The organism is Myroides sp. C4067, from assembly GCF_038039665.1.
Taxonomy (GTDB): Bacteria; Bacteroidota; Bacteroidia; order Flavobacteriales; family Flavobacteriaceae; genus Flavobacterium; species Flavobacterium odoratimimum.
Genome location: NZ_JBBPHJ010000026.1, coordinates 1 through 47,334, shown reverse-complemented (window position 1 = coordinate 47,334; position 47,334 = coordinate 1). Strand labels below are relative to the sequence as shown.

Annotated in this window: 23 protein-coding genes and 4 pseudogenes; 8 read left to right on the top strand and 19 right to left on the bottom strand. The window is 33.9% G+C overall.

Annotated features, from left to right (window positions below; genetic code table 11):
• Positions 1-255 precede the first annotated feature (255 nt).
• The 3 genes and pseudogenes from cas13b to aqpZ all read right to left on the bottom strand — a co-directional run bounded on the left by cas13b (position 256) and on the right by aqpZ (position 5,867).
• On the bottom strand, positions 256-3,729 hold the full coding sequence (gene cas13b, locus AABL87_RS15000) for a type VI-B CRISPR-associated RNA-guided ribonuclease Cas13b (protein ID WP_006265509.1): 3,474 nt from the start codon (positions 3,727-3,729) through the stop codon (positions 256-258).
• A 13-nt stretch (positions 3,730-3,742) separates the two neighbouring features.
• Entirely contained in the window at positions 3,743-4,423 is a 681-nt protein-coding gene (gene csx27 / locus AABL87_RS14995) for a type VI-B CRISPR accessory protein Csx27 (RefSeq protein ID WP_006265510.1), read from the bottom strand.
• 738 nt (positions 4,424-5,161) lie between these two features.
• Positions 5,162-5,867: pseudogene (gene aqpZ, locus AABL87_RS14990) on the bottom strand (aquaporin Z).
• Positions 5,868-6,266: 399 nt separating this feature from the next.
• Here aqpZ and AABL87_RS14985 point away from each other — a divergent pair.
• The 5 genes from AABL87_RS14985 to AABL87_RS14965 all read left to right on the top strand — a co-directional run bounded on the left by AABL87_RS14985 (position 6,267) and on the right by AABL87_RS14965 (position 15,001).
• Positions 6,267-6,695, top strand: a complete 429-nt coding sequence (locus tag AABL87_RS14985) for a hypothetical protein (RefSeq protein WP_006259953.1) — start codon at positions 6,267-6,269, stop codon at positions 6,693-6,695.
• Positions 6,696-7,049: 354 nt separating this feature from the next.
• Positions 7,050-10,865, top strand: a complete 3,816-nt coding sequence (locus tag AABL87_RS14980) for an efflux RND transporter permease subunit (protein WP_006265512.1) — start codon at positions 7,050-7,052, stop codon at positions 10,863-10,865.
• Between the two features lie 228 nt (positions 10,866-11,093).
• The gene (locus AABL87_RS14975; protein WP_006265513.1) at positions 11,094-12,572 is read left to right on the top strand and encodes a TolC family protein; all 1,479 of its coding nucleotides are present in this window, start codon (positions 11,094-11,096) and stop codon (positions 12,570-12,572) included.
• Positions 12,573-12,575: 3 nt separating this feature from the next.
• On the top strand, positions 12,576-14,162 hold the full coding sequence (locus tag AABL87_RS14970) for an efflux RND transporter periplasmic adaptor subunit (protein WP_006265514.1): 1,587 nt from the start codon (positions 12,576-12,578) through the stop codon (positions 14,160-14,162).
• 251 nt (positions 14,163-14,413) lie between these two features.
• Positions 14,414-15,001, top strand: a complete 588-nt coding sequence (locus AABL87_RS14965; RefSeq protein ID WP_006265515.1) for a DUF3347 domain-containing protein — start codon at positions 14,414-14,416, stop codon at positions 14,999-15,001.
• A 63-nt stretch (positions 15,002-15,064) separates the two neighbouring features.
• Here AABL87_RS14965 and AABL87_RS14960 read toward each other — a convergent pair whose 3' ends face one another.
• The 4 genes from AABL87_RS14960 to AABL87_RS14945 form a co-directional block, all read right to left on the bottom strand.
• Positions 15,065-15,526, bottom strand: coding sequence for a hypothetical protein (locus AABL87_RS14960; RefSeq protein ID WP_006265516.1), 462 nt, complete (start codon positions 15,524-15,526; stop codon positions 15,065-15,067).
• A 157-nt stretch (positions 15,527-15,683) separates the two neighbouring features.
• Entirely contained in the window at positions 15,684-17,279 is a 1,596-nt protein-coding gene (locus AABL87_RS14955) for a DUF6850 family outer membrane beta-barrel protein (protein WP_006265517.1), read from the bottom strand.
• The gene (locus tag AABL87_RS14950; RefSeq protein WP_006265518.1) at positions 17,276-20,050 is read right to left on the bottom strand and encodes a TonB-dependent receptor domain-containing protein; all 2,775 of its coding nucleotides are present in this window, start codon (positions 20,048-20,050) and stop codon (positions 17,276-17,278) included. The genes AABL87_RS14955 and AABL87_RS14950 overlap by 4 nt, the downstream gene beginning before the upstream one ends.
• A 78-nt stretch (positions 20,051-20,128) precedes the next feature.
• On the bottom strand, positions 20,129-21,298 hold the full coding sequence (locus AABL87_RS14945; protein WP_006265519.1) for a DUF4876 domain-containing protein: 1,170 nt from the start codon (positions 21,296-21,298) through the stop codon (positions 20,129-20,131).
• A gap of 876 nt (positions 21,299-22,174) precedes the next feature.
• Here AABL87_RS14945 and AABL87_RS14940 point away from each other — a divergent pair.
• The 3 genes and pseudogenes from AABL87_RS14940 (at position 22,175) to AABL87_RS14930 (ending at position 23,630) form a co-directional block, all read left to right on the top strand.
• Positions 22,175-22,375 carry a helix-turn-helix transcriptional regulator gene (locus AABL87_RS14940; RefSeq protein ID WP_006259945.1) on the top strand — a complete coding sequence of 67 codons (201 nt, stop codon included), beginning with the start codon at positions 22,175-22,177 and terminating at the stop codon, positions 22,373-22,375.
• 2 nt (positions 22,376-22,377) lie between these two features.
• Positions 22,378-22,711: pseudogene (locus AABL87_RS14935) on the top strand (HipA N-terminal domain-containing protein).
• Positions 22,704-23,630, top strand: a complete 927-nt coding sequence (locus AABL87_RS14930; RefSeq protein ID WP_006265521.1) for a HipA domain-containing protein — start codon at positions 22,704-22,706, stop codon at positions 23,628-23,630. Before AABL87_RS14935 ends, AABL87_RS14930 begins: the two are co-directional and overlap by 8 nt.
• Before the next feature lie 459 nt (positions 23,631-24,089).
• Here the strand turns inward: AABL87_RS14930 and AABL87_RS14925 are convergent, their stop codons facing one another.
• The 12 genes and pseudogenes from AABL87_RS14925 to AABL87_RS14875 all read right to left on the bottom strand — a co-directional run.
• The gene (locus AABL87_RS14925; RefSeq protein WP_036497103.1) at positions 24,090-24,614 is read right to left on the bottom strand and encodes a DUF4920 domain-containing protein; all 525 of its coding nucleotides are present in this window, start codon (positions 24,612-24,614) and stop codon (positions 24,090-24,092) included.
• A 52-nt stretch (positions 24,615-24,666) separates the two neighbouring features.
• Positions 24,667-25,605: a PorV/PorQ family protein gene (locus AABL87_RS14920; RefSeq protein WP_006265523.1), complete on the bottom strand. Its 939-nt coding sequence runs from the start codon at positions 25,603-25,605 to the stop codon at positions 24,667-24,669.
• A gap of 11 nt (positions 25,606-25,616) precedes the next feature.
• Positions 25,617-27,809: pseudogene (locus AABL87_RS14915) on the bottom strand (S8 family serine peptidase); the annotation flags it as partial.
• Between the two features lie 117 nt (positions 27,810-27,926).
• Positions 27,927-28,322, bottom strand: a pseudogene (locus AABL87_RS17745) (subtilase family N-terminal domain-containing protein); the annotation flags it as partial.
• A gap of 154 nt (positions 28,323-28,476) precedes the next feature.
• Positions 28,477-30,150 (bottom strand): DUF6850 family outer membrane beta-barrel protein, encoded by a 1,674-nt coding sequence (locus AABL87_RS14910; RefSeq protein WP_157159098.1) that lies wholly within the window; start codon positions 30,148-30,150, stop codon positions 28,477-28,479.
• Positions 30,151-30,159: 9 nt separating this feature from the next.
• Positions 30,160-32,919, bottom strand: coding sequence for a carboxypeptidase-like regulatory domain-containing protein (locus AABL87_RS14905; protein ID WP_080592082.1), 2,760 nt, complete (start codon positions 32,917-32,919; stop codon positions 30,160-30,162).
• An 80-nt stretch (positions 32,920-32,999) separates the two neighbouring features.
• Positions 33,000-34,184, bottom strand: a complete 1,185-nt coding sequence (locus AABL87_RS14900) for a DUF4876 domain-containing protein (RefSeq protein ID WP_006265527.1) — start codon at positions 34,182-34,184, stop codon at positions 33,000-33,002.
• 680 nt (positions 34,185-34,864) lie between these two features.
• The gene (locus tag AABL87_RS14895; RefSeq protein ID WP_006265528.1) at positions 34,865-36,874 is read right to left on the bottom strand and encodes an OmpA family protein; all 2,010 of its coding nucleotides are present in this window, start codon (positions 36,872-36,874) and stop codon (positions 34,865-34,867) included.
• A 30-nt stretch (positions 36,875-36,904) separates the two neighbouring features.
• On the bottom strand, positions 36,905-37,834 hold the full coding sequence (locus AABL87_RS14890; protein ID WP_006259943.1) for a PorP/SprF family type IX secretion system membrane protein: 930 nt from the start codon (positions 37,832-37,834) through the stop codon (positions 36,905-36,907).
• 960 nt (positions 37,835-38,794) lie between these two features.
• Positions 38,795-41,362, bottom strand: a complete 2,568-nt coding sequence (locus tag AABL87_RS14885) for a hypothetical protein (protein WP_006263814.1) — start codon at positions 41,360-41,362, stop codon at positions 38,795-38,797.
• 53 nt (positions 41,363-41,415) lie between these two features.
• Entirely contained in the window at positions 41,416-43,902 is a 2,487-nt protein-coding gene (locus AABL87_RS14880) for a hypothetical protein (RefSeq protein ID WP_006263815.1), read from the bottom strand.
• A gap of 26 nt (positions 43,903-43,928) precedes the next feature.
• A partial coding sequence (locus AABL87_RS14875) for a hypothetical protein (RefSeq protein WP_341277552.1) occupies positions 43,929-47,334 on the bottom strand: 3,406 nt, incomplete at its 5' end.

Genomic DNA, 47,334 nt, shown 5'->3' with positions numbered 1-47,334 from the left:
CCAATTATTCATAATCACGAACTCCTATATTTAAAATAGAAACAACGTAAGTAAACTGTGTACAGTACCAACTAGAATTATGGTTACTTCATATTGGTAATGGTTGTGATTGCACACCAAAAACGTGTACAGTACCAACCTCTACCTTTGCAGAGGTCAGATGTACTATATTTACTAGGGTGCAATGCCTTTTATACTTCTAAAAAAAGGCTTATATCTTCTTATCTTACTTCCATAAACACCATTATTCTTATCCTAGCTTGCATATTTCTCTTTAATAGATCTGAATATCTCCATATAATACTCAGCATAGTATTCATTATCACTAATCGGTCTATAATTATTTTCACAGAAATCAAAGAACTCCTTAATCGGCAGTTGATTATGCGCAAACTTATTGCGGATATAGATTAGACTATACAAATCTTGTTCTACTTCCCTAACTTGTCCTAACTGCATAATCTCCTCTTTTTTAAACTTGACGTCAGTTGATAATATAAGCATCTCTCTTACATCCGTACCTCGAGGCAGTAACCCCTGAAGTACATATTGTTTAAAGTTCTCATTACCTGATTGTTTTAAAGACTCCTTATTTGCTACTTGATTATAGACGATGCACTCTATTTCTTGTACCTCTTTTAACAGCTCTTTACTTCTAATAGATTCATAATTATCAAGCTGACGCTCTATTACATAGAGCTTATTACTATCTACCTCATTCGATAAATAACCACTCCAGACTATGTCTGACTGATAAGTAAGAAACTCTTTTACACGACTATCATTCTCATATTTTCTAAAGTTGCCTATATCTTTTAGTTTCACCTTATCTATACGAACCAAACCTTCGCATAATTGAAGGTCAACGACCTTGTTCCAAATATAGTTTTTATTACGCTCCTGCGTATCCTTAGCTACTTGTTTATTCACTATACGCTCCTCTTTAGTTTGATAGAGCTCATTTAAGCTTAAACGATCGTTAGATGGTAATTTCAATACTTCTTCTAGCATATAATTCACCATCATCAGTGTGAATACATCATTCTTCTGCTGTTGCTTTATTTTCTTCGTTACTTTAGCTTGTTCTCTTTTATCCTCTGTTATTATCTCATAAACTTCTGTATCATAGAAGTTCTGATAGTTGCTATTCTCTTTATAATGTACGAACCAATCAGCAAAGTCTTCCTTATGCTGTTGATAGCTTTTGCCTTCTAACATCGTAGGTTTGCTATCCATAAAACCACGTTCTATAAAGAGAGGCATAGATAGGATGCGCTCTATCTGTTTATCTAAAGAAGCTACAGTGTAGTTAGACTCTTTTAAGAAAGCAAAACACTCTTTACGAACCGTTTTAAACTGTGGTGTCCCTATACTATTCTTTACTCTTGTGATGACATTCTCTATATATCCTAACCTTGCTTCTAAATACTTATTCAGAAAATCAACTAATGTTCTTGACTTCCGAACTAAATCTATTAACTCTATTGGATAGTCCTTGACCATCACCATATCACTTAGAATTAACTCCAAATCACTTTTACTTGTATCAAAATAAGCAAAGAGTTTCTGTAGTTCTGTATGTTGATATCCCTTCCATTTAGACTTAGATTCTTTGAACATAAAGCGTTTAATATCATTGGCTAACCATACTCCTATCTTTCCTTTTTCAGCATTAAATAAAAGGTGTTTCCTTTTTCTACTTTTATCAATATTAAATTTTGTACTAGATGTATAATTATAATCATCTGCTCTTTGTTTCTGTTCTAGGATTAGCTTCTCTATCTCCTCTTTATCACGAGCTAAATCTCTAGTTATCTTATCTGTATCAGTCTCTTTTAAGTCGTTATCCTTATACTTCTTTAGTATTTTAGTATCAGTATCTTTACTAAGAATCTCATTTATCTGTTTACCTATTTGGTCTATTAGCTTTGCTTCTACCTCTTCAGGAGTTTTCTTTAACTCCGCATTATCTGTTAATAAAGAGAAAAGCATTGAATGAATATCATTCATACTTAGATATGCAATAGGTTGACCAGTGAACACTAAAGGTTTTTCGCTTTTTACATTATCATTTGCTTCTATTATTTGTGTAATAATATCATATTTACTAGCCTTAGTAGCAGACCTCTCTTTAGGGTTTAATGACTTCCTAGCTTCTTCTAAAGCTGCCTTCTCTTTATATTGGGTATCTCTAAGTTTTACATAGATACCTATCTTTCCTGCATTCTTTTGTTCACCTTGATGCTGAAGAGTATGCTCTTTAGGGAAGTCATAACTCGGGTTAGGGAATAAAGTCCATTTATTATCTAACTCCTCCTTATCCTGCTCTTCTAACGAGTGAAAATAACTCGCTTTAGCACTATTTATATCTTTTAAGCGTGCAAATACTGTTACCTTCTCCTTGATTATCCTATCTGATTCTACTTTCCCTAACTGTTTCGTTCTTCTATCGTGTACATAATCTCCTAAATGTACTTGAAATCTCAACGTAGGGAAATCAAAAAACTCATCTAAGAAACGAATAGCAAAATAGTTAAACCTGTCTTCATAGCGCTTGCGAATCACTGGGTGAATTACTCTTGACAGATCATCTGTTTCTACGTCATCCTCATAGTCTTTATAATACTCATTCCAGTCCTCTATAAAACTATTTTGTTGAGTTGTTGATAAATGTTGATATACAACATTCGGCACTTTACTCAGCTCATCTATCATTTGCATCAGTAGCGTTTCTTTTACCCCTTCTTCTGATGTACGTATCTTTTGTTTTAATCCTCTATAAGTATGAAAAGAATAGATACGCTGTGTAGCCATATATTTAATGCTATTACCACTTTCTCTATCAACCTTTCCTTTAAAGCCTGTCAAATTTGCCTTTAGACTATCCATTTCTTTATTTGTCAGAAAGAAAGACAACAGATATACAATACCTTTCTCAGAGATATTTAAAGCAAAGTCAGGATCATTACTTTTATGATGGTTCTTCTCAAAATAAGCATCCGCACCTTTTGCTACTACCGTCTCTTTATCTTTATCTTTATCATTAATAAATGACCAAAAAGCCTCATTATATATCGCATTGAGAATATCCTCTCTTTTATTAGCTTTAAACCTAGTATTCTTCTTCTCTATCTGCTTCTTTTTATACGCCTCAATCAGAATATCTAGTTCAGCTGCAATAGTCTCTTTTAAAAACTCTTTGGTTTTATCTGTTTTTAAATATTTATCTTTCACATGGAGCGCTGTTGACACTAATGAACTATTTAAGAAGTCCAATACCTTATTTTCTATCACTATCTCACTGTGGTGATAATGTGTGTAAAAATTACGCAACTGGTCAACTGCAGTTACTAAAGAGATAAGCATCTCTCTAAACTGTCTTATTCGTTGAGAAAGAGTAAGGTCTATGGTTCTATTTCGTTCCTTAATACTCTTCTTATCCACTGTTTCTAAAATAGGAAAATAACTTGCGAATATTGCCACACGTTTTTCAAAATCACTAATACTCAACTCATCTTTAAAAACATGAATAATATAATTCTTTAAATTACCATTATCTCGCTTAGCTAGTTTACCAAAAGTATTTCTCTTGTTTACCTCCTCAAAGACCTCATAAATATTATTAGAAGCAAGATTAAAATATCCCCCAAAGAAGTATTTATCTGCTATTTTATGAGAATAAAAACGGTTTTGCTTTTCTGTTGTATCTGTAGTAAGTATATCTTTCATATTCGTCTTTTTATTATTTATTCGTTTGGTGTACTCTATCAGCATAATAACACCCGAACACTGTTATAATCATCTTTTTTCTCAACCAATTTGCTACTGGTACAGCGATACCAATAATAACAGCAAAAAAAGCTATCTTAAGAACAATCTCACTTAAGACATCTTTTCCTACACTTGTTATCGTACTATAAACTAAAGCAATAATCAGAATTACAATAGACACGATTCCTAGAGTAAACATATTTCTAAAGAAGAAATACAAACTTTGGAAATTCTTTGCTTGTGCATTTTTGCCATTTACCTCTAAGTAATAATAAGCATAATCAAATAGGTTTTCTGCAGGTACAGCATTATTGGTATTAGCAGCTACCTCGTGTTTCTTATTGTGAAAATACTCTTGATTTAAAAAGGGAATTACTTGCTGGATATAATCATCTAGTTTGATCTCTTGGACAGACTTATAAATTATCTGACGGTAACTACCACACTTTAATAAGATATTAAAAGTGATAATATGAAGTGTTACTCCTATAAGAAGAGCGAATACTAAAGCTATCAAACTATTTGATAAATCCGATAGATTAAATAGAGTACCTGTACTTAATACATTGACAGAACACCAATTTAATAAATGAAGTGCTATACCTCCAGGAATAACAAAAGAGAACAGCTCGTAAAGAGAAAGTTTATCCATAATTTGTGATTAAAACATCTCTCCCAAGGTACAGAACAAACTATTATTTTTAAAGACAAAAAATAGCAAAAATACATATAAACAAAAGAATAAATGGCCTCATCATGATATGATACCAAATAAAAAGCTACCCTATAAATAGGATAGCTCTTTGCCTAATATCGACGACTTGGTTAGGGTTGTGCGCCTCTATAAGTTGAAAAGAAAAAAAATTTGCGTGTTTTGAACTCCGTTTTACTTATTGGCTTAAAAAAATAAAACTTCTATATTTTCTATACAACCAGAGTTTGTTGTTCCACATTTTAAATATACAACCATTTAGCAAAAAATCGCATGATATTTTTACACTACCCAAAATATTGTTAAATTATAATTATTATCTGTTTTTTTTTAATTATTTTACTATGTAGTAAGTACGTTTTATTAACAATAAAACAAGAAAAAAGGAATATAGATAAGACTTATATTTACCTCTTTTGACATATTATAGCACTTTTTACAATTCAAGCCTAAAAAAACAATATCGATGGAAGACTTTTCTTTTCTAAATCTCAATAAAAACACAGTTATAGAGACACATTTTAAATCCTTATTTAGGACAACTCCTATTTTATTAAATAGTCCTAATATTCTCTTTTTTTCCTTTTTTCTCTCTGCAATTAAGACAACCCAAAAAAACAAAAAAGGGCTCCGCATACTTAAATGCGTTGCCCTAATATATATACAAAACAGGAGTTTTTATTTTTTCGCTTCTAAAAGGTATTTATAAATAAGCCCTCCTACTACTGCTCCTAGCATAGGGGCTGTAATAAACAACCAAAGTTGAGGCACATACTCTCCTCCTACGAAAATAGCTTGTGAAATAGAGCGTACAGGATTAACAGAAGTATTCGTAATCGGGATAGAAATCAAGTGAATCAACGTCAGTGCCAACCCAATAGCAATACCTGCAAACTTAGCATTGGCTCTCTTATCTATCTGTAGCTCCTAAAATAATTAGAACAAAGAAAGCTGTCAAAACAAACTCTGTGATAAAGGCAGAAGTCATACTAAACCCCATTGGAGATAAGTTTCCATAACCGTTAGCTGCGAATGCTCCTGGAGTACTGGGATCTATACAACACATCTGACTTCCCTTAAAGATTAAAAACAAAGTAGCAGCGGCGGCAATAGCCCCTAGTATTTGAGAACCGATATAAGACAAAATCTCTTTAGCTGAAAATCTCCCTCCCATATACATTCCGACAGAAACGGCTGGGTTAAAATGTCCTCCCGAAATATGTCCTACAGCATAAGCCATAGTCAAAACGGTAAGACCAAATGCCAATGACACTCCCATAAATCCTATTCCCACATCAGGAACAGCAGCTGCAAATAATGCACTACCACATCCTCCTAATACTAACCAAAAAGTCCCAAAGAACTCTGCAAAATAATTGCTCATAGCAATTTTAATATGTTTACTATTAAGACCTCTAGAATAAGCGAAGTCACATAGTGCGAACATTCTTTAACACCAATACAGAGAATATGATTTTACCTTAATATCATGTTAAAAAGAGGAGAAACAAGAACATAAAAAATTACAGATAGAATATCCCTATAATTACGTGCTCTTTTCAATTATCAACTTTATAAGACTTTAACTTTTTTACACTCCCTTTTCTCAAGGTTAAAAAGAGTATTTCTTGTCTCAAAAACAGAAATTACACAACAAAAAACAACAATTGTATAAGTGTAAAAATAAAAGTGTTTTTACGTCTGCAAAAATCATTTAAAACCTATCTATATATTTAAAAAACAAGTATCTTTGTCTCATCGTTTTGAACAATTCAGACATTAAATGAAGAAACACTTATCCATATTATTCCTATTCTTATCCTTCCTAGTGACGGCTAGCCCTATTATAGAGTGGTCTTGCACAGAGGAGGTGATGACTTGTGGTATGGAGATAAGTAATGATGGTGGTATGTCTTGTTGTGGTGGTGATATGGAGCAAGGTTCTCGCAGTATGGATATGAATATGCCATGTTGTACAGTTGCTTCACGTGTATTAGTTACCATAGCAGAGTTAAAAGTACAAACGCCAAAAGTTGTTCAAGACACAAAGGCTAAAACAGCCAATATTAAATCACAATGGTTTAACTCTAACTACTTAGAGGACTTAAAATCTATTGATTTAGTATCTGTTTCTCCCCTTTCTGTTTCTGTTTCTGGATTTAAGTATAAAGATATAGACCCCTTGTCTTATATCTGTATTTATCGTATATGATATTCTAAAAAAAGTAACTAGTTCACACCTATACCTTTAGGTCACTTTTATATTAGTTACTTCATCCACACCATTTCACTCTATTACTAGATAAGAAAGTATTATTTAAAGTACTTACCTTACTATGTACACATAGTAAGTATATAGCAACATAAATACTTAAATATTCGTTCTTAAGAAGTAATAGTACCTATCTGTGGATCAAATGATAATTACCTTTTTAGTTATCATCGCTAATTTATTTTTATCGGATTTTAGGTTTATAAATAATGTCTAAGCATATGGCATACCTATTGTTGCATAAAATAAAGGATTAGCAGATGTCATTTATTAATACAGTATAATATATATCTTATGCTTAATAAAATCATTAAGTACTTCTTACACAATAGAGTAATCACTCTATTACTACTGGTAGTAGTTATTGTATGGGGACTAATAACAGCTCCATTTAACTGGCACCAAAATATGTTGCCAAGTGATCCTGTGCCAGTAGATGCTATACCTGACATCGGTGAAAACCAACAGATCGTAGCAACCGAGTGGATGGGGCGCTCTCCTAAAGATATTCAGGAGCAAATCACTTATCCGCTAACGACTTCTCTACTGGGTATTCCTGGTGTAAAAACAGTGCGTAGTAGCTCTATGTTTGGGATGTCGTTTATCTATATCATTTTTGAAGAAAATGTAGAATTTTACTGGAGCCGCTCGCGTATCTTAGAGAAACTAAACTCTCTACCTGCTGGTACATTACCAGAAGGAGTTATACCTTCATTAGGTCCAGATGCTACTGCTCTTGGACAAGTATATTGGTACACACTTGAAGGGCGTAATCCTCAGACAGGAGAACCTACAGGTGGATGGGATCCAGACGAGCTACGTACAGTACAAGATTTCTACACTAAATATAACTTATCTGCTGCAGAGGGAGTGTCTGAAGTAGCCTCTATCGGAGGATATGTAAAAGAGTATCAGGTAGAAGTGAATCCTGATGCGATGCGCGCTTATAACGTATCTGTAATGGATGTAATGTCTGCGATTCAGAAAAGTAACCTGGATATCGGAGCAGAGACCATCGAAATTAATAAAGCAGAGTACTTAGTACGCGGTCTGGGATACATTAAAAATGTCAAGGACCTAGAAGACGCTGTAGTAACAGTACGAAACAATGTTCCTGTAAAAATTAAAGACGTCGCCTTCGTTAACTTAGGGCCAGCTACACGTCGTGGGGGGCTAGATAAAGAAGGTATTGAAGCTGTAGGAGGTGTTGTAGTAGCTCGTTATGGAGCTAACCCTATGCATGTGATCAATAACGTAAAAGCTAAAATAAAAGAGATGGAAGCTGGGCTTCCTCAAAAGACACTGGCTGATGGTACCATATCTAAAGTAACCGTAGTTCCTTTCTATGACCGATCAGGATTAATACAAGAAACAATAGGTACACTAGAAACAGCCTTAGCACACGAGATATTAATCTGTATCATCGTAGTAATCGTACTTGTTATAAACTTGCGCGCGTCAGTAATTATCTCTAGTATTCTACCCATAGGTGTACTAGCGACTTTCATCATTATGAAGTATATGGGGATAGAAGCCAATATCGTTGCCCTATCAGGTATTGCCATTGCTATTGGAGTTATGGTGGATGTTGGCGTCGTCTTTGTCGAGAGTATCATCAGGTACATGGAAGAAGAACGAGCCCAAGGAATACAAAGTAAGGGAATGGCCTTTGTCAACCTTATTACAAAAGCGGTATCAGAAGTATCAGGTGCATTGTCAACAGCTATGCTAACCACGATTATCAGTTTCTTACCGGTATTCGCAATGGAAGCGCAAGAAGGAAAGCTATTTAAACCCTTAGCTTACACCAAGACCTTCGCTCTATTATCAGCATTTATCTTAGGGATCATCGTACTTCCTACGATAGCGTACTATGTATACTCTATTAAAATAGACAAACAAAAAGTACGCAAAATAGCCAATTATATCTTAGCTGTAGCAGGTATAGGACTGTGGATATACACAGGTGAGTTTATTGCTGTAACACTAACATTAGTGGCTATTAATAATCTGTTTACACCAGGCTGGAAAGGAGATACAATAGCGAATTATATCAATGTAGCCCTTACCCTATTTGTGGCTTTATACTACCTTACAGTAGAATGGCTACCACTAGGGACGCAGCAGAGTACAGGGTTAAACTTTGTCTTTGTATTCTTAGCTATCGGATCTATATTAGGTGTATTGTGGTTATTAGTGATTTACTATGAGCAGATCTTAAGATGGGCACTTACCCACCGTTGGAAGTTCATGAGTATTCCTATTCTAACATTAGTATTCGGAATGCTAGTATGGTTAGGTGCAGACAAAAGCTTTGGTTTTGTAGCTAAAGGCTTTGAGACTGTGGGATGGAAATCATTTAGAGAAACTGCTTTTTGGCAAAAATCAACAGAGACCTTCCCAGGTATTGGACAGGAGTTTATGCCTAGTCTTAACGAAGGATCATTCTTACTGATGCCTACAAGTATGCCTCATACAGGTATTGAACAGAACCTTCAGTTTATCGGGACACTAGACAGACGTATTTCCAATATTCCTGAAGTAGAATTAACAGTAGGTAAATGGGGACGTGTAAACTCTGCTCTAGACCCTGCTCCTACTCAGATGTTTGAGAATACGATCAACTATAGATCAGAGTACATCCTAGATGACAATGGACATAGACAGCGATTTAAAGTTAATAAACAAGGAGAGTTTGAACTCATCAATGGAACTACCTATAATGTAGAAGATGGTTTTAGACTTATCCCTAGAGATAGTTTAATTATAGACAAAGATGGTAAGTTCTTGCGTCAATGGCGTCCTGAGATCAAAAAGGCGGATGATATCTGGCAAGAAATTGTCAATGTATCTCACTTGCCTGGACTAACCTCTGCTCCTAAACTTCAGCCTATCGAGGCAAGACTTGTGATGCTATCAACAGGTATGCGTGCGCCAATGGGATTAAAAGTATCTGGACCAGATTTAGAATCTATAGAAGCTGGAGGAAAAGCATTAGAAGCGGCGCTTAAAGACATCCCTTCTATTATGCCTTCTACTGTGTTCTATGATCGTGCAGTAGGTGCTCCTTATGTGGAGATTCACCTAAACAGACATAATATGGCTAGATACGGAATTACGGTATCTGACCTGCAAGATGTAATCGGTGCTGCTATAGGAGGAATGGCCCTGACCACTACTGTAGAAGGTCGTGAGCGATTCCCAGTAAGATTGCGTTATCCTAGAGAATTAAGAGATAACCCAGAAGAACTAGCAAAAATGCTAATCCCTACTGCTACAGGAGCTCAAATTCCTTTAAGCGAAGTAGCGGATATAGAGTATGCTAAAGGTTCACAGATGATTCAGAGTGAGAATACCTTCTTACTTGGTTATGTCATCTTTGATAAAATAGAAGGAAAAGCAGAAGTAGATGTAGTACACGAGGCAGATAAGCTATTACAAGCCAAACTAGCCTCTGGCGAACTTACCCTGCCAAAAGGAGTAACCTATAAGTTTGCTGGTAATTATGAACAACAAGAAAGAGCTTCTCAGCGATTACTATACATTGTACCACTGAGTTTATTAGCGATTCTTTTGATTCTATACTTCCAGTTTAAAACGATTGCAGCATCGCTTATCCACTTCTCAGGAGTGTTTGTAGCCTTTGCAGGAGGTTTTATCTTATTGTGGTTATACGGACAGCCTTGGTTTATGAACTTCTCTGTTGGAGATATGAATATGAGAGACTTATTCCAAATGCACAATATCAACCTGAGTATAGCAGTCTGGGTAGGTTTTATCGCTCTATTTGGGTTAGCTACTAATGATGGAGTACTAATGGGAACGTATATACATGATACCTTCGAGGCTAGAGACCCTAAGACTAAAGAAGAAATTCGAGAAGCGGTAGTATACGCAGGATTAAAACGTGTAAGACCAGCAGCGATGACTACTGCTACTGCTCTAATCGCACTTCTTCCTGTGATGACCTCTACGGGTAAAGGAGCAGAAATTATGGTACCCATGGCTATCCCTACATTCGGAGGAATGCTAATACAGTCCATGACCATGTTTGTAGTACCCGTATTCCAATGTTGGTGGAGAGAATGGGCAATTAAGCGTTCCGCTTAATTAATTACGAATTAGGAATTATAAATTAAGAATGGTTGCCCTACGGGTATTATAAATATTATGAGCACACAATACACTAAGGTAGAGACGCATTTAGCCAACACGCCACCTGTCCCATTCACTAAAAATGTCTACTAGACATTTTCTTAACGCTCTGTCCTGTGTCACATCTAGTACATAAACTGTGAACCGGGAACTGTAAACCGTCAACTGTAAACTAAAAAAACAATGAACAAAAATAAAACGTATATATATTTAGCTTCGGCCTTCTTAGCAGTGACTAGCTTCACTGCTACGGCTATAGCGCAGCAGCAACCTAAAGACTCTCTATCGAGCTACCTCAATGTAGCCATAGAGAATAACCCAGGGATTAAAGCACAGAAATTTGCTCATGAAGCTTTTTTACAAAAGATTCCACAAGCAGGTGCTTTTCAGGATCCAGAACTATCTATGGACTTCTATACAGAGCCTATGGATATTGTCGGTGGACGCTCTATTGGTAATGTAAGTATCATGCAGATGCTTCCTTGGTTTGGTACCCGTAAGAGTGCCCGCATAGAAGCTGGTCACATGGCTAATATGCAAAATGAGCAGTACAAAGAAGTCGTTGATAATATTACTTTACAAGTACATACCCAGTGGTATGCCATGCAGAAGCTAAACGAACAATTAAGAAATAATGAAGAGAACAAAAAACTCTTACAACAATTAGAACAATTAGCTCTTAGAAAGTTCTCTGCTCCTTCAAATACAGCAAAACCAAGTGCAACTCCACAAGTAAGCACTAAGACTGCCTCTACTCCATCCGCTTCTACATCAGCAGGTATGGGGGGAATGAGTATGGGTGGTGGCGCTACTGCTAGTAGCGCACCAGCAATGTCTTCTTCTATGGGATCTGGTGGAGGTATGAGCGAAATGGGTAGCAGTAGCGCCTCAGGAATGTCCGATGTATTGCGTATCGGATTAGAGCTTATAGAGATAGAGAATAATATTGAAAGCTTACACTCTCAATTAAAAGCAGAGAAAGCAAAATTCAATGCTCTTTTAAACAGAGAAGCAAACCATGAGGTAGTATTAGGTGAAATAGAAAAAACTTCTTTTATCTATGGAGAGCAAGATGCTCTTCTTGCCATAGAGGCTAATAATCCTATGCTTTCAATGATCACAGAAGAAGGTCTTGCCTATAAAGCAAAAGCAGAAATGGACAAGAAAATGAGCTACCCTATGATAGGGCTTGGATTGCAGTATATGGTTATCGGAAAGACTAATGATAAAATGCTGGCTATGGGAGATATGAATGGAAAAGATATGATTATGCCGATGGTCACTGTTAGTCTTCCTATCTTCCGCAAAAAGTATAAAGCCCAACAAGAAGAAGGTAAACTATGGTGGAAGTCTAGTGATCAAAAATTCGAAGACACTTACAATACTTTAAAAAGTGAGTATTATGGATACAAAAGTCAATTAGATGATGCTGAACGAATTGTCACCTTGTATGAGAAGCAAACTACATTAGCTGAGACAACTTACAACCTTATTATCAAAGAATTTGTAACAGGTAAAAGCGATTTAACCAATGTAATACAAGTACAACGTCAATTATTAGATTACCAATTAAAAAAAGCAGAAGCAATTGCTAACTACAATACCATGGTAGCTTCTATCAAGAAATTATTAGCAATACGTGACAACACACAAAATATTTAGGCAATGGACAAAGTAAGAAATATATTCAAAAACAATATTGTGCATTATAGTGCAATATTACTTGTAGGTTTATTATTAGGATGGATGGTCTTTGGTGGTGCAGGATCGCATGAACACAATGGAGAACCAGCTACTACAGAAGAGGGAAATACGGTATGGACCTGTTCTATGCACCCACAAATCAAAATGGATAAACCAGGGAAGTGTCCTTTATGTGCTATGGACTTAATTCCGCTTAAATCTTCTGGTGGTGGTGATGACGCAATAGACGATCAGGCAATCCAGATGTCTAAAGAAGCTGTCGCTCTTGCTAATATACAGACTACTGTGGTAGGACATCAAGATGCAGTAAAAGACATTCAACTCTATGGAACCATACAAGTAGATGAGCGATTACAACAATCTCAAACTTCACATGTCAATGGTCGTATTGAAAAGTTATATGTTAACTTTACAGGAGAAGCTGTAAGACAAGGACAACTAATCGCTACTATCTATTCTCCTGATCTACTAACAGCTCAACAAGAGTTATTAGAAGCTGCTAAGTTAAAAGACTTACAGCCATTATTATTAGACGCTGCTAAAGAGAAATTACGCATCTGGAAGATGTCAGAAGCTCAAATAAGCAAAGTCTTGAGCACAGGGAATGTTTCTCCTTATGTATTGGTACATGCGAATACAAGTGGTATTGTGGTAGAAAAGAGTGTAAATCAAGGAGATTATATTAATCAAGGAACTGTATTATACAGTATCTCTAACTTATCTAAGCTATGGGCTGTATTTGATGCCTATGAGAATGACCTTCCATTTATCAAAGAAGGAGATGTATTAGAATATACATTACAGAGTTTACCAGGAGAAGTATTTAAAGGAAAGATTGCTTTTATCAATCCTATTATAGATGCTACTTCTAGAACAGCTAAAGTAAGAGTAGAAACAGACAATAGAAATAATAATCTTAAACCTGAGATGTACGCGAGTGCAAGAATATCAGCTCCTTTAAAACAGTACAATAAAGAAATGGTCATTCCTAAATCTTCTGTACTATGGACAGGTAAACGCTCTGTAATCTATGTAAAACAACCCAAGACTGCTACTCCTGCCTTTAAGCTAAGAGAAATTGTATTAGGACCTTCACTTGGAGAAAACTACGTAGTAATGTCAGGATTAGAAAACGGAGAAGAAATCGTAACTAATGGAGTATTTACAGTTGATGCCAGCGCACAGTTAGAAGGAAAACGCAGTATGATGAATAATGATAATGCTCCTGCTGCTACAGGTCACGCTAATCATGGTAATGATCACAGTACTACAGCAAGTACTAATCTAGAACATGCCATGCTTAAAGTAAAAGGAAACTGTGACCTGTGTAAAGAGAGAATAGAAACCGCTGCTAAAAAAGTAAAAGGGGTATCTACTGCTTCTTGGGATGTAAAAGAAAAGGTACTACACCTTAATTTTGACAAAAAACTAACCACTAAAGCTGCCATATCTAAGGCTGTAGCTAAAGTAGGGCACGATACAGAACTAGACAAAGCTACAGATGCAGATTATAAAGCCTTACACAGCTGTTGTCAATTCGAAAGATAGTAAGTCGCTTCGCTCAAATTAAGAGTTAAGAATTAGGAATGGGTGCCTTTTAAGGTATTAGATACTTAGATAATGTGATGTGGTTTGTCCAAAATGTATATACATGTCTATAACAACACACAAAAAACAGAAAAAAGAATGTAGACCTACTCTACCTTCTTTTTTCTAACTTTACTTGACAAAAAAGATGTTGTCGCAGATTTATAATCTGTGACTTGAAATAAAAAGAACAAATATCAAATAACAATCAAATGAAAAAAGTAATTTTAAGTTTTGCAGTATTAGCTTTCACACTTACTGCATGTAATGACAAAAAGCAAGAAACAACAGCTCCTACAACAGAAGAGCACACAGGACATGATCACGATGATCACACTACAGCTAGCGCTGCTGAAAAAGTAACAACAGTAAAAGAATCTGCTGTATTACAATCTACTCTTGATGCTTATTTCTTAGTTAAAAAAGCACTTCAAGAAGACAATCAAGCAGAAGCTGCTACAGCTAGTAAAACATTAGTAACTAATCTTAATGCAGTAGTAACAGAAGATGTTAAGGCAAAAGAACTAGTGAAAGAATTAGTAGAAACAGCTACTAAGATTGACGTAGCAGACATCAAGGTACAAAGAGAAGAATTCGAAGACCTAACAGAAGATTTAGTAAAACTAATCAATACGGTAGGAACAGACAGAGTAGTATTTGAACAATACTGCCCAATGTACAACAACGGTGAAGGTGGTCAATGGCTAAGTGATGTAGAAGACCTATCTAACCCATTATACGGTTCTTCAATGCTTAAATGTGGTGCTAATCAAAACAAAATCACATTTGAAACTAAATAGGCTTATAGGCTAAATAATAAAAGGCTGTCCGATGTGGACAGCCTTTCTATTTTTATTGGAATATTATTCATAAACTTTAAATAAGGTACTTTTTACATTTCCCATTGTATACCTAACCTCACTATTACTTTTTTCAGTAAATATAAATTCTGTTGTCGTTGTATTAAGATAAATAGATAGGCGATAATATCCTTCTCTATACCCTTGTTGTAATCCTTCTTTATATTCTTGTTCTACTTTGACTACATCAGGATTCACTTGATAAGCCTGATTAATCATCTCTTGAAAACATTCTGTTGTTAGAGAAATGAAACATAACTCATTTAAAGAAATACTAAAACCAGGAACAAATGGTGAAGTACCTCCTCCACTTATCCTCCAATTTCCTTGAAGCCATTTTGGTGTTTGAATCTTAGTTGAGGTAGAAATTCCATCAACTATTTCACTCTCATTTACCTCATTATTATCAGAAGAGCAAGCTAGTGCCATAGATGCCATCATTAGTAATAGAACAATTCTTTTCATTTCATATTTTTTTATTATTAATACTACTTCCTTTGTTTCCTTAGCAACGACAAAGGTATATCCTACAAATGACTCTTCCTTACAGTTTTACATACCTAAAGAAAAAAAAGTAACTGATAGCAAGATACTTACAAAAATCTAATTACTATTATAGGCACTAAAACTGAAAATATAAACTCATATAAACTTGATGAGCTCTAATTTTATAAGCCTGGTCATTTAGTATTAACTCACTTTTATCTGCCCATAGTTTACCTAAGGTAAATCTAGCTCCTATCTGCTGTCTCTCTTTTAGACTATACATATAATCTAGCTCTACTGTCAAATAATTTTTATCCATCGCTCGATATCTAAAAGCAGGAAGGTAAATCTCTTTATACAAACTTTGAAAAGTAGTGTCTTGTTGTGTAAAAGCTTTTTGTGATTTCTGAGCTTCAAAACTCACTCCTACTCCTATTTGATACTTTGGTTTTTGATAAAGTACCTTAGCTTCAGCCTTTGGAGTTTGTTTATCAAGTTGAGATTTAAAAAGTGTCTGCTTATAATACTCATCATAACTATCTTTTTGGTAACTCAACCCTAAACTGTATAACCAAAACTGACTATGTCTATAAGTAGTACTCACCCCAATCCTATATTGATTCTCATCTAGTACATAGGGTTTTATCTCTCCTATTTTAACATAATCATAAACACCAGAAAAATCATCGTTTACCCTATTATAACTATATCTATTTTCTTTCCCTTTTAAAGAAGTTAATTGAGCAGAGAGCTGTAATTGAGCTTGCCATTTTCTAGACAATACATAATTAAACTTTACTTCTGGCAAATAGTTATAACTTGTTAACTCATAAAGGTTAATCGTTGTTTCTTCCTCTGTTTTTAGGTTGCGTATCTCTGTCTGAAATAGAAAATCAACAGAGAAAGGGTTCTTTTTCCATAGGCCAGCAGAAGCACTGATAGAAGTAGTGTGTTGTTTGTATAATCTCTTTTTTGAAAACACGTGATCTTTATGCTGATGATCATACATTCCAAAACCACGAAGTAGAAAAAACTGTTGTTTTACATTTCCCTTCCACACATCTAGAGCAATATGCTGATTGTGAATTTCATACCCTGCACTTAGTCCAACCTCATGCTTATCAGACCAATTATACTTTGTCCCAGCATTTATTCCAAACCAAGAAGTAATATCTTTAGCACGAGGATCTGTCTGGCTATAAGCATAATCTCCTTTATAATAAAGATGAACCCCAAAGGCTAATTGGTTAAAAACTTGGCTATAACGTGCACTTAAATCATAATATTGAAAAGTATAATCAGCTATTTTTTTATGCACTAAACCATAAGGTCCATAAGCATCCCCTAGTCTCATTGCTTGAGCATATATTTGGTCTTGATTTCCTTTACTCACTGCTACAGATCCTAGAAAAGAAGCTGTTGTATCTATTACGTTTAGCCAATTAGCTCCAAGTCCATAGGTTTTAAACTGTTTTCCCTTTAAAGGATTATAATCATTTTTATACTTCTGTTTTTGATAAAAACTATAAATCTCTGTTTGATCTTTTGCTTTATCTTGATGTAGATAAGCAGGATTTACTCTATAGAGTTCCTGTTGCTTCTTCACTAAATTATATTGTGTTTCCAAAACAATTGGAGTAGCATTAGACTGTTTATTTTCTTCTTGTGTCCATCCTTTTAGCGGAAAAGCAACTATGGCTAAAAACACAATATTTAAGATATTATTTTTCACTTTTTGTCTAGTTTTAGCGTTACTTCAATACCAAAATATGGGGAAGTCCACTTGCGTTGATTTACATTATAATTGTTCTTATACTTGCTATTGACATTAACAATATGATTGACAAAAAAGGAAACACTACCGAAGTGTTTAAATTCCTTAGTCCCTTTAAAGTTCACTGTAAAGTCTGGCTTAGTCTTATCTTTAGCAAAATTAGTTTTCTCACTTGTCAAATCCAGGGGCAAGAGCTGTTTATCTTGGTCTACACTACTGTCAAAGTCTATCTGATGAACCTGTGCTGTGTGATCCAGATAAGCAGAAGGCTTAAAAGATTCACTTCTAGACAACTGTGAAGAAGAATACCACAGCGCTTGTATAAAAGTGGTGAAAATTAGTTTTAACTTAGGAATACGAGTATTGATCCACAGATTGGTATTGAACCTACTTAGCGTTACACTTCTTGCTTTATCATAAATTCCTACATAGGGATATACCTCTGTGTTAATTAAAGTTTTGGGATAAAACATCTTAGGTTGATTAGAGCTGTACTCTGTTTGATAATAAGCTCCATTTACTTCCACAGTTGTATTAATTGGATTTATCTTTGGGAATACCAACCTGTACTCTATTCCTTTTTTTTCTACTGTACTACTATTACGCACCTGTGGAAGCATAATAAAACTGTACTTATCTTCTGTCAAAAAATCATTTTTATCTGGCCTGCCTACAACAGGATGTTGAGGTTTAGTAAACTTGGTATAGTTAATAGGACTATACTGATAATGATAATCAAAGCCACCTGATGAATCCTCTTTAAACCCCGTCAAAGAAAGCTCAAAGTCTTGTATAGAAAAATCTACTCCTACTTCAAGCTTTGTAGTTTTACTTGCTTTAAGATTAGGGTTTTCTACTTCGTGTAAAGAGGTTTGTGTAAGTAGTAATCGATGTTCTGGATTGTTATCATACCAGTTTAATACTTCTATATCTCTGTAAATACGATCAGGATAGAGATAATCTAGTGTAGGTAATTTGTTTTGTTGTCCAAATCCTATTCGAATATTAGAGCTAATATTATTTTGTTGGTTGTAATAGGTTTTAAAGTTCATTTGAACTCTAGGCTCTAAAAGTACTTTTTTTTTTAGATAATAATTATCAGGAAGATTATACATCTGAACTCCTCTAACTCCTGTGCTTAGTTCCATTGTAGAAAAAAGCTTAGGCATTTCAATATCAATATTGCTCTCTAAATAGTATGCTGTATGAACCAGAGCAGGTATAGCTGAGTTTTTTCGAGGTCTGATAAAAGCATTGTCTGTAGGAAAAGGAGGTAGATTAGGATCTACTACCGCGCCTTTGCCATAGTTCTTTGAGCTATTGTACTCCACGCCATAACTGATTTGTTGGCTAATATGCTTGGATAGGTTTAAGTACTTACCTGCGTTTAGTTGTAAAAATACATTCAAAGGAGCATTATCCATCTGATAACTCGTCTTATACTTTGAGGGTAAATAGTGCGCCTCGTGTACGCCTGGTTCAGTAGTATTAGACATATTAACTCCTCCATCAGAATAGACCATTAAAGAACGATCCAGCACATCTATAGTATAATCTAAATGAGATAGAAACTCGAGCTTATCTATCCATGATTTGTTTAACCAAGTAGAAGCTTTCCAAGTAAGGTCAAGTTTTTGATACTTGACCTTATACACTTCTTCATTATACTCTGTTGACTGATCACTTTTATGATTATCTAGTGTCTGGGTATAGTTTAACTTTGTATTGATATCAAAGGGCTGCTGTAATATTTCCGTTGTAAGGGTGTGATTAGCTTGAGTGGTTAATCGGGTAAACTTGGTTAGCGATTCTCTCACATCAGGTTTAGAGCTTAAGATATCCATACCCAAGTGCAGTGCCCCTGCTTTAGTACCTAAATCTATTCCTTTTCCTATATAAGCTAATTGTACATCAGGGTCTACCTTAGCCCGTAATTGTATTGGAGTAACTCCTTGCTTTGCATTTAAGTTAATCTGTCCACTTGATAAGTTACCCTGTTTAGCAGAAGAGATTCCTCTTGTGATACTCATACTTTCAATATGATCCGTAGAAATCATACGCATATCAAGACCTGAATTAAAAACTAAGTTTCTCTCCTTTGCATAAGAAGGATTAGATCCAGCAGTAATCCCATAGAGTTGATTGCGACTTCCATCATTATTCATCGCTACTCCATTAGAAACAACTGATACACCCAAAGAGCTATTAGAATCCTTTCCTGACTGTCTAAAACTAACCCCATTAAACTGATTTAGAGAAGTAGGTTGATATAAACTCCCTGGCAACAGTACCATAGCATCTACGATAGAGGTTGGTTGTATATAGGTTAATGCACTCTGACCTATAGTTGCTTCTGATCCAGTTTTCTTATCGTACTTAGCCATGATGATAAACTCTTCTAATACGATACTCTCTCTGATAAGTTGTATTGTTACTATTTTGGTAGTAGGTGTGATTTCAATACGCTTTTCTTGTGTAAAATACCCCAATGCCGATATACTACAATCATAAGTTCCAAGGGGTAATTTTATACTCGCTTCTCCTTTGTGATTAGTAGTGATATCTGAGTTTAGACTTGAAAATGCTATTGTAGCATAAGCAATTGGTTTTAATTCTTCATTTTCTACTTTAATAACCAAAGTTTGCCTGTTGTTTTTAGATGGAGCCTGTCCAAAAATAAAAATACTAACAAGCAAGAAGAATAAAGTAACAAAGTATTTTTTTTCCATATAAATGAGTTAAAAAAAAATCTATTGCCCGTATTGCTAAAACACAAACAATAGATTTCTACTAAAAAAGAATTGATATTACTTTGCAGGGAAATTTCTTTGACCTACACGAATCTGAAAATCTTCAGTAGAATTATTGGTATCTGCATATACCTTTCTACCTTCTTTTTCTTGTTTTACTTTACGTGTATAAACTTCTCTTGTACCTGTATCGCTAACAGCAATATATCCTCTGTCTACTTGGTTTAATAAAGATTTGTATTTCACCTGACCTACTTGTCCTGTTTCTACACCATCAATAATAATATCTACTGGAATCTTGAACGCTGATTTAGGGCCATACATACTTTCGATATTAATCATATTTTGAGTTAAAAACTCTTTTAGATCTCCTTCTTGCTTAAATAAGAAAGCTGGTGCATACCCAACACCATAACCCAACATATCAGCATGTGTTGTTCCGTTAATAATCACGTTTGCTACTTTAGGATTATCAGTATCATTACTTCCTAATACCGCTTCAAAATCAACACCACTTAAATCTGCTGCATTCTTATTCTTACCTCCCTCGCTGAAATCCTTTGCAGAACGTGCAAAGACCTTTTCTTCTCCAGGAGCGATCGGATACTCTTTACCAGAACCTGGGAATGTATAAATTAGAGCTGCTAATATCTCATTATTAGCCATTACTTCTTGTGTAGTAGTATTATATGGAAACTTATTCCAATGTTCTGTCATAGCAAAAGAAACTCCATCTAGATACTTAGTTTGATTACTGTTATTATAGATTACTACATACTGATCCCCTAACTCTACATATTCTCCATATTCATCCTCAGCACCTTCTCCCGCAGTGAAAAGTTCGCTGATTACAAGACCATCTAAAGTCTGTTTAATTAGTTCAATATCTACTATAATAATCTGATCCTTATTAATAGATACATTACTTTTTAACCCAAAGCCTATTTCTTGGTCTTCTAATTTAATATCATAATTTCCTACTTCAAGAGATAATTCAACTTCTCCTTTTGTATTTAATTTTCCTGTTAATTTTTTAGATGAATTTTGATTGTACAATTCATAAGTAAAATTAGAAAAGTCTTCAATGGTTTTACTACCATCATTAGCCCTAATAGTAATGGTAAAATCTTTAGTTTGATTCGGTATATTAGAATCATCACTTGAACATGCTGTAAATAGTAACACCATGGTCAAAAATAAAGCACTGGCTTTGGAAAAAGCTTTCATATTTATTTAGATTAATTTTAAACAGTGCAAACATATAAGTTTATATCAAAAGTAAAAAGGATAATTAAATATTTATTAAAAATGATTCTAAATAACACGCGCTTTAATTATAGTTCCCAAACCTCTTTAAAGAGATAACAACAACAAACAAAAGCACTTACACAAGACTTCTAGAAATCCTTCTTCTTAATATATTAACCTATATCTGTAGTATTTCTAACGTTCAATTCTAAGAAAACACGTCCGTTTTCAATATTATATATCACTACTATAAGTTAACTTCTTCTTTGTAGTTTACTTTTTTAGCTCAACTAAACCAAGGTGACTTACTTTGCTTATTCTCATTACTTTTATATTTTGACTTATTTGGAGACTATTTAATCTTTACTAATAAAATGGCTTTTTTTTCTAAAGAACCTAAATTAAACAGTGAACAAAGGTAAATCCAATACAAAAGTTAGATTGTTCTTTTTATTCATTTTACAGATTTATACTCTTTATATAACCCTATTACTCGTTCCAAAGAAACGACCTTAGAAAACTAACAAAAAAGATTCTTACTTCTTTATAATCTCTTGATATGAATAGAGCTGTATCCAAATTTTAGAGATACAGCTCTATCTTTTATATGTACTATAGGGGCTATGTCTAATTTCTATAAATAAGCTAATAGAAGAACCTTTGACTTAAATTTATCAGAAGAAAAACATATAAATAGAAACTTATTCTTTATGAATTTCCCAACCAAAAACACTTTCTATTTAACTCATAATATAACCCCTATCGGGTATAATAACTAATATTTAGAATATATTTATACCCGATAAGGTATTATTTAGGTTATTTGTGTATATTTATACCTGAAAAGGTATAGATATGGATTCAATACAATTATTTGTAAAGCAAAAACGAAAAGAATTAAAGCTAACACAAGAAGATTTAGCTTTAAATGCTGGTGTAGGCTTACGTTTTGTACGTGATTTAGAACAAGGCAAAAAAACACTCCGTTTAGACAAAGTAAACGATGTACTAGCTCTATTTGGTAAAGAAGTAGGTGTAATTGATAAAACTAGATAATAATGGCACGACAAGCGAAAATATATTTTCAAGATCAATTAGCTGGTTATCTTTTTGAAGGAGATAATGGTTACTCGTTTTACTATGACAAGGATTATCTTGAAACACCTAATCCTAAACCAATTAGTTTAATTACCCCTATCTGAAGAAACTTATCATAGTAATGTACTCTTCCCTTTTTTCGATGGGTTAATTCCTGAAGGATGGTTATTAGATATCGGAGAAAAACATTGGAAGCTTAATCCACGTGACCGATTTGAATTATTAATCAACTTATGTAGAGACACTATTGGAGCTGTCTCAGTTTATCCGATGGAGGCGGAAAATCATGAATAATTGTTTATTTTGTTATAAGCCTGTTGAAACTGGTGAATATCATACTGCTTGTTCAAAGAAATTCTTTAATACTACCCAAGTTCCTATATTAGAATTAGATAAAGAAAAACTAGATAAATTAGCACAAATAACTGTAAACGAAAGATTAGCATTAACAGGGGTACAGCCTAAAATATCCTTAAGTTTAAACAGTGAAAACGGTAGTAAGAGACTAACTTTAGTTGGTTTATGGGGAGATTATATCTTAAAACCACAATCTCCTAATTTTGCTTTTATACCACAAATAGAAGATTTAACCATGCACTTGGCCAAGTTATTTAAAATTGAAACAGCACAGCATGCTTTGATTAAAACATCCAAAGGAGACCTCGCTTATATCACTAAACGTTTTGATCGTGAAAAAGGAAAAAAGATCCACATAGAGGATCTATGCCAGCTATCAGAATTACTAACTGAACAAAAATACAAAAGCTCTTATGAGCGTGTAGGAAAGATTATTAAACAATATACTACCAATTCAGGATTAGATGTAATTAAATACTTTAGACTTGTCTTGTTTAGCTTTATAACAGGTAATAACGACATGCACTTAAAGAACTTTTCTTTAATGCACACAGATAATGGTATCTTATTCTCACCAGCGTATGATCTTTTAAATGTGAATTTAGTCTTTCCTGATGATAAAGAAGATTTAGCACTAACCATAAGTGGTCGTAAGAAAAAGATTAAACAAGTAAACTTTGATGAACTTGCACTAAATTTGGGTATTACAGAAGTTGTAAGAAATAATATCTATAAAGATTTCTCTAAACAAACTAATAAGGTACATGGCTTAATAGATCGAAGCTTTTTAACTAATCAATACAAAGAAGAGTATAAAAGAATCTTTACTGATAAATTGAAACAGATTGGATTGTAGAAAATTAAAATTTAATCAAAAACATAGATACTAAAAAAAGACTTAGTCCATCGTTATTATAGTTATCTTCTTAAGAATCTTAAGTCATAACATATAAAATCATCAGCAAAGATTTAGTATCCAAAAGTAAAATAAACTTGGTTTATCTAATAAAAATCTTTTAGAAACTCCAAATGATTTATCGTCCAATATTGAAGAATTAGACTGGTCTCATAATTATATATCTTTTATTAATGCAAAGAAGGATATGATGTACACATTTTTACCAAAACGAATTAATTTCAGACGTTCTAAAACACGATGACCGATTTATCGAAATAATATCTGAAGATAAAAACGAAATGTTTATTAGTAGTAATTCTAATCACAAACTAAGATAAATAACAAGGAGACTTTTTTTAAAGTCCCCTTGCTTTTTCTATCTGTGTTCTAAGATAAAACATTGTCTATACAGCAACCCTATTTAACTACCTCTTTTTCTTTTTCGATTGCAATTCCATCTGCTAAGAAGCTGTAGATTACTTTAGGTTCTGTAATCTCGGCAATCTCTTGCTCAGATTTTCCCGCGTCTTTTGCATAGTGTTTTAACTCATCTACTTCGATAATAGAAACGAATGCTTTTCCACTAACAATAGCTCTGTGTCCTGAGGCATTCATCGGAGCAAAGAAGCCATAGTCTTTAAACTTAACAAAGCTATTTTTATCCTGCGAAAGACCAAGACTCATCCAACATCCCTTCTTCTGGCAAACCTCCTTAATATCAGATAAGAAAGCAACCTGTAGAGTATCTCCTTTTTTTAACTCTTGATACTGTTTTGAGATATATTCTTTATCCTTTATCTGATCTAATAATTCGAATTTCTCTCCAAAGAATTCATAATCATTCTCGTTATAAACTACCTTATCCGTAATCGTGTCATTCCCTTGTTTACAACCTGTGAAGACGATAGCACTGGTCATTAATAAAAAAATAATTCTTTTCATGTTTACTCTATTTTTTAAATTATATTCTAAATACATTATTTGACTTTATGTTTTATAGGCTATATCCTATATCTAACATATATACATTCTCTAGATCTGCTCTCATCCCTATTTTAGAAGCCAGGTTAAACCTAAATGATTGATATCTCATCCCCAATCCAGCAGTTAAATAATCGTTCTTTTCTCCTAGATGCCCTCCTGTAGAGATACTATATTTATCTAAGAAAGTATAATTAACTCCCATATTAAAATGAGATTTAGCCGTATAATCATCTATGGGTAGATACAAACCATAATTAGAAGCAATCTCTAGTTTTTGGTGCTCGTAAGTAGGAAATAATACTGATCCTCCTAACTTTAACAAACTTTGTAAAGATTTGGTTTTATCTTTATACTTATAACTTCCTAAATTAGAAACCTCTACCCCTAGAGAATAGACAGTCTCTTGTATATTACCAGTATAGAACATTCCCACTGTCGCGTGATACGCTTTAATATCTGAAATGACTTTCTCATCAGCAAAGCCTAACTTGGTATAAGCTGTAAATGAATTACTTATTCTATAAGCATACCCTAAGTCTAGAGTATAGGAATAGAAATCTAACTTTCTACCATCACTTATGGGGTTCATCTGACCATCCCATTGCTCAGTAATACTTCCCATAGAGAAGTACCTTGCTCCTAAAAAAAAGGCACTTCTATCTCGCTGATAGGCAGTAGAGATTGAATGCAAACTCATATTCTTATCATCTGTCGGTAATAGCCCTACTGAGTAGCTAGCATTAAACTTAGTCTCTGTACTAAATATAGATGTAGGATTGCTATAGATAAAAGCCTGAGAAGCACCTGCCATTGTAGTGGCTCCTTTTCCTAGAGATTCTGCAGAAGCAGGTGTCTCTAAGATAGGTAGCCCGCGCTGTTGTCCTAAAGCTGATAAGGTCAGTGAACATAAGGCGGCTGTTGATATATATTGAAGTGTTTTAATAAACATGACTCTCTATTTTATTCTTTTACAAAATATTCTTTATGTGTATTTCCGTTGTGTATAATACTTAGCTCATACTTTCCAGGACTCAGTGAATTAACATCGACAAAGTAAGTACGCTTAACAGGATCTAGTGTACCAGTATTAAAGCTGTCCTTTTTTACCTGTCTTCCCATTACATCTCTAATGCGCAAGCTAACATCTCCTTGTACTACATCCCCTACTTTTACATATACTTTCGAAGTTGCTACTGTAGGATATAAGCTATAGATTCCTTCATTTTTATAAACAAATATTGGTAATGTAAATTCAACCTCTTGAGCATGATTGTCTACTGCGATAATAGTTACAGCACTGTTTCCTAGCTTTGTTCCTGTGACAACTAATTCTGTTTGATTTAAAGAAGTTGTGATATAATCATTTGCCACTGATTTTATTCTAAATGTTAGCCTCTCTATCTGCTCATCAACCATCATTTGTTTTAGATCAAATCGCTCTATCTGATTATAAGACACATTAAATGACTTATTCTGATCTTTTAGTCTAGGCGGGTTCTTTACTTTTATTGTAAAGGGAATTATCATATTACTCTGCGCACCATACTGATCTTTCACTGTTAAGGTCACGGTATGATCTCCTTTATAATACTTCTGAGCAAAAATCCTGACGTGTATCTGGTCGCCTCTGCGCTCTTGATAATTCTGAGCACTATTACTCAATAAGTATTCCCAACTGTGATTCTCAGGATCTCTTACTGTAAATATGACTTCTAGTACGTCATTACCAGCTAACTCTATGGGTTTGTTCACATCTATATTAGCAGAGATTATAGGAGCTCTATTGGTCAGAGTTGAAATACCACCTGGATAAATAATTAAGTCTGATGACTTTCCATTTCGGGCAAATGACTTAATTGCAAAATAATAGGTCGTTCCACTTTTTAAATCTGTAATGGTTCTCTCTAACACATCTTCAGGATTACTATAACTAGCAGGTATCTCTAACTTTTCTACTTGATTACTATCGCAATTAGAACTTGTTATTTCCCCTTGAGACTTATAAATAATATAACTCTCTATATTAGTCTTTTTTTCTTCTTTAGCTAGAGTAGACCTCCACGCTAATGTAACTGAAGAATACCCTTGCTGTATCGCCTGTTCTACAAAAACGGGTTTTGCTGGTCTTACACTATTATCAAACTCAGACAGTGCTATACTTGCATCTATAAAACCTTTTCCCATCTTATCATAATAGGTAGCGTTATTATAGTTATTAGCATTAATCGTTTTTACACTTGTTAATAATCTTTGTTTTAAATCTTCTCTAGTATAACCTTCATTTCCATATTTAGATATAATTAAACTAGCAATACCACTTACATGAGGAGCAGCCATTGAAGTCCCTTGCATATATCCATATCTACTTTGTCCCTTACTAGAAGTAATGGTACTTAAAATAGCAGAAGTCATTTCTCCTCCTAAATGAGGATACTTTTTCCCCACTCTACTAGATCCTCCAGGAGCTGCTATATCTACCCAACTACCATAATTAGTGTACCAAGTAGCAGAAAAGTCTGGAGCATATGCCGCAACTGCGATCACATCAGGCTCAGCTGCAGGATACGTTTTAAATTCTGTATTGTCATTAGAGGCCGCAAAAATCACAATTCCCCCCTTGATCATCTTCTTACCTTTATCTGTATGTCCTGCATACTTATTAAAGTACTCTATCGCTTCTTTAACCACTCTAGGTGTTTTTACCCCTACATCATATCCCCAAGAGTTTTGGCTGATAACTGCCCCATTATTCGCTCCATATACAATAGCAGCAGCCGTGTGATTTGAAGTCTTCACTGATAAGTTAGGTCTTGAATCTGGATCATTGGCATTATAATTAGGATTGTGCTTAAATATCTGAGAACTCATGATTCTCACCCCACTTTTTGCTTTGCCATTACCCCCAGCAATACTACTAATTCCTTTACCATTGTTATTACTTGCAGCTATAACTCCAGCCACATGCGTCCCATGGTCATGAGGCTCTATAATTCCGACTTCATCCACGAAGTTAAAACCGTAGATATCATCTACATATCCATTATTATCATCATCAATTCCATTTCCAGCTATTTCTGCTTCGTTAATCCATAGATTATCAATCAAATCCTCGTGATAAATGTCTACTCCTCCATCCACTACCGAGACAATAACATCAGAGCTCCCTGTCTCCTGCTGCCAAGCTGACATCATATTAATATCTGCTCCTGCTATCGAACTGATAACATACTCGTCTCCATTTTGATAGTTTCCTATTGTTCCTGTGTTTAGAAAATTCCACTGCTTAGAAAACAAAGGGTCATTAAAAAAAGAATTAGACGAACTAAGTCCATTTAATGAATTAATAGGCTCTATAGTATGTGATTCTAATCTTGGCTCATAAACTGGCTCTGTATAAGCAACAATATCACTGTTTCTCTTTGTATCATTAGATCGAATACTTGGAGTTATCTTTTTATCGTCTAACCAAATCGTAAACCAAGCATGAAGGTTTTCATTTACCTGCATTTGCTCATGCTTACCCGCAAAAGGGAAAACCCTCTTTAGCTTGTAGGCTCCTACAGATTCTAGATAATCATCTAATGCTTTAACTCCTGTGGGTAGTTCTATTTCATTTTTTTTATTATCAAGAGCCTGTAAGATTTCGGGTTGTAGCTTAATGGTCATCATTCCCTCTATCCCTTTGGGCTGATACTCTTGACCTGTATCAGTATCTATGTTTTTTGCTTGATCATCATAACTACAGCTACCAAGTAGTAATATTGAGGCAAGCACAGATAAGAATTGTATTTTCATATTTATTAATTAGTGTGTTTTATTTTTAGAACATATAGAATAATTTAAAGTCAAATAATGTGTCACTTCGAGGAGCCATTACTGTGTAGTTTCCTAGTACATCATCATATTTATTTCGATGCAGATAAGCTATACTCGCTGATACCCCGATACTCTGTCCTGATGCGACACTATAGGTATAAAGCACCTCTGACTCCAGCTGGTATCCAGACTCAGATCGGATTAAGTAAGGAATATAAGACTGATCTAAACTGATCTTATTTAGTGTATTAGCAGTCGCGTATACGTTGTTCAAAGCTTTATTATGCCTGTATAGCAAATTAATTTCTACTGTGTTTTTTTGGTATACTCCATTATATCCCAATGCTATAAATGGGCTGAAGGTCTCATTTTTTATTTCCTTACTAGGATAGACATACTCTTGCTTATAAAGACAATGAGTAGCCCCAGTGAGCAAATAATAGGTCTGGGTAACGCTAAAGGGCATACTCAACTTTAAAGAAGTTGTGTTCTCAAAGTTATACTGGGTATAAAAATCATTAGCCGCGACTTTTATATAATTATAAAGATTCTGCGCACTTGATACTTTTTCACTTTTATAGATGTACTCTTTTCCCTTTCTAACTTGGTTTATACCTGAGAATAAAAAAGTCAGTCCAAAACGAGAGAAGTTTTTCTCTACAGAAATTAAAGGATTAAAACTATGGCTGTTTAGGGCAAATAAATTCAGTTTTGAGTTACTCTCAAATCCCAATTGACTATTGTCCTCAGTATTCATTTCTCTTGTCTGATAAGCTAGCCCGAAAGTAAAACCTAAATCTGTACTTTGTTTTCTTAGTTTCTTATAAGCTAGTTCAAAACCATATCCCTTAATTTCCAACATTCTCTCGTAGCCTTGGGTAGCTTTTACCTCTGTATTTCTCCACGTACCTAGTCCATTAAACTGTAAAACAGAAGGCGCTTTAAACAGTGTACTACTGGCTGATATATCCTGCTTATTCACCTCGTAATTTGCCTTAAAACTAATTAAGTGATTCTGAAAAGGTCTAGCTACTCCTACATCCACTTTAAACCATGAATCATAGACAGATAATCGAGGATCTGTAAGTTTAGACATTGCTACTCCCTGATAACTCAGACCAACGCCATAATACATATTTCTATGTGCAAAACTATATCCCCCTTGTACATTGTAAACCTCGTACTGCTGGTCTCCTTTCCCCAAAGTATCTGACACTAAATAAGGATAATAATGCTCAGGGTTGACAACATAGTTAAGCAAGGTATTTTTCTTCTTCTCTCTGCTATACTGAGCAGATCCATATAACGTCCCCTGTTTCTCAAAGTCCATCCTACCACTAGCAAATACAGCATTGTTCTCTACCTTATCTCCTTGGTAAAAGAGGTAATCTCCCTTAGTCTTCGTATTAAAGGACTTCACAGCAACTATGTTTTTATCCTCTATTTCTTTAAAGTCATACGTATTGTTTCTCTCCTTTGTAAAATACTGATGAAACGCTGGATTATTTCTCAAGAAATACCAATCCGCATAAGATGTCTGTAAAGCAGAATTCTCTACATGCCTAGACTCAAAAGCGTTATTATACTTTCCTAATTGAACAGCACTACTATTTTGAGCTATTGCAGAATATGGCAATATTGCTGATAAGATTATCAAATACTTTCTTATTATTGTCATATCCATATATTAAAAAAGATTAATAGTTAGTTCTGTACCAAAAAAAGCAGATAAGCTTTGTCTTTGTGTTCTCATAAATCTAGTCTTATAAGAAGGGGTTATTTGCAGTAAGTTATTGGCAAAGAAAGACAGCTTAATACGTTTATTAAATTCTTTGGTTACCTTTAAATTCCACAGCATAGATACAGGTCTACTTTCTTTGTTATAAACAGCTGACGAAAAATCTCTTATCAAAGGACTATAAGCAGTTTCTTCTAGTATCTGCTGAGGTGTTATAGGTATTATATTTCCATCTAGATCCAGGATCTCAGAAGGATATACTTGTGTATTATTTCCAAGTTTAAAACTCTCTATCCAAGTAAACTGAACAAAATTAGAGATTATCAACTTCCAGAAAGGAAGATGAGTATTAATCCAAATATTTGTATTAAAGCTCTCAAAGTATTGATCATCTATCCCCTTATAGTATCCTACGTAAGAATAAGGCTTATTATTATGGGTAATAGAAGGTCTATACATCACAGGAATACCACTGCTGTATAAGGTGTGATAATATGCACCGTTAAGCTCTATCTCTGAATAGATCTCTTCTATCTTAGCCAACGCGATACGGTATTCTATCCCCTTTTTAACAACCTTCGCACTATTTCTAGGGGTGTTATTGATGATAAAATCTTGTTTTAAATAAGGATCTAAGTCGTCCTTTGTTGGCTTAGTACTAATATTGGTATCCTTTAAATTATAAGCAGTATAAGACTGTGGTAAAAACTCGTTATAATACTCTATTCCCCCTTGCATAGTTTCTCTAAAAGCAGTAAGAGAAACAGAAAGTTTATTATACTTTAGATCCCAACCTAATTCTATCTTTTTATTTTTATTTTCTCTAATCTGGGTATTTAGCGGATCTAAAATTTTAGTATTAACTAAAACAAAGCGCTTGTTTGGATCTGTAAAGTATCCATTAAAAGCGACAAAATCCTTATAAATCTTATCTGGATACAAATAGTCTATAGAAGGTAACTTATTCTCTACTCCATATCCTATACGCAAACTATTGCTTAACACTCCTGCATTATTAGTCTCTCTAGAATGAGTATACCCTAGTTGTAAACGAGGCTCAAAAAGTAATCTATTATTTAAATGATACGCTTTAGGCAAGTTTAACATTGTCGTTCCCCTTACTCCTACTGAAGCATTGAGTTCATGAACCTTATCTTTATATTTTAACTTTGTTTCTAGGTAAGAAGCATTATTTACTAAAGCAGGTATATCAGCATTAGCACGTGGTCTAATAAAACTATTAGATGCAAAAGGAGGTTTATCTGGATCTACCATTACGCCCTGTCCCTTATTCTTTGTATAGCTTATACTACTGCCTATTAGCCCTGTTAGTTGTACTTTATCTGTTAGTTGCGTTCTTTTTGTCGCGCTTAGATTACTATAAAAATTCAGAGGCTTATTCTCTATCTCATAGTAAGTGTGATATTGTTGAGGCAAGTAAATTCCTTCACTCTCTCCTTCTACAGTAGAAGACTGACTAATCTGAACAGAGACATTCTCTACTTTCTTATTGTGTTGTAATAAATCATGAGTATAATCTAGCGAAGTAGTTAATTCTACTTGATCGATAAACCTGCCATTGATATGCGACAAGAATTTAGAAGACAATGTATAACGTGAATAAGTCGTCTTATACATCTCCTGTTTTAACCGAATAACCTCGTCATTTTTTCTATCGTTTAGTGAAGTAACGTAGCTCCCTCTTACATTAAGGTCTAGTTGTCTTGCTAAAAAAGTAAATTGATTATCATAGTTTAATTGAGAAGTGATTCTCTTATAGGCAGACTTCACATTTCTAAGATCATTACTAGATTCTATATAGTCAATCCCTGCGTGTAGAGTTCCTAGTTTTTCTGACAGTAAGAATCCCTTACCGACATAAGCTAGTTTATTTAAAGGATCAAACTTAATACGAGAGCGAAGAGGTGTTTTTCCCTTTTTAGATACTATTTTAATAGCACCACTACTCAGGTTTCCCTCTTTTACAGAACTAATTCCTTTGGTAACAGTGACACTCTCTATATGATCGGTAGAGATTGTCCTTAGATCTACTCCTGAGTTCACCTGTAGGTTGCTCTGTGAACCAGTATAGCCTTCCATCTGTAAGCGATAACCATCGTTATTGATAGGAATTCCATCTACCATCACTCCCATTCCAAAAGAAGTACTCTGATCACTTCCCGCTTGTCTAGAAGAGATTAGAGTTCTAGAATGTATATTATTAGTTCCTACTTTTCCTCCTGGTAATAACACAAAAATATCCTGAATAGAAATAGGATTGATGTGTTCTAAAGCCTCCTGATCTATCTTAGCATCACTTCCTAGCTTATCTATAAACTTAGCTGAAATAACGAATTCAGGTAAACCAATACTCTGTAAGTCTAAAGCAACCACAGCATTGGATTCCTCCTTTTTTAGAAAGAGTTTTTTACTAGCATATCCAAGGCTACTAAATTCAAGCTCTATACGCTCTTTACAATTTACCCTAAAGGCAAACCTTCCCTCTACATCTGTTAAATAGGCCTTGTCAAAATCTACTTGGAAAACTGTCGCAAAGGGAATCGGATTTCCTGTCTGGGTATCTATGACGCTCCCCTGTATTGTTTTATAACAACTCTGCTCTACACGCTCTTGTCCATAGGATTGAATGCTACTACCTACTATTAAAGTAGGAATAATCATATATTTTAAAAATAATATTGTTCTCATAAAACACACTAAACAATATAGAGATGCGCTAAGGCATCTCTATATCAACTATTGTTTATACTTTTTCTTTTGGAATTCTATTATTTTTTCTTAGGATAACTCTTTTGTCCCCCTACGTTTAGTACAAAGTCTTCTGTACTATTATTGGTATCTTGAATAGTCTGTTTTCCATCTTTATCAATCACTGTTTTTCTTTGAACAAATTGCTCTAAGAATCCTTCATAGGTAGACCCTGCAATAAGAATAGAACCACGATCAATAGCGTTAGGCAATACTTTGTGATAAAACTCTTCTTTTAACCCTGTCTCTACAGCATCAATTACATAATCACTAGATAGTTTTACATAGTCCTGAATCATACTTCCCATAGATAAAGGATTGGCTAACTTCACTTTATTCTTAGCTAAGAATGTATCAGCATCTTCTGGCAAGCGGAATAAGATCATCGGAGTAGCTCCTGAATACTGCCAGTGGAATGCTTCAAAGATAGAATGATTGACAATCACGTTAGGAACTTCTGGATTATCTACTGTCATTCCACCTTGTACATAAATCTCAAGATCAGCCCCTGAAAGATCTAAGCTCTTTGGTTGATTTCCAGACTCATTGTGATTAATGGCTGAAAACGCAATTACTAAACTAGCATTAGGCTCAACTCTATAAGTTTTTCCATTTCCAGGAATAGTATAGAATTGACTAATGATAATGTCATTTGGCAAGAACTTAGACATTCCATCACCTACATCTAAACTATTAAAATCTCCTGCCACCCCAAAAGAAAGTCCATCTGCATATATCGCTTTATTGGTAATATTTCTAATTGTGAAATACTGCTCATAGTATGTGTAAGCATATCCATTTTTAGCACCATTAAAATACAGTTCATCTATTACAAAACTTGTGTTGTTAGGACTAACTACTAATTCTACAGGTAACTCTATGATTGTCTTGTGCTCACTCACGATGAAGTTTAACACCTCACCACTCATTGTTACAGCATCATCTACTAAATCCTCAGTCACTACCTTAAAGGTTCCATTAGGTACTTTAAAAACAACTACCCCTTCACTATTGGCTTTACTTGTTGAGGTTTGTCCAGACTGTAATTCTGTAAGTGTTACTTGAAAGTTACTATAGTCTTTTACTTCTTGTTTACTTGTAATCTGAATTGTAAGCTCGCTTAAGCTGTTTGAACTACTATCATCTGAGCTGCACGAAGCAAAAAAGACCATAGACAACATTAAAAAGCTGATAAATTTTTTCATTTTAACCGTGTTTTTAATAATTAATTGTTTTACTAAGTTTGTTTTTCACCTATCTAAAGTGATTCAAAAGTAAACTCATCTAAATTCTAAGATTACTCTACTCTCTAAGAGTTTTATACATGATAGTCATCACACTATTTAGATAGGCTTTAAATTAGTCGCAAATATAACAAGCTTATCTATACAAAAACACGCTATTTATAATTAGTTCAAATAAAATTAATTCGATTTACAAAAATAAGACAAGAATAATACTACCTATTTTATAGATAATAGTATTTAAATAGAAACAGTTTTATAGAAAACATAGCATTTAAAAGAATAAAGCATAAAATAACACGCAAAACATTAATTCTAAAAACAGGTCATAAATTGACATTTCACCTTGCTTAAAACTATAAAAAACACAGAGTTCCCTTTATTTTCAAGGGGGTTTAACCAACTAATAGTTACGCTAAAGTCATCTTAAAAGAAGAAAAAGACCATATAACAGTCTTATAACATCCCTCTCTAAGGACAAAAAAACAGGAGTAATTGTACATTATAAATCTCTATCTATTTCAACTTGTTTTCTATAAATAACACTTCAAAAGACAAAGAAAAATCTCCTATAAAAAAAGAGCTACCTTCTTTTAAAAAGAAGGTAGCTCTACTACATATTATTTTATAATGACTACATATTACAACTCCATGATAATAAACTCGCTACGTCTGTTTTGTTGATGTTCTTTTTCTAAACAAGGAACATTATTCTGACAATGATTAATAATATTAGTCTCACCATAGCCTTTAGCGCTTAACCTAGAAGGATTAATACCTTGATAGATTAACCAATCAACTGTTGTTTGAGCTCGGCGTTCTGATAATTCCATATTATAAGCATCCGACCCTTTGCTATCTGTATGTGAACGAACCTGTATTTTCATAGTTGGATTATTTTTCATCATCATAACTACTTTTGCAAGCTCAAACTGAGCATCTATTTTAATTACAGCGCTATCATGATCAAAATAAATTGGTGCAAGTGCTAAACGTTTACCTAGATCCTCTCCTTTTTGTATCTCTTTATAGGATTGTGCTTCACCAGAATTGTTATGGTGATCAATATCCAGAGTTGTATCTTTTAAAAGCTGAAAATTCACAACCTTAACATCTGTTAATGTAACATCTTCTACTGATTTTTCTTCTGATACATAACCAGTTGCTTTTACCGACACATAGTAATCTCTATTTATTTTTACGTCTTTAAAAACATATTCACCACGCTTGTCAACCTCTATTTGCTCTATCATTCTATGTTTACTGTCATATAAAAACACAAAAGCATCTAGAATTGGTTGCTTAGTTTTTTGGTCAATAATCTTTCCTGTGATATCTTGAGAGATATTAAGCTCAGTTCCTAATTTCATTCTCACATAATACAAGTCATCTTTACCACTTCCATTGGGTCTGTTAGAGGTAATAAACCCAAACTTAGCCTCAGGATCTAAATACATAGCAAAATCATCATAAGGGCTATTAATTGAGTTACCTAAATTAACTACCTCTCCAAAGCTTCCATCCTGATAAATCTGTACTCCATAAAGATCAAGCCCTCCTAATCCAGGATGACCATCCGAGGCGAAGTATAATACATTATCAGAACTCACAAAAGGAAAACTCTCTCTAGCTTCTGTATTTATTTTATCTCCTAAATTCTCGGGAGTTCCAATAGATCCATCTCTAAATACTTTAGCTCTATATAAATCTGACTGACCGTATCCTCCGGGTCTATCTGATGAGAAATAAATCCAATCTTGATCAGGTGATAAAGCAGGAGAAGCTGTATTGGCATGTTCTACATTAATACTTAATTTCTCTACATCTCCCCATTTCCCTGGTCCAAAGCTATAGGCTCTATATAGATTAACTAGTAAAGCTTTATCTGAGTATCTCACGTTTTTATCTGCTCGATTATTACTAGAAAAATACATGGTTCTACTATCGGCTGAGAAAATAGCATTTGCCTCATTATAATTCCCTTCTAGTTTTCTCGCAAAAGGTTTCGCCTTGCCAATATACCCATCAATTCTTACCGAAGCAGAATAAAGCTTAGTATAAGGATCATTGGTCCAAGAGTGAATACCTTTTTGTTTACCTTTTTTAGCCGATGATGCATAAACAATTTCTCCTTTATATAATGCAGAGCCATACTCAGATCCTGGGGTGTTTACGCTATTTAGTTGCTTTACCCTATACCCATCTCTATTGGTATTAACCTGTTCTAAGTAGTTAGGATTACTCAAATACTTTTTTACTCTAGAATCTCCAGGGGCCTTCTCGGCAAATAGCTCCATCTTTGAGTTTGCTAAAAAATAATCACCTGTTGTTCTAATTGTTTGAATGTATCTATAGTAAGCCTCTATATCTTTTATATCACTAGCCTGACTTACGTTTTCAAACAATTTTTTATACCAGTGATTTGCCTGCAAGTACATACCATTCTCATAATAAGCCTTGGCTAAATTAAAAAGTATATCATCTGCTTGTTTTCCTTTTGCTATTGCTTTTTCATAAGTAGTAATTGCCTCGGCATAAGCCATTTTCTGTATTTGCTTATTTGCCTTTTTAACATAACTGTTTTGGGCAAAATTGGTCAAAGAAAACAAGCTTAAACACATTATAAACCCTGTTTTGTAAATCTTTTTCATTCTTTTTCTTATATTATATTTATAGCTTTTTTAGAAGAAACGAGCTGTGGTTACTCTATTGTATTTATTGAAAATATCAAATCTTAGAAACACCTCATGTGATCCAGAATTGTATCTAGCTAATTTAGTGGTATCAGCATCATAAGAATATCCTATAAACAATCCTTCATTTATTTGGAATCCAGCCAGAGCGCTTACAGAAGCATCCCAACGGTAAGATGCCCCTAGTGTGAATTTATCAATAATCAAGAAATTTGCTGTTAAATCAACCTGCATAGGAGCGCCAGAAACAGACTTAGCCAAAAAAGCAGGTTTGAATTTTAAACTTGGATTAAGTTCAAAAACATATCCTCCCATAAGATAAAAGTTCATTTTTTGACGCATTAATTTTTGCCCCTCACTCTCTGTTCTATCTGTAGTCATAAAATTAGGCACAGACACCCCCAGATAAGACTTCTCTGAATATAGGTACAATCCTGCTCCTATGTTTGGACTAAATTTATTATTAACATCAACAAAAGAAACATCACTTGGATCATATATATCAAGCTTGTCTTTATCAAAATTTAAAAGATTTGCTGTTGCTTTTAAACCAAATGATAATTTGTACTGGTCATTTAAATCTACCGCATAGGCTAGGTTTACAGAAAAGTTATTCTCTGACATAGCTCCAATTCTATCATTGGTATAGTTAATACCTCCTGAGAGTCCATTTTTCCCAAGTGGAGTATCTATGGATATATTTGCTGTTTGAGGAGATCCATCAAGCCCTATCCATTGTGCTCTATACATACCAAAAACATTAAGCACTCCACGAGTACCTGAGTACCCAGGGTTGATGTTTGAGGTATTATACATATATTGTGTAAATTGAGGGTCTTGTTGAGCTTGCATAGTTGTAAAACATCCTAAAGTCAGTAAACTCACTCCTATCTTTTTAATATCTACCTTTATTTTCATAACCTTTTTTGTTATTTATTACTAGTAAATAGGCTTTAACAAAGAACATACCCAATCCATATTTTTAAATGTTAAAAATATGGATTGGATTACTATTATTCTCATTAATTACCAATACTATTTCTTAAAACAAAATAACAAAAAGCCTGTAAAACAAACAATTAACTAATCATTATTGAATAAAACCCTATTAAATACCGAAAAAAAAGAAAAACTAAAAAAAAATTACAACAATCTTAAAACAATCCCTAGTTGCAGGTTTTTTCAATTAATCACCAAAAATCACCTATACAAAAACACTTAATCACACAAGACAATATCCATATAAAAATCACCTGCTTAAAAAAAACGAATATCACAATTTGCATAAATTCACCTTATGTACAACTTTTTAAAGTATTCTTATCCAGTTTTTAATAAATATTCTAAGCTTCTTGTCAATACAAGAGGTTTTTCGTCGTATTACAACTTTTCACATAAGATTTTATAGGTAAAAAAAAGCCGTAAACTTGGAATCTTTTAACAAAAAAAGATCACCTCTAATCTAGGTAATCCTACACTATGGCCTTATTTAGCCAAAATAATCCTGATTGTATTTGTGATACTTCTTATGGTACTTTCCTTTGTGTTTATTTTACTTTCTCTGGTGATAATTAGCTTTATACTTAAAATAATTACCCTTAGAATCAAAGGGAGAATTATTTGATTTCTTAGCTTAAAACATAGTAGATATATCACAAGTATATACACGATTTTTCTTCATTTAATTTATTAAATACTATCCCCCCCTAATTAGTCTATAAAAATAAAGTTTTAACTAACCTAAGACTCATTAATTTTGCTTTACTGATTCTTATTTAAATTTTATAAACCAAAAAAAAGAGGTAAACTAAGAACACATTTATTCCTATTTTACCTCTTCTATCTAAAAAGCGCTATTTTCAGCTCTCTTTTATTTTTTTACTCATTTGGTCTATCTCTTTGAATTTGATCAATTGCATAGGCCAAGAAGTTCATTGTAAAGTGACTATTATAAGTTGGAAGACTACCATTTCCTGCAGATCCTCTACCTGTTGTTACAGTTGCTTTAGTAGAATTACCACTAACTCCATAAACATTACCTGGTTGCATAAACCCACTATCTCCTGTATAAACAAAATTATACTTATTGTGTCTTATAACCCAACGTTTGTTTGGATCTGCATCGTAGGCAATATAAGAAGACGGTAAATTATTAACTGTTCTACCTGCTACATCCTCCCCAAGGGTTAAACCTCTTAAGTCTCCAAATGGCCCCACAAGAAGCGGATCATTAATACTTACTAAAGTATGGAATGTACTTTGTCCTGAAATAGTTGCACTTCCTCCACCTGCTAATAAATTTATAAATGCTGCTGCAGATGACTCATTTACTTCATTATTAATCATTGCTGCTCCTTTTTGATTAACTAAGAAATCATAAAGAACATCATTTTTAGTATTATCAAACCCAAAGTTTAGCGTTCCTATAACTATATCTACTTTATTATTTGTTAAAGCAGTTGAGAACGTTGAAGCTGATGTATGACTTCCTGAAACAACAATTAAGCTTTCTATTTTAACAAGTCCATTAGGGCCAAAATAATCCTTATTGTTTAACAATCCACCTTTTATTCCTGCATCTACACGATATCCTGAACTATTTCCAGAGGATAATAAAACCATTGGTCTATACAAAATAGGTACCGTAACAGGTCCTACTTGAGGATTATTTCCAATACTGTTTCCTTTTAAAGTAAATACAGATTGATCGGCCTTCTCTGGTCTACCAGTGGCTTGTAATCGAATAGTTGTTACTCCTCCATTTGTATTAATATCATTATCTGTTAATACTTTTGTTCCTTTATAACTTACTCCATTTACCTGAACATCAGATTCTATAACAGCTTCACCTGGGAAGATAACCTTCACTGGTACATCTATATAATTAGCATTAGTTGCGGCCGAGTAAGGTCTGAGTTTACCTCCTATTTGAATAGTATTCCATAGTATTTCATACTGCACTGGAGCCCCTGTTACAGGCACATTATACTCACATCCCACAATATCTCTATCATTATTCTCTATTGGGTAAGTGTTATCATACTCATGAGCTCCTTTTGATAGCATCTTAAATTTAAAGGTTATATCTTTATTAGATACAGTTGGCTTACCAGTTCCATTAACAGGAGTTAGCACTACATTTTGTACATCATCCCTTAGAGAATTAAACTCAAAATCAACCACCTCTGAACTAAACTCAATCTTTTGGGTTTGTTGTCCAAAACCGCCACCTGTAACATCTACTGTAGCTACAAGTTTACCTCTTCCAGGGGCTAATACCTTAACTGGTACATTCAATTTATGATCATTTGTCAAAGGCTCATTATACTCAAACTCTCCCTGATGACTAATTTTGTATTGACCTGTATTATCACAAAGCACATCAAAGTTTAATCTTTCTATATCTACATTTGCCACTTTTACCTTAGGTGACTCCCCTAGTTCTAACCTAACATAAGAATTACTAATAAAGTCCATAGGTGTTGTACGAGGCAATAAAGGGATTCCTTCACCATAGAGCCTAATTATAGCCTGTTTAGAAGCTACCTCCGCGCTGGTTAAAGCGCGTTTTCCTATAAAGCGAATACCATTAATCTCAGGAGTATGAATCTCTACGATTCCTCCCATTGTGATTTGATTAATATGTACATCTAAAAAACCACTACGCTTGTCTTTTAAACTCACACCTGTGTAAAACTCCCCAGATGGTACAACTCTATCTATCTGATATTGTAAAGATTCTTTCTCTACAAAAATATTTGTTTGACAATCTATATCTTTACCGTTGAATTTAAACTTAATTATATCTCCTACACTTGTAGGCTTACCTGTATTATCTCTTGGATAACCTTTTTTAGGAGTTCCTGTTGCTCTTAAAAAAACATTGTATGTTCCTGGTGAAGGAAAAATACCGCTTGAGGAAAAAGCATAGCCATTTTTTTCTGTTCCATTATATGCCTCTGCCTCTATTTGATAAGTTCCAGGGGTAGAAACATTTACTTCCATAGCAATCAAGTTAGCACGTGATTGTAAAAACACTCCTTCGTTATAGTTTCCTTCAATTCGAATCTTACCACAACTTGCATCTGTAATTACAAACTCGGCTGGTTCTCCATCTCCACAAAGTCCTAGCCATTGCTTTCTTGTTGCGCTAAAAAACTCCATACAATCTCTTGTTGTATTATAAATCATCAGCCCTGGTTGTACATTCTTCACAGGTATTGCCTGACGCTGTTCCATTGTCATACGAGGCAGAAGAAAACCACGTTCTACAGAACTTAAATCCAGTATACTAAATGATAATGGATCTAGAGTATTCTGTAAAACAGAACTATCTGAAATCTGAGCTCCTTTTCTTTGTCCTTGTACATTTATAGATGTAAATACACTTAAAATAACTAAACAAAAAAACAGGATTATATCTTTAAATTTTCTATTTTTTCTCATAAGCATTTTTTTAAAAATAAGCTAGAGCACAAATGCTCTAGCCTAATTCTTAATTACTTCACTGATTTATTTTCTTTTACATATTCTATCGCCCATGCCATTAGATTTGCATAAAGAACACTGTTATACACTGTTGACCCTTTATCGTAAGGCTTACCAATAGGTGTTCCATCTGCTGTGTATCTAGATGGCCAAACATTTGTACTTGTGTTTGTCATAGTACCAACTACCCATCCTCCATCTCCGAAGAAAGCAAAACCTAAAGTTTTATGTTTTAATCCCCATGTATCACCTGATCCATCATTTCTAACAATAAGTGGGGTAAGCTCAGTATTTGATCTAACTCCATCAAAATACCATCCATTAGACGCGTCATTACCAATGTACTTGTCTTTTAAACTACCAAAAGGTCCTTTTACAATAGCTTCATCTTGAGCTGAGTCTAAAACAGGATTAATCATTGTAAATTTACCACTTGCATTACCAATGCTCTGTCCTGTTAGAGATTCCATAAACTGTTTACTAGAGGTATGAGCAGTGTTTTCATCACTGATAATCAGTACTCCTTTTTCAGTTTTCACAAACCAATCAAAAACATTTAAAGTAGCTTGATTAGCATTATACCCAATCACATTATGGATAATATCTACTTTATTATTGATAATATAACTACGTAGAGATTCTCCTTGAAGACCTGTGGTTAACACTCTTATATTATTTACCTTAACAATCCCGTTTGGTCCGAAGTTTTTAATACTCTTTAAAATAGCACTTCCCGCATAAGTGTTTCCTGATGGACTAGCTCCATAGTTTACGTTTCCTAAGGTTAATATAACTATATCTCTATCTATTACATTAACAGTTGTTGAACATACTGTGCTTCCAGATTGACTATCTGTTGTAATCATATAGGTTAAACGTCCTGATTGTTTATAATTACCGGAAGGTTTTAACTCCACCACATACTGTCCTGGTTTATCAAAAGTTCCACTTGCCGAGAAACTCACATCATTTAATTGATTTGTTACAATGGAATAATCCCCTGGATAATCAACACTTATTTTTACTGAAATACTATTTTTGCTAATATCTGTATCTACTAAATAATTTCCATTAACAACAATACTACTACACTCCACACTATAGCGAACCACTTGTTCTTCTACCTTTATCTCAGGGAAAGTAGTACAAATATTACTATTTAAGGCTGAATCAAAAGTTATTGCACTAACACCTCTAGGTACTAATACTTCTTCTGGGTATAAAGTTACGTATTGAATATCGTTGCGAGATTTATTAAAACTAAGATATACATCTTTAGCCGTGTATTTAACCTGTGTATTTCCACTACTTGCTTGCATTGTTCCAATAAGCTCAATAGTGGTAGTTCCTGGAGCTAAAACTTTAACGGGCAATAAAATAGCATTATTTCTTCCAAGCTTAACATCTTGTTTGTACTCTCCTCTAAACTCTACTTTATTATTAGGGTCATCACATAGATAATTATAAGATACTGGTTTTACATTAACTCTAGCCTTAACATTTGTAGGTGTGTTATTAGCACTTGAATTTGTAGTAAAATTAAATATACTTGGATTACCTATTGGTGTTGATTTAACCGGAATTCCTTGTCCTACAACAGAGATTGTTTGATGTCCTGTGCTGGTAAACTCTCCTGTTCCGTTAAAGGACATACCATTTTCACTATTACTTGTAATTCTCCAAAAACCTAAAGCAGTTACATTAACTGTAAGATCTATTCTGTTATCATTTGCATTTAACGGCACACCTATATAAGCATCCCAACTAGCTTGTACATCTTGAGGCTCTAGTGTAAAACTAAGGGCTGAAGACTTCACTTTAATACTAAACATACAATCTGTTGGAGCTGGTTTTCCATTAAAACTAAATGATATTAAATCTCCACTTTGTTCATTAGCCTGTAAAGGAGTTCCTAGACCATCTAAAGCAATAGTATACACACCTGTTGTATCAAAGGTTCCTGATTTAGAAAAAGAATAACCATTGTTACTTACCGCGCTGATATTAAAAGATCCAGGCTCTTCTACCTTAACAGTTATATATAATACATCTGTTTCTCTTAAGTATTTTCCTTGAGTTAACATATCACTTCCAGAAGCGCTTAATTTTATAGCATTACAATTAGATATATCCATAATTGCAGGAGGTAATGATCCACATAGACTCAACCATCTATTTCCTGTTTTACTCCAATAGTTAACACAATCTGTATCAATATTATAGATTGTAAGTCCGTTTCCTCTTTCTTTATCTGCAATTGAAATTGCATTACGCTGCGAGGTGGTTAAACGTGGTAATAAAAAACCTTTACTAACACTCTCAAGTTCTAGCACCGTATTCTCACTAGCGGCAGCACTGCTATTGGCTACACTACCATCTTTTATCTTTGTCGTATATGAATCATTTTGAGCAAATGATGTAGCTATGCTAAAAAACATAGCTACAATCAATAAGATAAATGAATTAATAGATACTTTATTTATTTTTATACTATTCATCAATATAATATTTGATTAATATTCAATTATTTAAGTAATGCCTCTAAAGCCTCTAAACGCTTAGTTAGATCATTAACATCCTTTTTAAGGTCCTTAATCTCACTATCTTTTGCATTTAGTTCTTTTTGTTGATCAATTACGTGTAGGAATAACTCCTCTGTTTTTTCCAGCAGTTGAATTGATAACTCAGAAACATTAAATGAGTATCCTGTCTCAGTTTTTTCTAAATCACTAATTGGTGTAATACCAGGTAAGTGTCTATTAGATTTAATATAACTATCAACCGTGTTTAGGTCATTAAACTTATAATCATATTTTAAACTAGAATATCCGTCAAAGTAGCTTTCAAATACATAATCCGCATAATAACTATTAGTAGCAGTAATACTACCATTAACACGTAGTTTCTCATTTGGAGCACCTGATTTTTCCTTATAACCTATTCCTACCCATCCCATAGTATAGATATCTTGATCATTTTTAGTTGCTTGTTGATCCTGACCTGTATACCAAGGCTCTTGAACTAAAACATCATATGATATAAAGTGTTTGTTTTTCTGCTCATCAATATAAATCAATTCTCTTGTATCGGCTTTAGCCTCTAAAGAAGTTAATGTTTCTGATGATTGGAACATTTGATCTATGAAAATTGGAGAAATATTCTTTTCTTCATCTTTATAAATAAGAGCTGGTCGTCCGGCTTGCCCTGCATTTAAATCTTCTCCATACTTTGGATCAAAAGACAAAGATGTAAGAGTCTCTAGACTACCTGATCCGCTTCCTGTTGCACCAAAAAGTTCGCTACCTTTTATCTCTTTTTCTATTCCTAACTCATTTGTATAAACATATTTAGTGGCTTGGTATTCTCTTAAGGCTGTTTCTCCTTCTCGTTTAACATCAGTATGCTCCTCTAGATACTCTCCATTAACCTCTACCATGTAAACATACATATCATACTTAACAGCCTCTAGGGTAGTTTTAGTCTCCTTGTCTTTAATCTGGTTAGTTAAGTTTACCTCTACTTTAGATTTATTATCCTTAATAACAATATCATCTCCAACCTTAACCACTGAGACATCACCTGAGACATTAGAAATGAACTCATTTAAAGTATTTTTCACCTTATCAAACTTAACAAGCTTATCAAACTCATCTATGATTGTTTCAGAGACTTTAATAATAACATCATCTCTATTTCTAGTCTCATCGATAAAGTAATACTCTTTTAGATCAATATCTTCTCCATTTACATTATGTGTTCTATAACCTTTTTCTAATTCAGTTAAAGTTTCTGCAAAAACAACATCCGCTGTATTATTAGCTCCACTATTAAAAACAAACCCAGCTTTAACTTTATTGGTATTTCCAGTATCTTTTAACACTAAACTAGCCACTGTAGAGTTTTCTTTAATAAGCTCAACAAGGCCTTTTTTATGCTCTACACCAGAGGTATCTTTCCAAGTAAAGATAAAATCACCATCTTTTTCAACAACTGTTACCGTACCTGGAGCTGCCTCCTTCTCGATTTGGTTGATGATCTCTTTTATAACCGAGTTATCCTCAAAGATAGTTTTGCTATTATCAATAACTGATTGTACTACATCTATCTGAGTAACTACTTTTTTCTCGTTAGTATAGGTATACTTTCCTGTTAACTTATCACTAGCGTCTTTCTCTGCTATAAGAGTTGTTTCTGTTTCTGATAACTTAACAATTTCTTCAATGTTGATTTGTTCTGTTTTGTAAGTATCTCCATCTTTTACAGTCACATAGAATTTACCTCCTTCATAAGTCACATTTCCTTCTACATTATCTGTGATATATTTGTTTAAGATCTCTTGAACATTTTTATTGTTGATGATCTCTTGGAAATTATTCTCAACATCGCTAACAACAGAAATACGAAGTGGTTTATAACCTGCTAGTGCACGCTCCTCGTTATAGTAATCATAGTTACCTGTGTTTTTTCCATCTTTTTGCTCTGCTACAATTGCTGTGATTGTCTCATCTACACTAACCGAGTTTACAAAGTTTTTCAAAAACTCATTAAACACACTACTGTTTTGAAGTAGAACTGTTAAATCTAACTCATGAGTTTTTTTATCTTCATCTGTGTAAACAAGTAAAGCTTTATCATCTGTATTTGCCCCTGTTAATAAAGTTAGAGTCTCAAACTTAGATACAATCTCTTTAATTGTTGTTGTATGCTCTGCGCCAGAGGTGTCTTTCCAAGTAAAAATAAAATCACCATCTTTTTCAACAACTGTTACCGTACCTGGAGCTGCCTCTTTCTCGATTTGGTTAATGATCTCTTTTATAACCGAGTTATCCTCAAAGATAGTTTTGCTATTATCAATAACTGATTGTACTACATCTATCTGAGTAACTACGTTTTTCTCGTTAGTATAAGTATACTTCCCTGTTAACTTATCACTAGCGTCTTTCTCTGCTATAAGAGTTGTTTCTGTTTCTGATAACCTAACAATATCTTCAATATTGATCTGTTCTGTTTTGTAAGTATCTCCTTCTTTTACAGTTACATAGAACTTACCTCCTTCATAGGTCACGTTTCCTTCTACGTTATCTGTGATATACTTGTTTAAGATCTCTTGAACGTTTTTATTGTTGATGATCTCTTGGAAATTGTTCTCAACATCGCTAACAACAGAAATGCGAAGTGGTTTATAACCTGCTAGTGCACGCTCCTCGTTATAATAATCATAGTTACCTGTGTTTTTTCCATCTTTTTGCTCTGCTACAATTGCCGTGATTGTCTCATCTACACTAACCGAGTTTACAAAGTTTTTCAAAAACTCATTAAACACACTACTGTTTTGAAGTAGAACTGTTAAATCTAACTCATGAGTTTTTTTATCTTCATCTGTGTAAACAAGTAAAGCTTTATCATCTGTATTTGCCCCTGTTAATAAAGTTAGAGTCTCAAACTTAGATACAATCTCTTTAATTGTTGTTGTATGCTCTACACCAGAGGTGTCTTTCCAAGTAAAGATAAAATCACCATCTTTTTCAACAACTGTTACCGTACCTGGAGCTGCCTCTTTCTTGATTTGGTTGATGATCTCTTTTATAACCGAGTTATCCTCAAAGATAGTTTTGCTATTATCAATAACTGATTGTACTACATCTATCTGAGTAACTACGTTTTTCTCGTTAGTATAAGTATACTTCCCTGTTAACTTATCACTAGCGTCTTTCTCTGCTATAAGAGTTGTTTCTGTTTCTACAGATTTAACCGCTACTGACCAGTCAATAACCCCAGCACTACCATCTTGTTTTATATAAGTAAACTCTTTAGTAGTTTCATCATAAACTACGTTTCCGTATTCACCTTCTAATTTATTGATGATATTTTCTATAAACTCCTGGTTGTTTGTGATGTTTTCTACAAACTCAATGTTATCTCCAAGTTTT

Excerpts from the sequence above, each read along its gene's own strand:
- AABL87_RS14945 (WP_006265519.1), bottom strand. The coding sequence starts at position 21,298 with ATGAAAGCTTTTTCCAAAGCCAGTGCTTTATTTTTGACCATGGTGTTA.
- AABL87_RS14975 (WP_006265513.1), top strand. The coding sequence starts at position 11,094 with ATGAACAAAAATAAAACGTATATATATTTAGCTTCGGCCTTCTTAGCA.
- AABL87_RS14970 (WP_006265514.1), top strand. The coding sequence starts at position 12,576 with ATGGACAAAGTAAGAAATATATTCAAAAACAATATTGTGCATTATAGT.
- AABL87_RS14960 (WP_006265516.1), bottom strand. The coding sequence starts at position 15,526 with ATGAAAAGAATTGTTCTATTACTAATGATGGCATCTATGGCACTAGCT.
- AABL87_RS14985 (WP_006259953.1), top strand. The coding sequence starts at position 6,267 with ATGAAGAAACACTTATCCATATTATTCCTATTCTTATCCTTCCTAGTG.
- AABL87_RS14940 (WP_006259945.1), top strand. The coding sequence starts at position 22,175 with ATGGATTCAATACAATTATTTGTAAAGCAAAAACGAAAAGAATTAAAG.
- AABL87_RS14920 (WP_006265523.1), bottom strand. The coding sequence starts at position 25,605 with ATGTTTATTAAAACACTTCAATATATATCAACAGCCGCCTTATGTTCA.
- AABL87_RS14880 (WP_006263815.1), bottom strand. The coding sequence starts at position 43,902 with ATGAATAGTATAAAAATAAATAAAGTATCTATTAATTCATTTATCTTA.
- csx27 (WP_006265510.1), bottom strand. The coding sequence starts at position 4,423 with ATGGATAAACTTTCTCTTTACGAGCTGTTCTCTTTTGTTATTCCTGGA.
- AABL87_RS14980 (WP_006265512.1), top strand. The coding sequence starts at position 7,050 with ATGCTTAATAAAATCATTAAGTACTTCTTACACAATAGAGTAATCACT.
- AABL87_RS14950 (WP_006265518.1), bottom strand. The coding sequence starts at position 20,050 with ATGGAAAAAAAATACTTTGTTACTTTATTCTTCTTGCTTGTTAGTATT.
- AABL87_RS14895 (WP_006265528.1), bottom strand. The coding sequence starts at position 36,874 with ATGAAAAAGATTTACAAAACAGGGTTTATAATGTGTTTAAGCTTGTTT.
- AABL87_RS14925 (WP_036497103.1), bottom strand. The coding sequence starts at position 24,614 with ATGAAAAGAATTATTTTTTTATTAATGACCAGTGCTATCGTCTTCACA.
- AABL87_RS14905 (WP_080592082.1), bottom strand. The coding sequence starts at position 32,919 with ATGAGAACAATATTATTTTTAAAATATATGATTATTCCTACTTTAATA.
- AABL87_RS14900 (WP_006265527.1), bottom strand. The coding sequence starts at position 34,184 with ATGAAAAAATTTATCAGCTTTTTAATGTTGTCTATGGTCTTTTTTGCT.
- AABL87_RS14910 (WP_157159098.1), bottom strand. The coding sequence starts at position 30,150 with ATGACAATAATAAGAAAGTATTTGATAATCTTATCAGCAATATTGCCA.
- AABL87_RS14930 (WP_006265521.1), top strand. The coding sequence starts at position 22,704 with ATGAATAATTGTTTATTTTGTTATAAGCCTGTTGAAACTGGTGAATAT.
- AABL87_RS14965 (WP_006265515.1), top strand. The coding sequence starts at position 14,414 with ATGAAAAAAGTAATTTTAAGTTTTGCAGTATTAGCTTTCACACTTACT.
- AABL87_RS14890 (WP_006259943.1), bottom strand. The coding sequence starts at position 37,834 with ATGAAAATAAAGGTAGATATTAAAAAGATAGGAGTGAGTTTACTGACT.
- AABL87_RS14885 (WP_006263814.1), bottom strand. The coding sequence starts at position 41,362 with ATGAGAAAAAATAGAAAATTTAAAGATATAATCCTGTTTTTTTGTTTA.
- cas13b (WP_006265509.1), bottom strand. The coding sequence starts at position 3,729 with ATGAAAGATATACTTACTACAGATACAACAGAAAAGCAAAACCGTTTT.